54 protein-coding genes, 2 tRNA genes and 1 pseudogene (1 of these 57 only partly in view) are annotated in these 57,267 nt (G+C 55.8%); 32 read left to right on the top strand and 25 right to left on the bottom strand.

Translation table 11 applies throughout. The features are described from left to right. The 10 genes from tolQ to nadA form a co-directional block, all read left to right on the top strand. Positions 1-58 carry the 3' portion of a protein TolQ gene (gene tolQ, locus WG219_13360; protein WXL24315.1) on the top strand. It extends 638 nt beyond the left edge of the window, so 58 of the gene's 696 nt are visible here — the last part of the coding sequence; the start codon falls outside the window, past its left edge; the stop codon is at positions 56-58. 32 nt (positions 59-90) lie between these two features. Then, entirely contained in the window at positions 91-543 is a 453-nt protein-coding gene (gene tolR, locus WG219_13355) for a protein TolR (GenBank protein WXL24314.1), read from the top strand. After that, entirely contained in the window at positions 543-1,505 is a 963-nt protein-coding gene (gene tolA / locus WG219_13350; protein ID WXL24313.1) for a cell envelope integrity protein TolA, read from the top strand. Before tolR ends, tolA begins: the two co-directional genes overlap by 1 nt. Then, positions 1,502-2,800, top strand: coding sequence for a Tol-Pal system beta propeller repeat protein TolB (gene tolB, locus WG219_13345; GenBank protein WXL24312.1), 1,299 nt, complete (start codon positions 1,502-1,504; stop codon positions 2,798-2,800). The genes tolA and tolB overlap by 4 nt, the downstream gene beginning before the upstream one ends. Before the next feature lie 65 nt (positions 2,801-2,865). Then, complete coding sequence (gene pal / locus WG219_13340) at positions 2,866-3,363, top strand: peptidoglycan-associated lipoprotein Pal (protein ID WXL24311.1); 498 nt, start codon at positions 2,866-2,868, stop codon at positions 3,361-3,363. A 6-nt stretch (positions 3,364-3,369) separates the two neighbouring features. Next, positions 3,370-4,164: a tol-pal system protein YbgF gene (ybgF, locus tag WG219_13335; GenBank protein WXL24310.1), complete on the top strand. Its 795-nt coding sequence runs from the start codon at positions 3,370-3,372 to the stop codon at positions 4,162-4,164. Between the two features lie 116 nt (positions 4,165-4,280). Further along, positions 4,281-4,928 carry a 7-carboxy-7-deazaguanine synthase QueE gene (gene queE / locus WG219_13330; protein WXL24309.1) on the top strand — a complete coding sequence of 216 codons (648 nt, stop codon included), beginning with the start codon at positions 4,281-4,283 and terminating at the stop codon, positions 4,926-4,928. A 2-nt stretch (positions 4,929-4,930) separates the two neighbouring features. Continuing rightward, positions 4,931-5,605: a 7-cyano-7-deazaguanine synthase QueC gene (queC, locus tag WG219_13325; GenBank protein WXL24308.1), complete on the top strand. Its 675-nt coding sequence runs from the start codon at positions 4,931-4,933 to the stop codon at positions 5,603-5,605. A 60-nt stretch (positions 5,606-5,665) separates the two neighbouring features. Beyond that, positions 5,666-5,741, top strand: a tRNA-Lys gene (locus WG219_13320). A gap of 183 nt (positions 5,742-5,924) precedes the next feature. Further along, on the top strand, positions 5,925-6,983 hold the full coding sequence (nadA, locus tag WG219_13315) for a quinolinate synthase NadA (GenBank protein WXL24307.1): 1,059 nt from the start codon (positions 5,925-5,927) through the stop codon (positions 6,981-6,983). A 46-nt stretch (positions 6,984-7,029) separates the two neighbouring features. Here nadA and WG219_13310 read toward each other — a convergent pair whose 3' ends face one another. Next, a complete protein-coding gene (locus WG219_13310; GenBank protein ID WXL24306.1) occupies positions 7,030-8,463 on the bottom strand; it encodes a M48 family metalloprotease in 1,434 nt (477 codons plus the stop codon). A gap of 107 nt (positions 8,464-8,570) precedes the next feature. Here WG219_13310 and WG219_13305 point away from each other — a divergent pair, with 107 nt between their 5' ends. Further along, a complete protein-coding gene (locus tag WG219_13305) occupies positions 8,571-8,822 on the top strand; it encodes a sulfurtransferase TusA family protein (protein ID WXL24305.1) in 252 nt (83 codons plus the stop codon). A gap of 30 nt (positions 8,823-8,852) precedes the next feature. Here WG219_13305 and WG219_13300 read toward each other — a convergent pair whose 3' ends face one another. Both WG219_13300 and WG219_13295 read right to left on the bottom strand, forming a co-directional pair. After that, positions 8,853-9,326, bottom strand: coding sequence for a peroxiredoxin (locus tag WG219_13300; GenBank protein ID WXL24304.1), 474 nt, complete (start codon positions 9,324-9,326; stop codon positions 8,853-8,855). Positions 9,327-9,335: 9 nt separating this feature from the next. Beyond that, positions 9,336-9,893, bottom strand: a complete 558-nt coding sequence (locus WG219_13295; protein WXL24303.1) for a glycine cleavage system protein R — start codon at positions 9,891-9,893, stop codon at positions 9,336-9,338. A 217-nt stretch (positions 9,894-10,110) separates the two neighbouring features. Here WG219_13295 and dapA point away from each other — a divergent pair, with 217 nt between their 5' ends. From dapA to WG219_13275, 4 genes are all read left to right on the top strand, one after another. After that, on the top strand, positions 10,111-10,989 hold the full coding sequence (gene dapA, locus WG219_13290) for a 4-hydroxy-tetrahydrodipicolinate synthase (protein ID WXL24302.1): 879 nt from the start codon (positions 10,111-10,113) through the stop codon (positions 10,987-10,989). A 17-nt stretch (positions 10,990-11,006) separates the two neighbouring features. Next, positions 11,007-12,125 (top strand): outer membrane protein assembly factor BamC, encoded by a 1,119-nt coding sequence (bamC, locus tag WG219_13285; protein WXL24301.1) that lies wholly within the window; start codon positions 11,007-11,009, stop codon positions 12,123-12,125. An 86-nt stretch (positions 12,126-12,211) separates the two neighbouring features. Beyond that, the gene (locus WG219_13280) at positions 12,212-13,081 is read left to right on the top strand and encodes a phosphoribosylaminoimidazolesuccinocarboxamide synthase (protein ID WXL24300.1); all 870 of its coding nucleotides are present in this window, start codon (positions 12,212-12,214) and stop codon (positions 13,079-13,081) included. Between the two features lie 172 nt (positions 13,082-13,253). Then, positions 13,254-13,343 (top strand) — tRNA-Ser (locus WG219_13275). A gap of 207 nt (positions 13,344-13,550) precedes the next feature. On the opposite strand, the gene WG219_13270 is transcribed toward WG219_13275, so the two are convergent. Beyond that, a complete protein-coding gene (locus tag WG219_13270; GenBank protein WXL24299.1) occupies positions 13,551-14,219 on the bottom strand; it encodes a GntR family transcriptional regulator in 669 nt (222 codons plus the stop codon). 54 nt (positions 14,220-14,273) lie between these two features. Further along, the gene (locus WG219_13265) at positions 14,274-15,005 is read right to left on the bottom strand and encodes an SDR family oxidoreductase (GenBank protein WXL24298.1); all 732 of its coding nucleotides are present in this window, start codon (positions 15,003-15,005) and stop codon (positions 14,274-14,276) included. A gap of 183 nt (positions 15,006-15,188) precedes the next feature. On the opposite strand from WG219_13265, the gene WG219_13260 reads away from it, so the two are divergent. Genes WG219_13260 through WG219_13250 form a run of 3 tightly spaced genes read left to right on the top strand, consistent with a single transcriptional unit; the run spans position 15,189 to position 18,648 of the window. After that, positions 15,189-16,220, top strand: coding sequence for an ABC transporter substrate-binding protein (locus tag WG219_13260; protein ID WXL24297.1), 1,032 nt, complete (start codon positions 15,189-15,191; stop codon positions 16,218-16,220). A gap of 53 nt (positions 16,221-16,273) precedes the next feature. Next, entirely contained in the window at positions 16,274-17,329 is a 1,056-nt protein-coding gene (locus tag WG219_13255; GenBank protein ID WXL24296.1) for a phosphotransferase, read from the top strand. Continuing rightward, positions 17,326-18,648, top strand: coding sequence for an aminotransferase class III-fold pyridoxal phosphate-dependent enzyme (locus WG219_13250; protein ID WXL24295.1), 1,323 nt, complete (start codon positions 17,326-17,328; stop codon positions 18,646-18,648). Before WG219_13255 ends, WG219_13250 begins: the two co-directional genes overlap by 4 nt. 344 nt (positions 18,649-18,992) lie before the next feature. On the opposite strand, the gene WG219_13245 is transcribed toward WG219_13250, so the two are convergent. The 7 genes from WG219_13245 to WG219_13215 all read right to left on the bottom strand — a co-directional run bounded on the left by WG219_13245 (position 18,993) and on the right by WG219_13215 (position 26,926). After that, positions 18,993-20,240 carry an OprD family porin gene (locus tag WG219_13245; GenBank protein WXL24294.1) on the bottom strand — a complete coding sequence of 416 codons (1,248 nt, stop codon included), beginning with the start codon at positions 20,238-20,240 and terminating at the stop codon, positions 18,993-18,995. Positions 20,241-20,319: 79 nt separating this feature from the next. Beyond that, a complete protein-coding gene (locus WG219_13240; GenBank protein WXL24293.1) occupies positions 20,320-21,249 on the bottom strand; it encodes an FAD-binding protein in 930 nt (309 codons plus the stop codon). Continuing rightward, on the bottom strand, positions 21,250-21,999 hold the full coding sequence (locus WG219_13235; GenBank protein WXL24292.1) for an electron transfer flavoprotein subunit beta/FixA family protein: 750 nt from the start codon (positions 21,997-21,999) through the stop codon (positions 21,250-21,252). A gap of 75 nt (positions 22,000-22,074) precedes the next feature. After that, complete coding sequence (locus tag WG219_13230) at positions 22,075-23,310, bottom strand: CaiB/BaiF CoA-transferase family protein (GenBank protein WXL24291.1); 1,236 nt, start codon at positions 23,308-23,310, stop codon at positions 22,075-22,077. Positions 23,311-23,381: 71 nt separating this feature from the next. Next, a complete protein-coding gene (locus WG219_13225; protein WXL24290.1) occupies positions 23,382-24,584 on the bottom strand; it encodes a 3-oxoadipyl-CoA thiolase in 1,203 nt (400 codons plus the stop codon). Positions 24,585-24,608: 24 nt separating this feature from the next. Then, complete coding sequence (locus tag WG219_13220) at positions 24,609-26,138, bottom strand: 3-hydroxyacyl-CoA dehydrogenase (protein WXL24289.1); 1,530 nt, start codon at positions 26,136-26,138, stop codon at positions 24,609-24,611. Between the two features lie 2 nt (positions 26,139-26,140). Next, complete coding sequence (locus WG219_13215) at positions 26,141-26,926, bottom strand: enoyl-CoA hydratase (protein WXL24288.1); 786 nt, start codon at positions 26,924-26,926, stop codon at positions 26,141-26,143. Between the two features lie 252 nt (positions 26,927-27,178). On the opposite strand from WG219_13215, the gene WG219_13210 reads away from it, so the two are divergent. From WG219_13210 to WG219_13200, 3 genes are all read left to right on the top strand, one after another. Further along, complete coding sequence (locus WG219_13210; GenBank protein ID WXL24287.1) at positions 27,179-28,027, top strand: IclR family transcriptional regulator; 849 nt, start codon at positions 27,179-27,181, stop codon at positions 28,025-28,027. 61 nt (positions 28,028-28,088) lie between these two features. After that, positions 28,089-29,243 carry an acyl-CoA dehydrogenase family protein gene (locus tag WG219_13205; GenBank protein ID WXL24286.1) on the top strand — a complete coding sequence of 385 codons (1,155 nt, stop codon included), beginning with the start codon at positions 28,089-28,091 and terminating at the stop codon, positions 29,241-29,243. A 127-nt stretch (positions 29,244-29,370) separates the two neighbouring features. After that, positions 29,371-30,654: an MFS transporter gene (locus tag WG219_13200; GenBank protein ID WXL24285.1), complete on the top strand. Its 1,284-nt coding sequence runs from the start codon at positions 29,371-29,373 to the stop codon at positions 30,652-30,654. Positions 30,655-30,783: 129 nt separating this feature from the next. Here WG219_13200 and WG219_13195 read toward each other — a convergent pair whose 3' ends face one another. The 5 genes from WG219_13195 to WG219_13175 all read right to left on the bottom strand — a co-directional run bounded on the left by WG219_13195 (position 30,784) and on the right by WG219_13175 (position 34,673). Then, complete coding sequence (locus WG219_13195) at positions 30,784-31,455, bottom strand: hypothetical protein (protein WXL24284.1); 672 nt, start codon at positions 31,453-31,455, stop codon at positions 30,784-30,786. 111 nt (positions 31,456-31,566) lie between these two features. Then, positions 31,567-31,896: a YegP family protein gene (locus tag WG219_13190; protein ID WXL24283.1), complete on the bottom strand. Its 330-nt coding sequence runs from the start codon at positions 31,894-31,896 to the stop codon at positions 31,567-31,569. Between the two features lie 244 nt (positions 31,897-32,140). Further along, positions 32,141-32,665, bottom strand: a complete 525-nt coding sequence (locus WG219_13185; protein ID WXL24282.1) for a M23 family metallopeptidase — start codon at positions 32,663-32,665, stop codon at positions 32,141-32,143. 99 nt (positions 32,666-32,764) lie between these two features. Next, a complete protein-coding gene (gene aqpZ / locus WG219_13180; GenBank protein WXL24281.1) occupies positions 32,765-33,457 on the bottom strand; it encodes an aquaporin Z in 693 nt (230 codons plus the stop codon). Positions 33,458-33,995: 538 nt separating this feature from the next. After that, positions 33,996-34,673: a Crp/Fnr family transcriptional regulator gene (locus tag WG219_13175; GenBank protein ID WXL24280.1), complete on the bottom strand. Its 678-nt coding sequence runs from the start codon at positions 34,671-34,673 to the stop codon at positions 33,996-33,998. A 179-nt stretch (positions 34,674-34,852) separates the two neighbouring features. Here WG219_13175 and modA point away from each other — a divergent pair, with 179 nt between their 5' ends. Genes modA through WG219_13160 form a run of 3 tightly spaced genes read left to right on the top strand, consistent with a single transcriptional unit; the run spans position 34,853 to position 36,941 of the window. Beyond that, positions 34,853-35,605: a molybdate ABC transporter substrate-binding protein gene (gene modA / locus WG219_13170; protein WXL24279.1), complete on the top strand. Its 753-nt coding sequence runs from the start codon at positions 34,853-34,855 to the stop codon at positions 35,603-35,605. Continuing rightward, positions 35,605-36,279 (top strand): molybdate ABC transporter permease subunit, encoded by a 675-nt coding sequence (modB, locus tag WG219_13165; GenBank protein ID WXL24278.1) that lies wholly within the window; start codon positions 35,605-35,607, stop codon positions 36,277-36,279. Before modA ends, modB begins: the two co-directional genes overlap by 1 nt. Beyond that, complete coding sequence (locus WG219_13160) at positions 36,276-36,941, top strand: ATP-binding cassette domain-containing protein (protein ID WXL24277.1); 666 nt, start codon at positions 36,276-36,278, stop codon at positions 36,939-36,941. The genes modB and WG219_13160 overlap by 4 nt, the downstream gene beginning before the upstream one ends. 56 nt (positions 36,942-36,997) lie before the next feature. Here WG219_13160 and WG219_13155 read toward each other — a convergent pair whose 3' ends face one another. Together WG219_13155 and exaA are read right to left on the bottom strand one after the other, a co-directional pair. Next, the gene (locus WG219_13155) at positions 36,998-37,657 is read right to left on the bottom strand and encodes a pentapeptide repeat-containing protein (GenBank protein ID WXL24276.1); all 660 of its coding nucleotides are present in this window, start codon (positions 37,655-37,657) and stop codon (positions 36,998-37,000) included. 95 nt (positions 37,658-37,752) lie between these two features. Further along, on the bottom strand, positions 37,753-39,612 hold the full coding sequence (gene exaA, locus WG219_13150; GenBank protein ID WXL24275.1) for a quinoprotein ethanol dehydrogenase: 1,860 nt from the start codon (positions 39,610-39,612) through the stop codon (positions 37,753-37,755). Between the two features lie 314 nt (positions 39,613-39,926). On the opposite strand from exaA, the gene pedF reads away from it, so the two are divergent. The 5 genes from pedF to WG219_13125 all read left to right on the top strand — a co-directional run bounded on the left by pedF (position 39,927) and on the right by WG219_13125 (position 43,816). Further along, positions 39,927-40,346, top strand: a complete 420-nt coding sequence (pedF, locus tag WG219_13145) for a cytochrome c-550 PedF (protein WXL24274.1) — start codon at positions 39,927-39,929, stop codon at positions 40,344-40,346. A 5-nt stretch (positions 40,347-40,351) separates the two neighbouring features. Then, positions 40,352-41,248, top strand: a complete 897-nt coding sequence (locus WG219_13140; protein ID WXL24273.1) for a transporter substrate-binding domain-containing protein — start codon at positions 40,352-40,354, stop codon at positions 41,246-41,248. A gap of 523 nt (positions 41,249-41,771) precedes the next feature. Beyond that, positions 41,772-42,527: a quinoprotein dehydrogenase-associated SoxYZ-like carrier gene (locus tag WG219_13135; protein ID WXL24272.1), complete on the top strand. Its 756-nt coding sequence runs from the start codon at positions 41,772-41,774 to the stop codon at positions 42,525-42,527. 30 nt (positions 42,528-42,557) lie between these two features. Further along, positions 42,558-42,866 (top strand): EthD family reductase, encoded by a 309-nt coding sequence (locus WG219_13130; protein ID WXL24271.1) that lies wholly within the window; start codon positions 42,558-42,560, stop codon positions 42,864-42,866. 23 nt (positions 42,867-42,889) lie between these two features. Then, a complete protein-coding gene (locus WG219_13125; GenBank protein ID WXL24270.1) occupies positions 42,890-43,816 on the top strand; it encodes a quinoprotein relay system zinc metallohydrolase 1 in 927 nt (308 codons plus the stop codon). Positions 43,817-44,012: 196 nt separating this feature from the next. On the opposite strand, the gene WG219_13120 is transcribed toward WG219_13125, so the two are convergent. Continuing rightward, positions 44,013-44,888: a WYL domain-containing protein gene (locus WG219_13120; GenBank protein ID WXL24269.1), complete on the bottom strand. Its 876-nt coding sequence runs from the start codon at positions 44,886-44,888 to the stop codon at positions 44,013-44,015. Between the two features lie 112 nt (positions 44,889-45,000). Between WG219_13120 and WG219_13115 the strand changes: the two genes are divergently transcribed. Next, a complete protein-coding gene (locus WG219_13115; protein ID WXL24268.1) occupies positions 45,001-45,264 on the top strand; it encodes a hypothetical protein in 264 nt (87 codons plus the stop codon). A gap of 206 nt (positions 45,265-45,470) precedes the next feature. Here the strand turns inward: WG219_13115 and WG219_13110 are convergent, their stop codons facing one another. Further along, positions 45,471-46,709 carry an ABC transporter substrate-binding protein gene (locus tag WG219_13110; protein WXL24267.1) on the bottom strand — a complete coding sequence of 413 codons (1,239 nt, stop codon included), beginning with the start codon at positions 46,707-46,709 and terminating at the stop codon, positions 45,471-45,473. Positions 46,710-46,893: 184 nt separating this feature from the next. After that, a complete protein-coding gene (locus WG219_13105; protein ID WXL24266.1) occupies positions 46,894-49,041 on the bottom strand; it encodes a phospholipase C, phosphocholine-specific in 2,148 nt (715 codons plus the stop codon). Positions 49,042-49,321: 280 nt separating this feature from the next. Here WG219_13105 and WG219_13100 point away from each other — a divergent pair, with 280 nt between their 5' ends. Continuing rightward, a complete protein-coding gene (locus tag WG219_13100; GenBank protein ID WXL24265.1) occupies positions 49,322-51,097 on the top strand; it encodes a methanol/ethanol family PQQ-dependent dehydrogenase in 1,776 nt (591 codons plus the stop codon). Positions 51,098-51,168: 71 nt separating this feature from the next. On the opposite strand, the gene WG219_13095 is transcribed toward WG219_13100, so the two are convergent. Next, positions 51,169-51,762: an ATP-dependent Clp protease proteolytic subunit gene (locus WG219_13095; GenBank protein ID WXL24264.1), complete on the bottom strand. Its 594-nt coding sequence runs from the start codon at positions 51,760-51,762 to the stop codon at positions 51,169-51,171. Positions 51,763-52,268: 506 nt separating this feature from the next. Here WG219_13095 and WG219_13090 point away from each other — a divergent pair. Beyond that, positions 52,269-52,700, top strand: coding sequence for a hypothetical protein (locus WG219_13090; GenBank protein ID WXL24263.1), 432 nt, complete (start codon positions 52,269-52,271; stop codon positions 52,698-52,700). Between the two features lie 143 nt (positions 52,701-52,843). On the opposite strand, the pseudogene WG219_13085 reads toward WG219_13090, so the two are convergent. Beyond that, positions 52,844-53,877: pseudogene (locus WG219_13085) on the bottom strand (two-component system response regulator). Continuing rightward, a complete protein-coding gene (locus WG219_13080; GenBank protein ID WXL24262.1) occupies positions 53,861-56,824 on the bottom strand; it encodes an MHYT domain-containing protein in 2,964 nt (987 codons plus the stop codon). Before WG219_13080 ends, WG219_13085 begins: the two are co-directional and overlap by 17 nt. Between the last annotated feature and the right edge of the window lie 443 nt (positions 56,825-57,267).

The following is a 57,267-nucleotide window of genomic DNA, read 5'->3' as shown; positions in this document are numbered from 1 at the left end:
CTTCGCTGATGAGTTCCAGGCGATTCTGCACCGCAAAGTTCACACCAGTGATGAATAAGCCTTAGGCTCGTTAACGAAAGGTTTTAAGGCATGGCCAGAATTCGCAACAGACGCAAGCCGGTCGCTGAGATGAACGTGGTGCCCTACATCGACGTGATGTTGGTACTGCTGGTCATCTTCATGGTGACTGCGCCAATGCTTAATCAGGGCGTAAAGGTTGACCTGCCACAGGTCAGCAGTGAGGCTCTTCCTCAGGACAATAATGCTCAGGTTCTGACGATCTCGATCAAGGCTGACAAGACCTTCTATTGGAATATGGGCACTGAGGTCGATGTTGATACTGTTCAGGACAAAGCCCTGACCCTAGAAGAAATGACTCGCGCTGTGACAGCTATCGTTGCCCAGAGTCGTGCATCTGGTAAGCAGGTGCAGGTGTTTGTGCGTGGCGACAAAACCGTCGACTACGGCACCATCATGGCGGCCATGGGTGGCCTTCAACAGGCTGCGGTGGGTAACGTCGGGCTGATTACTGAGGCACCCTGATGCAAAATCAGCGCGAACAGTCGCCGTCGGAAAGTCTGTTTTGGCCTGTTGTCTGGGCAGTGGGGCTGCACGTCATCATCTTTGCGATGCTGTTCGTTAGCTTTGCATTTGCCCCTGAGCTTCCGCCTGCTAAACCAGTTGTGCAGGCTACCCTGTACAAATTGCAGTCTCAGAGCCAGGCAACTACTCAGACCAATCAGAAGATTGCCGGTGAGGCAAAGAAAACCAGTGCTCCTATCTATGAAACCGAGCAGTTGGAGCAAAAAAAAGCTGAAGAGTTGAAACAAGCTGTTAAGGCAGTGGAACAAAAGAAAGCTGCGGAGGCTCAGAAAGCAGCTGAAGCTAAGGCTGAAGCAGCTAAGGCTGAGGCAGCAAAAAAAGCCGCTGAGCAAAAAGCCGCTGAGCAGAAGAAGTTAGCTGAAGCTGCCATTGCAAAGAAAAAGGCAGAAGAAGAGGCCGCTAAGAAGAAAGCTGCAGAAGACGCCAAGAAAAAGGCTGCAGCTGAGGCTGCCAAGAAGAAGGCAGCAGAGGATGCGAAGAAAAAAGCAGCTGCAGAGGCTGCACAGCGTAAAGCCGCAGAAGATAAAAAAGCTGCCGCTTTGGCTGAGTTGCTTTCGGAAGATGTAGGGCGCCAACAGGCTTTGGCTGATACGGTTGGGGACCAAGTTGCGGGAAGCCTGGATGACCTGATTGTTATGTTGGTAAGTCAGCAGTGGCGCCGTCCGCCTTCTGCACGTAATGGAATGAGTGTAGAGGTGCTGATTGAGATGTTGCCTGACGGCACCATTACCAATGCCAGTGTCACGCGCTCCAGTGGTGATGGTCCCTTCGACAGCTCAGCAGTACAGGCTGTCCGCAACGTTGGACGCATTGCTGAAATGCAACAGTTGGATCGCGCCACATTTGATCGTCTTTATCGCAAGCGGCGCGCTGTCTTCAAACCGGAGGATTTAGGTCTGTGAATACACTGATGCGTATTGTTCTGTTGGGACTGGCCATGCTGGTCGGTACTGTACAGGCGGCTGATCCGTTGGTGATCAGCAGTGGTACTGACCGTGCCACTCCTATTGCCGTAGTACCATTCGGCTGGCAGGGCGGAAGTGTTCTGCCAGAGGACATGGCAACTATTATTGGCAACGATCTGCGTAACTCGGGCGTGTTTGAGCCGATTCCGCGTCAAAACATGATCAGTCTGCCAACTCAGGCCGCTGAGGTGATCTACCGTGACTGGCAGGCGCTTGGTGCCCAGTATGTGATGGTCGGCAGCATTGTTCCGAATGGCGGGCGCTTGCAGGTGCAGTACGCACTGTTCAACGTGACGACCCAGCAGCAGGTTATGACCGGCAGTGTGGCGGGGGGTGTTGATCAGCTGCGTGATATGGCTCACCACATTGCGGATCAGTCGTTCGAGAAGCTGACTGGCGTTAAAGGTGCCTTTTCCACCCGCATGCTGTATGTCACTGCTGAGCGTTTTGGCACCAATAACACGCGCTATACCCTGCAACGCTCCGATTATGACGGCGCACGTGCGGTGACTCTGTTGCAATCCCGTGAGCCGATTCTCTCGCCGTCTTTTGCTTCCGATGGCCGCCGCATTGCCTATGTGTCCTTCGAGCAGAAGCGCCCGCGCATCTTCGTTCAGCACATTGATACAGGGCGCCGTGAGCAGGTAACCAACTTTGAGGGGCTTAACGGTGCACCGGCCTGGTCACCCGATGGCACTCGCCTGGCATTTGTGTTGTCGCGCGACGGCAACCCTGAAATTTATGTAATGGATATGGCAACTCGGCAATTGCGTCGTGTGACCAATTCTCCATCCATTGATACAGAGCCATTCTGGGGTAAAGATGGGCAGACCATCTATTTCACTTCGGACCGCTCCGGCAAGCCGCAAATTTACAAAACCAATATCAATGGAGGCTCGGCTGAGCGCGTTACCTTTATTGGTAACTACAATGCCAACCCGAAACTTTCAGCTGATGAGAAAACCCTCGTGATGATCCATCGCCAAGAGGGTTACACCGTGTTCAAGGTGGCAGCGCAGGACCTGCAGCGCGGCAATTTGAAGATCCTTTCAGACACCAGTTTGGATGAGTCACCTACTGTTGCACCCAACGGCACCATGGTAATCTATGCCACCCGCCAGCAGGGACGGGGAGTCTTGGTATTGGCGTCCACAAATGGTCGCGTGAGGCTCCCTCTTCCTACCGCACAAGGCGAAGTTCGAGAGCCTTCTTGGTCCCCTTACCTGAACTGACGCGGCCGTTGTAGATTTAATGAAATAACTTAGCTTGACACACTGGGGTTCTCTAGGAGTTACACATGGAAATGCTGAAATTCGGTAAGTTTGCTGCACTGAGCCTGGCACTGGCTGTTGCTGTTGGTTGTTCTTCCAAGGGCGGTGACGCTGCGGGTGAAGGTGCTGTTGACCCGAACGCTGGTTACGGTGCCAACACTGGCGCTGTTGATGGCAGCCTGAGCGAAGAAGCTGCTCTGCGCGCTATCACTACTTTCTACTTCGAGTACGACAGCTCTGACCTGAAGCCAGAAGCTATGCGCGCTCTGGATGTACACGCTAAAGACCTGCAAGCCAACGGTTCTCGCGTAGTTCTGGAAGGCCACACTGACGAGCGCGGTACCCGTGAGTACAACATGGCTCTGGGTGAGCGTCGTGCTAAGGCTGTTCAGCGCTACCTCGTTCTGCAAGGCGTATCCCCGGCTCAACTGGAGCTGGTTTCCTACGGTGAAGAGCGTCCGGTTGCTACTGGCAACGGCGAAGCCTCCTGGGCTCAAAACCGTCGCGTCGAACTGCGTAAGTAATTCGATATGCGTACTTGCCGTCGTGCTTTGACCGTTTGGGCTCTCAGTCTGCCGCTTGTGGCAGTGTCTGGGGTTTCAGCAGCGGATACCAGCTATCCACCGTCAGGTTACGGCACGCCCGGCACCTACGCTGAAGCAGGGGCTTCGGCTCCTGTTTCAGCGCAGGGCATGCTGTTCACTCAGCTTGAACAAATGCAGTCTGAGATTGCTCAGTTGCGTGGCATGCTGGAAGAGCAGCAAAATGAAATTCAGCGTTTGAAACAGGAAGGTCTTGAGCGATATCAGGATCTTGATAAACGCTTGAGCAGTGGGGCAGCAGGTGCTGCAGCCACAACTACAGATTCTTCATCTGCTGGTGCGATTAACGCCAATGCTGCCCCCGTTGCGGGACAGGCTCAGGCTGCCAGCAGTGAGCCCGGTGATCCGGCTAAAGAAAAGCTTTTTTATGATGCCGCTTTTGATTTGATCAAGGCGAAGGATTTTGAAAAAGCCAGCCAGGCATTCACCGCATTTCTTCGTAAATTCCCAAATAGTCAATACGCAGGCAATGCACAGTATTGGCTGGGTGAGGTGACCCTAGCTAAAGGTGATCTGCAAGGTGCAGGTCAGGCATTTGCTCGTGTCAGCCAAGCTTACCCTAGTCATGGAAAGGTTCCTGACTCACTGTTCAAGCTGGCAGATGTTGAGCAGCGCTTGGGTAACACCGACAAGGCCAAAGGGATTCTGCAACAGGTTGTAGCGCAGTATCCGGGCAGCTCGGCTGCTCAGCTGGCTCAGCGCGACCTGCAGCGTTTGCAGTAATTTATGCCGTAAATCGAGAAACCCGCGCTTAGCGCGGGTTTTTTCGTTAAAATGGCAAGTTCCCTTTAACGCAACGGAGGCGGACAGCCTGTTTAGCTGTTACGCCCGTGGCTGATATGCAAGATACCCTGCGAATAACCGAGATTTTCTACTCGCTGCAGGGCGAAACGCGCACCGCTGGTTTGCCCACGGTATTCGTTCGCCTGACCGGCTGTCCCTTACGCTGCCAATACTGCGACACTGCGTACGCATTCAGTGGTGGTGAGATCATGGAGCTGGATGCAATCCTTGCTCAGGTTGCCCGTTACAATCCGCGGTACATCTGCGTGACGGGTGGTGAGCCATTGGCTCAGCCCAACTGTATTCCGCTGCTTAAGCGACTGTGTGATGCAGGATACGAAGTCTCGCTCGAAACCAGTGGCGCCATGGATGTATCGGCAGTTGATCCACGCGTCAGCAAGGTTATGGATCTGAAGACCCCGGGCTCTGCTGAGGTTGGGCGTAACCGCTACGAGAACATCCCGCTGCTGACGGCCAATGATCAGGTGAAATTTGTCATCTGCTCCCGTGAAGATTACGACTGGGCTGTCAGCAAGTTGATTCAGTATCAGTTGGCTGAGCGTGTTGATGAGGTGCTGATGTCGCCCAGTCATCATCAGGTCAATGCACGGGAATTGGCGGAGTGGATTATTGCCGACAACTTGCCAGTGCGCTTGCAACTGCAACTGCACAAGATCCTCTGGAACGACGAGCCGGGTCATTGATTATGAGTACTAGAAAAGCAGTCATTCTTCTCTCGGGTGGTCTGGATTCAGCCACTGTTGTTGCGCTGGCTAAAGCGGAGGGCTTTAGCTGCTACACCATGAGCTTCGACTATGGTCAGCGACACCGGTCAGAGCTGCTCGCTGCTGAGCGTGTAGCCCGGCAGATGGGCGTTGTTGAGCATAAGGTTATTGGTCTTAACCTGAATGGCATGGGCGGTTCGGCGCTGACTGACAGTTCCATTGACGTGCCTGAAAGCCCGACCGAAGGGATTCCGGTTACGTATGTACCGGCGCGCAATACCGTATTTTTGTCTTTGGCGCTGGGCTGGGCCGAAGTGCTTGAGGCACGAGATATCTTCATTGGTGTGAATGCCGTGGACTACTCCGGGTATCCGGATTGTCGCCCGGAGTTTGTAGAAGCATTCGAGCGTATGGCTAACCTTGCAACCAAGGCGGGTGTTGAGGGTAACGGCTTTAGAATTCAGGCACCGCTACAGAATATGAGCAAGGCTGAGATTGTGCAGGCTGGCATTAAGCATGGTGTCGATTACAGCCTAACTGTTTCCTGCTATCAAGCCGACGAAGAAGGGCGGGCTTGCGGTAAGTGTGACAGTTGTCGTCTGCGTGCGGCCGGTTTCGCCAATGCTGGTGTGAAAGATCCCACCCTTTATGCGTGAAAAAAAATTAATTAAGTGTTGAATTTACTAATTAAATCAGTATTATACGCGCCACGCCAAGGGTCGTTAGCTCAGTTGGTAGAGCAGTTGGCTTTTAACCAATTGGTCGTAGGTTCGAGTCCTACACGACCCACCATATTTTCCTTCTTATGAAGGTCAAGAAACCTGAAAGTTCTAATTACGGAATTTTCAGGTTTTTTTTTACCTGCTGTTTTTGCCCGATCATCGTGCAGGGCTTTCTGCTTGTCGGCCACTGCGCATAGCTGTTGACGGGTATACTGATGTTTCGCCTGATAAGACCTCTACAGGGCCTGATGAGATGACTCAGATTTCCGAACGCCTGCTGGTTCAAGCTCACCTTGACGCCAAGCAACCTAAGCCGCTGACTGCTGAAGAAGAGGCTTTTTATCGAGCCGAGATTGCCGCCGAGCTGAAGAAGCAGAACGCGGTACTTGTTGCCCACTATTACTGTGATCCTGTTTTGCAGGCATTGGCTGAAGAAACCGGTGGCTGTGTTGCGGACTCGCTGGAGATGGCTCGCTTTGGCACCACGCACCCGGCGCAAACGGTTGTGGTGGCTGGCGTTAAGTTTATGGGGGAGACGGCCAAGATCCTCAACCCTGAAAAGCGCGTGCTAATGCCAACCCTTGAGTCGACCTGCTCGCTGGATCTCGGTTGTCCGGTTGATGAATTCTCGGCTTTTTGTGATCAGCACCCAGAACGTACCGTGGTGGTGTATGCCAACACATCTGCGGCGGTGAAAGCTCGTGCGGATTGGGTCGTGACCTCCAGTTGTGCCGTTGAAATCGTTGAGCATCTGATCGACAACGGTGAAAGCATCATTTGGGCGCCGGATCAGCACTTAGGTCGATACATCAACAACAAAACAGGCGCAGACATGCTGCTTTGGGACGGTGCTTGCATCGTTCACGAAGAGTTCAAATCCAAGCAACTGGCCGATATGAAGGCCCTGTACCCTGACGCTGCGATTCTGGTGCATCCGGAGTCCCCGGAATCGGTTATCGAACTGGCTGATGCGGTTGGCTCTACCAGCCAGTTGATTGCTGCTGCTCAGCGTATGCCTAACAAAACCTTCATCGTGGCCACTGATCGCGGCATCTTCTACAAGATGCAGCAGTTGTGTCCGGATAAAACATTCGTTGAAGCACCGACTGCTGGTAATGGGGCGGCTTGCCGTAGCTGTGCCCACTGCCCGTGGATGGCCATGAACACGCTGGAGCGCACGCTCAGCAGTCTGCGTGAAGGTAGCAACGAAATTTTTGTTGATCCGGCGCTGATTCCTAAGGCGATCAAGCCGCTCAAACGCATGCTGGATTTCACCCAGGCTGCACGTATGAAGGTAACGGGCAACGCCTGATTGATATCGAAATTAAAATCCCCGCTCACAGGCGGGGATTTTTTTATCAGCGCATCATCTGCTCAATCATGCGCTTCTCTTCGATCAGCTCTCTTTCGCGTGCGTCTATGCGTGAGGCCTGCTGGAAGTTATTGCTGGCGCGCCGTTTGGCAAAGCCCAGCTGCTCAAGTGCTTGATCATAGTCACCGACTAATGCAAAGAACTCAGCGCGAGCTTGATGCAAGCCGATTGTGTCGCCTTTGAGGCCACGAACCTCAGCCATTTGGTACCAGATGTCTGGGTCTTTACTGCGACGTTTGAGCAATGCGTCAAGTTCACGCTCAGCGTCTTGAATGCGCCCTTGTTTGATCAGTAGGTTAATCTTGGCTTGGTTGAGAGGGTAGTTGCTGGGGAACAAAACAAGCAGGCGTTCCAGCCTTGAGCTGGCGGCCCCGAGGTTGTTACTGGCCATCTCGATATCAACCATAGCCAAGTTATAGCTGATGTCATTAGGGGCTTTCTTGAGCAGTGGCTGTAGGGTTTCTTGCGCCTGTCGATGTTGGCCACCTTTAATTTGAGCGATTGCCAGGCCGTAGCGTGCAGCATCAATACCTGGGTTTTCGTCAAGCATGCTGCGGAAACGCTTGATCGCTACGCCGGGGGTTTCTTCGTAGGTCAGTTGCACCCGGGCCCGCATCAGTTGGTAGCGCAGGCTGTCTGTGATGCCTTCACCTTTATATTGCTCTGCACGGTTGCGGGTGTCGGCAATCCGCGACTCGGAGACCGGGTGAGTCAGTAAGAACTCAGGTGGCATGCGGTCATAGCGATACTGACGCATCAGGCGTTCGAACATGCTGGGCATGGCTTTAGGGTCAAAGCCTGCTTTTTCCAGATTAACTAGGCCGATGCGGTCAGCTTCTTGCTCGTTCTGTCTTGAGAAACGGCGTTGTTCCTGTATGGCTGCGGCCTGGGTAGAAGCAATAGCCGCGATACCAGCATCGCCTGCGCCTGCTGCCGCAGCGATGATGCCCGCGAGCATGCCGGCCATGACTGGAATCTGCATGCGCTGCTGGGCTTCAAGGCCGCGGGCAAAGTGGCGTTGCGACAGGTGAGCCAGTTCGTGGGCCATTACCGAGGCGTATTCGGCTTCAGTTTGGGCGTAAAGAAAGAGGCCGCCGTTAACCCCGACAATCCCACCAGGTGCAGCAAAGGCGTTGATTTGCGGGCTATTCAGCAGGACAAACTCCAGGCGACGGTCCTGCAGCTGGCTGGTTTCGCTCAGGCGATAAACGCTGCTTTCCACAAAGTCCTTCAGTTGAGGATCGTCTAGCTGACTCACTTGTCCCCGTACCAAGCTCAACCAGGCTCTTCCCAGCTGGTATTCCTGCTGATGGGAAACAATGGCTGAACTAGCATCGCCAAGGGAGGGAAGATCATTGCCGATGGCGGGTAACGCAATCAGGCAACTCAGTGCGAGCAGGGTGGGGCGGAAAAAATTCATGCACGAAGCTCGTCGCAGAACAAAGGAACTAACTGTAGCCCTGTCAGGGCTCTGCTGGCCAGAGTTAGACAGGCTTAGGTATCCTAGCTGCATTCTGGAGATCTTCAATGACTGATAAAAAATGGGACGCTGATACGTACGATATTCATCTGGATACGTGCGGTTTGAGTTGTCCGTTACCGCTATTAAAAGCCAAGCTGGAGTTAAATCGTCTGGCTGGAGGCGCTGTGCTGCGTGTGTACGCTACGGATTCTGGGTCGCAGCGTGACTTTCGCGCTTTTGCCTCGATGGCGGGGCATCAGCTGCTGCGTGAAGAGGTTGAGGGGGAAATTTACAAATATTGGTTACGCAAGGGCTGAGGGCCGATCGACTGACCGGCCCACAAGCATTCAGGCGTTATGCAGCGCTTGTGCCGCGTTCAAAACAGCCTCAACGTGGCCTGCCACCCGCACATTGCGCCATTCCTGACGCAACACGCCCTCAGCGTCGATCAGGAAAGTACTACGGACGATGCCCATGTACTCTTTGCCGTAATTCTTCTTCAGCTGATACACGCCGAACTGATCGCACAGTGCATGCTCAGGGTCGCTGATCAGCTCGAACGGGAATTCTTGTTTGCACTTGAAGCTCTCGTGCTTTTTAAGGTCGTCCATTGAGACGCCGAAAATAACAGTGTTGGCAGCCTCGAAATCGCCATGTAGGTCACGGAAGCCTTGGCCTTCAGTGGTGCAACCGGGCGTGGCGTCCTTTGGGTAGAAATAAATCACTACCTGCTTGCCTTTCAGGGCCGACAGTTGGACCTGCTGGCCGCTGGTTGCTTGAGCGGTGAAATCGGCCACTGGGGCATTGAGTGCAACGGTCATAAGTCTTCCTTAAGGGGTTTGCGGGCGCCAAGGTTCGATCAGGGCATCCAGGTTCAGTGCATCAGCAAAGTCGAGGAACTGATCACGCAGCCAACTGATCTGTGTTCCCGCGGGCAGCGTCACAGTCAGCGTTGCATTAAGCATGGTGCCGCCTGTCTGGGGCGCGGTGTAGGTGTCACAGGTGAGGTTTTCCAGCTCAACGCGGTGGTCGAGGAAGAACTGGCAAAGCTCATTGAGAATGTCGGGGCGGTAGGCTGCGCTGACATAAGCCACGTATGGCAGTGCCTGCGGGCGGCTTTCTGACGCCGAGCTGCGTACCACGTTGATGGAAAACTCGTGCTTTTTCGCCAGCGCTGGCAAGCCCGACTCCAGCCTGGCCAAGGCGTCCCAGCTGCCAGAAATCTGCAGAACCAGCGCGCTGTATTCACCGTGGCGGCTCAGACGTGTGCTGATCACGGCGCAACGATTCTCATTGCTGGCCCGGCACAGCACGTTGGTCAGCTCCATGGCATTGGCGCCCATGGCACTAATAAGCAGAAATTGTTCGCGAACTTGAGGGGTGGACATTCAGCCTTCCTAAACCGATAAACAGCCGGCTTCTGTAAAAAGCAGCGGGCAAAGGCGAAAGGGTAGCGAAAACCTCTGCATAGGGGAATGCTCTGGAGACTGAACGGGTGATGTTCCCATAACATCAAAGATTACATACGCGCCACCCTAGTCTGCTTGTGCAAGGCACATGGCACCAGTACCATTACGGCTCTCTTTTTTCGGCAGGAGCGGTTGCATGATTGCGGGTAGTATGGTGGCGCTGGTTACACCCATGGATGCACAAGGGGAGCTCGACTGGGCTGCTCTGAGCAAACTGGTGGATTTCCATCTGCAAGAAGGCACCAATGCCATTGTCGCGGTCGGTACTACTGGTGAGTCCGCAACACTTGATGTTGCCGAGCACGTTGAAGTCATCCGTCGCGTTGTAGATCAAGTGGCCGGTCGCATTCCGGTTATTGCAGGTACGGGTGGTAACTCCACGCGTGAGTCAGTTGAACTGACTCGTGCAGCCAAAGAGGTAGGGGCCGATGCCTGCCTGCTGGTGACTCCGTATTACAACAAGCCGACTCAGGAAGGTCTTTATCTGCACTTCCGTCATATTGCCGAGTCGGTAGCCATTCCTCAGATTCTTTACAACGTACCGGGCCGTACGGTGTGCGACATGCTTCCTGAGACCGTTGAGCGTCTGTCGAAGATCGACAACATCATCGGCATTAAAGAAGCCACTGGCGACCTGCGGCGTGCTCAGGAAATCCTCGACCGCGTTAGCAGTGACTTCCTTTTGTACTCCGGTGATGACCCAACGGCTGTTGAGCTGATGCTGCTGGGCGGTAAAGGTAATATCTCCGTGACGGCCAACGTCGTTCCGCGTGCGATGGCTGATATGTGTGCTGCAGCCATGCGTGGCGAGGCTGCCATCGCCCGTGCCATGAATGATCGTCTGATGCCGCTGCACAAGGCGCTCTTCACTGAAGCCAACCCGATCCCGGTCAAGTGGGCCATGCACGAAATGGGCTTGATCTCCGACGGTATCCGTTTGCCGCTGACCTGGCTCAGCCCGCGTTGTCACGAACCGCTGCGGCAGGCTCTGCGCCAGTCCGGCGTATTGGCATAATTGAGGAACAACTACGCATGAAGCGACTCACCGGACTCTCAGCGCTTGCTTTGATCATTGCCAGCACCAGTGGCTGCGGTTGGATTTACGGCGAAAACGGCTACTTCCGCGATCGTGGCAGTGACTACCGCGAAGCCCGCCAGACTGCCCCCATGCAGCTTCCGGCAAACGTAGAGGCCAAGCGCCTTGACCCGCTGCTGCCTGTGCCTGAGCAGATTGCCACGGCAACTGAGACAGGTGAGTTTGATGTGCCTCGTCCTCAGCCGCTGTCCTCTACCGGACAAGCCAGCGAATTCAGTTTGCAGAAGAGTGGTGACTCGCGCTGGGTCGTGGCACAGCGCGTACCCGCCGAAGTCTGGCCGGTTGCTGTACAGTTTTTCACTGATAATGGCTTCCGTATCGCCGAAGAACGCCCGCAGACAGGTGAGTTTGTCACCACTTGGGAGCGTTTCGATGCCTTGTCAGGCTCAATGGCGCGTCGCCTGAGCAGCCGTGTTAGTGATGTTTCTCCAGATGCTGAAACCCGCGTTCGGGTGCGTATCGAGCCGGGCGTGCAACGCAATACGAGCGAGATTTTCGTCGTTAGCGCTGAGCGACCAGCTGGCAGCACTGCTGATGTAGCCTTCACCACCCGTAGCAGTAATCCAAGCCTGGATTCCGCTTTGCTGGACGAAATGCTGGTAAGCCTGGCCCGCAGTGCGGAGCAGGGCGGTTCTGTGTCCTTGTTGGCGGCTCGCGATTTTGACGCACCCAACCGAGTATCCCTGTCTGAGGATGGCAACGGTAACCCGGTTCTAAGCCTGAGCTCGGACTTTGACCGTGCATGGTCGGGTGTTGGTCGTTCGCTGGAAATGGCGGACGTTCGCATCGACGACATGAACCGTAGCCTGGGCGTTTACTACATCAACCTGGCAGAGTCCGCCAGTAAAGCTAAAGAGGAGCCGGGATTCTTCGGCAAACTGTTTGGCAGCGAACCGAGCAAGGAAGAACAGGAGGCACGTGCCGAACGCTTCCAAGTACGCTTGACGCCAGCTGGCGACAGCGTGCAGGTCTCGGTTGAAAAAGACATCAACACAGTCGCTCCGGCAGATGTTGCCCGCCGTGTTCTGGACCTTATCCAGAACAACCTTGGCTAACAGCAACTGCTGAGCTGAACGCAAGACCAATAGGCGAAACCCCGTGGGTTTCGCCTGTTTTGTTTACTAGAGACGGTAATTCCGACATGAGCACAGCCACCACCCTGAGCCTGAAGAAAATCTATTCGGGCAAAGTCCGCGACCTCTACGAGATCGACGACAAACGCATGTTGATGGTCGCAACCGATCGCCTGTCGGCATTCGACGTGATCCTCAACGAACCGATCCCGGAGAAGGGCAAGATCCTGACGGCCATTTCCAACTTCTGGTTCGACAAGCTTTCCCACATCGTGCCCAACCACTTCACTGGCGACAAAGTCGAAGACATCGTTCCGGCTGCTGAACTGCCGCTGGTTGAAGGGCGTTCTGTTGTCGCCAAACGCCTTAAGCCAGTCGCTGTAGAAGCCATTGTGCGTGGTTACATCGTTGGCTCCGGCTGGAAGGAATACCAAAAGAACGGCACCGTTTGCGGTATCCAACTTCCGGAAGGCCTCAAAGAAGCCTCCAAACTGCCACAGCCGATCTTTACGCCTTCCACCAAGGCGGCGGTGGGTGACCACGACGAGAACATCTCCTTCGAGCGCTGCGAAGCCATTATCGGTGCTGAGCTGGCTGCCAAGGTCCGCGACACCTCCATTGCGCTGTACACCGCAGCGGTCGAGTACGCAGCTACCCGTGGCATCATCATCGCCGACACCAAGTTCGAATTCGGTCTGGACGAAGACGGCACTCTGACCCTAATGGACGAAGTGCTGACCCCTGACTCCAGCCGTTTCTGGCCGGCAGACAGCTACGTCGAAGGCAAAAATCCACCGAGCTTCGACAAGCAGTTCGTGCGCGACTGGCTGGAATCTACTGGCTGGAACAAAGAGCCACCAGCTCCAGCTGTACCGGCTGACGTCGCCCAGAAGACTGCCGACAAATACCGCGAAGCACTGACTCGCCTGACCAGCTAAGTCGGGTAGCCGAAAGCAAGAGAGGGCCTTTTCAGGCCCTTTTTTGTGCTTAGGTGTCCGTTCATTAAAAGAACACTGCGTCTGCATAACCCTGCAAGCATCTGAATGTACGCAAATTTTTTGCATTCAGGCTTCGACAAAACCGCCTAAGCTGGTATGATGCGCGCCGTTCGGGAAGATGCCGGAGTGGTCGAACGGGACGGATTCGAAATCCGTTGTATTGGCAACAGTACCTAGGGTTCAAATCCCTATCTTCCCGCCATATTGAAAGGCTCCAGAGGTTAACGCTTCTGGAGCCTTTTTCATTTGTGGGAATGAAATTGATCGCATTCCCTTGGGTAAACACTATCAGTGCTCATTCGTAGGATAGGCAGGTCGCTCAGCCGCCGTTAGTCCACCGATTCCTCTCAGCATGAGTTGCTTGATGGCCAAAGTGTATGGGAGAGGAATAGCCATCCATTGCTTCGCCTCAATCATGCTCCTGCTGCACGTATTCCAGCATTTCCTGGCTGCCGTCGAGGATGTCGGCGCAGATGGCTTCGCGGGCGGCGGGGCCGTCTTTTTTCTTCATTGCGGCGAGTACATCCCAGTGGTGGTCGATGGCCATGCGTTCGTTGAAGCTGGCGTAGGCGCGGGCGATCAGCGGGCCGGTGCGCATCCACAGGCCATCGAGCAGACCGGTGAGTACCGGCATGTCGGCGATCTCGGCCAGGGCGTAGTGGAACTGGTGATTGCAGGCCAGCGCCGCTGCCAGGTCATTGTTTTGAATCGCTGCCAGATTGTCGCGGATGCAGCGCTCCAGCTGCTCCAACTGCTGCGGCGTGGCGAGTGAGGCGGCAGTCTCGGCGGCCAATCCTTCCAAGGCAAGGCGGATGCTACGGATCTCCAGGTACTGCTTGGAGGTGAGCATGGGCACGCGGATGTCCCGCGGGGTTTTGAGAACCAGCGCCTGTTCCTTTGCCAGCTGCAATATGGCGTCGCGCACCGGGGTGACGCTGGTGCCCAGCTGTTCGGCCAGATCGCGAATGCGCAAGCGGTCGTCAGGCTTGAGCCGGCCGGTGATCAGTGCCTCGCGCAGCAGGCCGTAGATGCCGCTGCCCAGGTAGGAGTGGTTCAGGTTCTCAATGGGATAACTCATTGCTTGCTCGTGTGCGGCGCGGGGACGTCCCGCCGGGCGAGATTATCGGACAACTCAGACATGTTGCCCACCGTTGACGTGGATTTCCGCGCCGTTTACGTACGAGGCCCCCTGGGTGCAGAGGAAGTGGATCAGGGTGGCGACTTCCTCCGGCGAGCCCATACGCTTCATTGGAATTGAGCGCTCAACGATCAGCTCGGTGCCGGCCGACAGGATTGAGGTGTCGATTTCCCCAGGTGCGATGGCATTCACCCGTACGCCATGGGCACCGAAGTCGTGGGCCATCTCCCGGGTCAGGGCGGCGAGCGCGGCCTTGGAGCACGCGTAGGCAACGCCGGCAAAAGGGTGCACGCGGGAGCCGGCAATGGAGGTGACGTTGATCACTGAACCTTTCGCCGCTTTGAGTTCATCGAACAGGCCCTGGGCCAGCAGGGCAGTGGAGAACAGGTTGACGTTGAACACGTTGAGCCAGGTGGCGTAATCGCTTTCCAGCACGCCAAGGCGCTCACCGTTAGGGCCTTTGGGGGAGACGCCTGCGTTGTTGACCAGGGCGTCCAGGCGGCCACCGAGCTTCTCGCGAATCTCCGGTAGGCGTTTCTGCACGTCCTCAATGTTACTGAGGTCGAGGTGGATGTGGTTGGCCAGTCCTTCGGACCAGGGGCAACCTTTGAGGTCCTGTCTGGACGCGGTGAATACCCGCCATCCCGCCGCATTGAACTGTTTAACAGTGGCGTGACCAATGCCGCGACTGGCGCCGGTGAGGAGTAGGGTCGGTTGATCGCTCATGGTGTGATCCCTTTAGTTTGGCTGGAGCGAGCATAGCCTAAAAAAATATGATGCATCATATCTTGAGTGTGATTTAATGCGCTCGCCCCCTCAGGGGCGGACGCCCTCGGCGTCACGCTGCCAAAACAGCAACACTGCCATCCCTTGAAGCTGCCACAACCATTAGCTCACCTGGAGAGATGCATGAACAATAAAATCGCAGCTGCACTCATATTTGGAGCATTCGCAGGACCGCTTTGCGCGGCGGATGCGCTCACCATTGTTTCATTCGGTGGGAACAATCGCGTGGTCCAAGAAAAAGCCTTCTACCAGCCCTTCAGCGCCAAACACGGCGTGCAGATCACCGCTGATGACTACAACGGTGAAATGGCCAAGATCAAAGTCATGGCCGACACCGGTAAGACCAGTTGGGACGTGGTTGAAGTTGAATCGCCGGAGCTGATCCGTGGTTGCAGCGAGGGGCTGTTCGAGCCGCTGAACTGGGACAGTATCGGCAACAAGGCAGACTTCATCCCTGCTGCCGTCACCGACTGTGGCGTGGGTATTTTCATCTGGTCGACCTTGATCACCTATGACCCAAACAAGCTGGCTTCGGCACCGCAGGGCTGGACCGACTTTTGGGATATGGAGAAATTCCCAGGTAAGCGCGGCCTGCGTCGTGGTGCCAAGTTCACCCTTGAGTTCGCTCTGCTTGCTGACGGCGTGCCAGCCGACAAGCTCTACGAAGTGCTGGCCACTGAAGAAGGGGTGAAGCGTGCCTTCGCCAAGCTGGACCAGATCAAACCAAACATTCAGTGGTGGAGTTCAGGCGCGCAGCCGCTGCAGTGGCTGGCGGCCGGCGACGTGATCATGACGACGGCCTACAACGGCCGAGTGACGACCGCTCAGGAAGAAGGCATGCCTTTCGCCATGCAGTGGAATGGCAGCATCTACGACCTTGACCACTGGGCCATCGTGAAGGGCAGTAAGAACAAAGAGCTCGCCGAGCGCTTTATCGCCTTCGCCAGCGAGCCCGAACAGCAGAAGAACTTCATCGAAGGCATCCCTTACGGGGCCGCTAACGAGAAAGCAATGGACCTGGTAAACCCGAGCGTTGGCGCGAAACTGCCGACTGCACCGGAGAACCTGAAAAACGCCAGTGCCAGCAATGCCGAGTTCTGGATCGATCACGGCGAAGACTTGGAAGAGCGCTTCAACGCTTGGATCAACCAGTAATCCGCTGCGCCCCGGGTGACCGGGGCGTCAGTTGCAAGACGAGGACATACATCATGCTACTTGAGCGTTTCAGCTTGCTGGAAGTCGCGCCCGCCCGCGTCAGCGAGGACCAGGTATTGGCCCTGCTGCAGCAGCATTTTGGCTTGAGCGGCAGGCTCGAAAAATTGGGCGGCGAGCGTGACCTGAACTTCCGCGTGGTGCTGGCTGATGGGGCGTCGAAGCTGCTCAAACTGTCGCATCCGCTGGAAGACCCTCAGGTAGTGGACTTCCATAACCAGGCGATGCTCAGAATCGAGCAACAGGACCCAAGCCTGCCGGTGCAGCGTGTGCATCGTTCACTCGCCGGTGACTACGCCACCTGGGTTGAGGTCGATGAACAACGCATGCTGGTGCGGCTGCTGTCGTTTGTCGACGGTGTACCGCTTTATCGCGTGGAGCAACCCAGCCAAGCGTTCCGTCGCACCCTGGGCCAGTCCCTGGCCCGATTCGACAGGGCGCTGGAGGGCTTTGAGCATCCTGCCGCTGGCCATACGCTGCTGTGGGACATGCAGCATGCGGAACACTTGCGGCCGATGCTGGCCTACGTTGAGGCAGGCGAGGGCCGCCGGTTGGTTGAGCAGGGCCTCGACCAGTTTGCCGCGCGGGTACTGCCGCTGATGCCGCAACTGCGCAAGCAGGTCATCCACAACGACATGAATCCGCACAACATCATCGTCGATGCCGAGTCCCCGGATGTGCTGCGCAACATCCTCGACTTTGGCGACATGGTGCAGGCTCCGCTGGTCAACGATCTGGCGGTGGCCGCTTCCTATTATCTGGATCGCAGCGGCGATGTGCTGCAGCCGGCGCTGGACATGATCGCGGCGTATCACCACGAATACCCGCTGACCGACGAAGAGTTGGCGCTACTCCCTGAGTTGCTGGCCACACGCCTGTCGCTGTCACTGTGCATCAACTCGTGGCGCGCTGAACTGCACCCGGAAAACCGCCAGTACATTCACCGCAACTCCGTGCGGGCCTGGGCCAACCTACGGGCGTTGGCTGCGCTGTCGCGCGCGGAGATCGAAGACCGCATCTTTACCAGCTGCCGGCAGGAGACAACCGCATGAGCATGATCAACGGCTTCACCTCTGACGATGCTGCGCGGTTATCAGAAACCGAGCGGCGTTTGATTGAGCGCCGCGAGCGTCTGTTAGGCCCAGCCTACCGCCTGTTCTACGAGCGCCCGCTGCACACGGTGCGCGGTGAAGGCGTCTGGCTGTACGACTCTCAAGGGCGACGCTACCTGGATGCCTACAACAACGTGGTCTCGGTCGGCCATTGCCACCCTCGCGTGGTGGAGGCTATGCACCGTCAGGCGTGCCAGCTCAACACACATACACGCTACCTGCAAGAAGGCATTCTCGATTATGCCGAGCAGCTGCTGGGCACCTTCTCGGCTGATCTGGATCGGGTGATGTTCACCTGCACCGGCAGCGAGGCCAACGACTTGGCCCTGCGCATTGCTCGCCACTACACCGGTGGCACCGGCGTGATCATTACGCAGTTCGCTTACCACGGCGTGACCGGTGATATCGCCGAGTTATCGCCTTCGCTTGGCCCGGCCATGGTGCTGCCGAGCCATGTGCGCACCGTGCGCGCGCCGGACGCTTACCGTCTGGGTGCGGAAAACGTAGCGGCGACTTTTGCGGCTGACGTGCGCGCTGCGATTGAGGACATGCGCGCCCATGGCATACGCCCTGCGGCGATATTGCTCGACGGAATTTTTTCCAGCGACGGCGTACTGCCGGGGCCGCAAGGCTTTATCGCCGAGGGCATCGCGTTGGCTCAGGCAGAGGGGCTGATCTATATCGCTGACGAGGTGCAACCGGGCTTTGCTCGCACTGGTGAGGCGATGTGGGGTTATGTTCGCCACGGTCTGCGGCCGGACATCGTCACCCTTGGAAAGCCCATGGGCAACGGTCAGCCCATTGCGGGTATCGTCGGGCGCTCCGAAGTGGTTGATCATTTCGGCCGCAACATGCGCTACTTCAATACTTTTGGCGGCAACCCGGTTTCCTGTGCAGCTGGCCAGGCCGTGCTGGACGTCATTCGTGACGAGCAACTGCAGCAGCGTGCTAAGGAGATCGGTAGCTATCTGCTGAAAGGGCTTGGCCAGCTGGCCGAGCGTCATGAGCTGATTGGTGATGTACGCGGTGCCGGGTTGTTTCTCGGTGTGGAGTTAGTCAGCGACCGGGTCAGCAAACAGCCTGCCGCAGCCCAAGCGCGCCAAGTAGTCAACGCAATGCGTGAGAACGGGGTGCTGATCAGCGCAGCTGGGCCTCTAGAGAATGTGCTGAAGATCCGCCCGTTGTTGGCCTTCACCCAAGAGCATGCGGACGTGCTGATCAACGCTGTCGATACTGCTTTGAGTGACGTGCAGCGCTAAACCCTTTTCAGACAGTTGGCTGAAACAGGCTGGCCGCGCTCGGCTGATCAGTAAGCCACGCAGATTAGGAATGGGAGGTGCTTGGAATTGGGCGGTCGGCAGCGGTGCTGAGCTTTAAGGCCCTGCCTCAACGACCTTGCGTAACCAGTAACTCACGTGCAGGCGCACAGTGATGGCTGAGGGGGGGAGCTGTGCCTAGGCAACAGAGCGGCATCGAGTGAATTGAAGCTGCTGGATGTATAGGGTGTTCAAGCTAAAAACACAAAACGCCCGATGTCGTGGGTCGGGCGTTTTGTGTACCGCAGGCCTGGCCTTGTGGGCGCAGGCTGAGTTCTAGCTAGCTATCACCACAGGGACAGGGTGTAGCTGACAATTACGCGGGTTTCGTCGATGTCGTTACCGAAGTTGCTGCGGAAAGTGCTGTTACGCACTTTGAAACCGACATTCTTCAGCAGGCCGCTCTGCACGACATAGGTAATGTCGGTGTCGCGTTCCCATTCTTCGCCTTCGCCTTGCTGGGTAAGCAGGTCGATGTTGTCGCCGCGCAGGTAGCGGGTCATCAAGCTCAGGCCTGGCAGGCCGAAGCTAGCGAAGTTGTAGTCATAGCGTAGTTGCCAGGACTGTTCGTCTTTGTTGGCGAAGTCGCCAATCTGTACGTAGTTGACCAGGTATGGGTCGGTGCCATTGATGTAAGCGAAGCCGGTTTCACCGTACATGCGCTGGAAACCCAGGCCGAAGGAGTGAGCGTCCAGCTTGTAGGTGAACATGGCGTTGAAGGCACTGTTGTCGACATTGCTGTCGCCATCGTTGAGCGAGCGAGCCCAGCGGATGTCGGATTTCAGCGAGTGACCGTCAGCAATCGGCAGCAGGTGAACTGCGCTCAGGTAGTGCTGGTGGTACAGGTTTTCCAGGTTGGCGTAGTGGTAGTTGGTGGTCAGTTGGTTGTTCCAAGCATAGCTTGCGCCCGCAAGGTTGAAACGGTCGCTGGCCAGATGGCTGCCCACTTGGATGTTGCGCTTGTTGCCACGGGTCATGGCGATGTCTTCGGCATTGGAAGAGTTACGCATTTTGACCTGTTGCAGCTGACCGGCTTGCAGGGTCAGGTTGCTGATCTCTTTGGACTCAACCAGCGCGCCCTCGAAGGTTTGCGGCAGGATGCGCGAGTCGTTGTACTGAACCACCGGCAGCTTAGGCAGCAGGGTGCCCACTTTCAGCGTGCTGTTGGAAACGCGCACTTTGGCAGTCAGGCCCAGGCTGCTGTAGTCGTCTTCGGCACGACCCGAGCCATTGTTTGGCAGCATGCCGCTGCCAGTACGGTCTGGGCTGGAATCGAGTTTCAGACCCAACAGGCCCAGTGCGTCGACACCCACGCCGACGGTGCCGTCGGTGTAGCCGGACTCATAGCGCAGCAGGAAGCTCTGGGCCCACTCTTCGGAGTAAGACTGGCTCGCTTCGTCTTGGCGGTAGTCACGGTTGAAGTAGAAGTTACGGGTTTCGATGCTGGCTTTGCTGTCAGCGATGAAATCCGCATGGGCGAACGAGGGCAGCAGCGCTAGTCCGGAGACCAGCACAGGAGTGCTAATTTTTTTCATGCTCTGTTTCTTCTTCTCGGGTGTTGGCAACACACCTGACAGGCTCAGAGCCTGCCAGGTAAGGGGACTGAACTGGGGGTCAGATGGCCTTTTCCAGTTCTGGCACTGCTTCGAACAGATCGGCAACCAGACCGTAATCAGCCACTTGGAAAATCGGGGCTTCTTCGTCTTTGTTGATTGCAACGATCACTTTCGAATCTTTCATACCGGCCAGGTGCTGGATGGCACCGGAGATGCCCACCGCGATGTACAGCTGCGGGGCAACGATTTTACCGGTCTGACCGACCTGCATATCGTTCGGTACGAAGCCTGCGTCAACTGCAGCGCGGGATGCGCCCACAGCTGCACCCAGCTTGTCAGCCAGGGAATACAGGTGCTTGAAGTTGTCGCCGTTCTGCATGCCGCGGCCGCCGGAAACGACGATCTTGGCAGCGGTCAGCTCAGGGCGGTCGGACTTAGCCAGCTCTTCGCCAACGAAAGCCGATTTGCCAGCGTCGCCACCCGCAGAAACGGCTTCAATCGCAGCGTTACCGCCTTCAGCAGCAACAGCATCAAAGCCAGTACCACGAACGGTGATGACTTTGATTGCAGCGGAAGATTGCACGGTGGCAATGGCGTTACCGGCGTAGATCGGACGCTTGAAGGTGTCAGCGCTTTCAACAGCGATGATTTCAGAGATCTGATCAACGTCCAGCTGCGCAGCAACGCGTGGCAGGATGTTCTTACCGTTGCTGGTAGCAGAAGCCAGGATGTGGCTATAGCCAGCGCCCAGCTCAGCAACCAGCGGCGCTACGTTTTCCGGCAGCTGATTGGCGAAAGCAGCGTTATCAGCAACCAGGACCTTGGAAACGCCCGCGATTTTCGCAGCCGCTTCAGCAGCAGCGCCGCAACCAGCGCCCGCTACCAGTACGTGTACGTCACCGCCGATCTTCTGAGCAGCTGCCACAGTGTTCAGAGTGACAGGGGCCAGCGTAGCGTTAGTGTGTTCTGCAACAACCAAGATAGCCATTTAGATTACCTTCGCTTCGTTCTTCAGTTTCTCGACCAGTTCAGCTACAGACTTGACCTTGATGCCAGCGCTGCGAGCAGCCGGGGCTTCAACTTTCAGGGTCTTGACGGTAGAGGCGGTGGAAACACCCAGATCAGCTGGAGTAACGGTTTCCAGCGGCTTCTTCTTGGCCTTCATGATGTTTGGCAGGGACGCATAACGCGGCTCGTTCAAACGTAGGTCAGTGGTGACGATCGCAGGCAGGTTCAGTGCAACAGTTTGCAGACCACCGTCGATTTCACGGGTGACGTTGACCTTGTCGCCAGCCACTTCAACTTTGGAAGCAAAAGTGCCTTGGGCGAAACCAGTCAGAGCGCCTAGCATCTGGCCAGTCTGGTTGTTATCACTGTCGATCGCTTGCTTGCCGAGGATGACCAGCTGAGGCTGCTCTTTATCGACAACGGCTTTCAGCAGTTTGGCAACAGCCAGGGAGTTCAGCTCATCAGCCGACTCAACCAGAACAGCGCGATCAGCACCCAGAGCCAGCGCGGTACGCAGTTGCTCTTGAGCGGCGGACGGGCCGATGGTGACGACAACGATTTCGCTCGCCACGCCTTTTTCTTTCAGGCGTACCGCTTCTTCAACAGCGATTTCGCAGAACGGGTTCATCGACATCTTGACGTTAGCGAGATCGACACCGCTGTTGTCCGCTTTAACGCGAACTTTAACGTTGTAGTCGATCACTCGTTTTACAGAAACGAGAATTTTCATGGTCTATTTACCTATCCAATGCAGCGGCACACGCCCCATCTTCCTGGGGCGTGTGTTTGGAGATGCGGGGTTAAATCAATCCGCCTTCAGTTGCTCGATGATGCCTTTGTCCTTCAGCTCGGCGAGCTTGTCGGCATCGAGGCCCAGCGTGCTGAGTACTTGCTCGGTGTGCTCGCCCAAACGAGGAGCGGCGTGCTTGTACTCAACCGGTGTGTCGGAGAGCTTGACCGGGCTGCCCACCATCTTGAAATCGGGATTCAGCGGGTGAGGCAGGTTGACCAGCATGTTGCGCGCCAGCACTTGTGGCTCATCCAGTGCACGGCCGATGTCGTTGATCACGCCCACAGGCACTTTGACGGCGTGGATTTTCGAAACCCAGTTGTCGGCTGTGTCTTTGAGGAAGTGTTCGGACAGTATGCCGACGATGATTTCACGGTTGCGCACACGGTCAGCGTTCTTGCTGAAGCGTGGGTCCAGCGGCAGTTCTGGCAAGCCAATAGCGTCACACAGCGAGACGAACTGGGTGTCGTTGCCGCAGGCAATGATGAAATCCATGTCCCGTGCAGTGAACACTTGGTACGGCACGATGTTGACGTGGGCATTGCCTTGACGACCCGGTGAACGACCTGTGCTCAGGTAGTTCTGGCTCTGGTTGCCGAGGGTGGCGACTTGAACGTCCAGCAGAGCCATGTCGCAGTGCTGACCACGGCCAGTCTTTTCACGGGCCAACAGCGCTGCTTGAATGGCGATTGTGGAGTACAGGCCCGTCATCACGTCGGCTACGGCTACACCCACTTTTTGTGGGCCAGCACCAGGCACGCCGTCTTTTTCACCGGTGATGCTCATCAGGCCGCCCATGCCCTGGATGATGAAGTCATAACCCGGCTCTTCGGCACGCGGGCCGGTTTGGCCAAAGCCTGTGATGGAGCAATAGACCAGGCGTGGGTTGAGCTTGGACAGTGTCTCGTAGTCCAGACCGTACTTGGCCAGCGAGCCGGCTTTGTAGTTCTCGATCAACACGTCGGAGGTGGCGGCGAGGGCGCGCACCAACTCCTGGCCTTCCGGCGTGGAGATGTTGATGGACACGGACAACTTGTTACGGTTGGCCGACTGGTAATAGGACGCCTCGGCGCTGTTCTCACCGTCCGGCATTTTCATGTAGGGCGGGCCCCAGCCGCGGGTGTCATCACCGACGCGGGGACGCTCGATTTTGATCACCTCAGCGCCAAGGTCAGCCAGAATCTGACCGCACCAAGGGCCTGCCAATACACGACTCAGGTCCAGTACCCGAATCCCACTCAATGCACCCATGTTTCTTACCTTTATAACGCGGCCGACGCTCAACGCCGCCGGCCTGGTTTAATGGCTTAAGAGCCAGGTTCTCAGACGCGCTCGATGACCATGGCTAAGCCTTGGCCAACACCGATGCACAGGCTGATAACAGCGTAGCGCTTACCGCTGCGCTGCAATTCACGAGCAGTGGACAGTGCCAGACGTGCACCCGAGGCACCCAGTGGGTGGCCTACAGCGATTGCGCCACCGTTGGGGTTAACCCGAGGATCGTCGAACGCAATGTTCAGGCCTTTCAGGCAGCCCAGTACTTGGGAGGCGAAGGCTTCGTTGATTTCGATGATGTCCATGTCGGACAGGGTCAAACCGGCGCGTGCCACCGCTTTGTTGATCGCTTCGACCGGGCCAACGCCCATGATGCGTGGTTCAACACCCGCCGCAGCAGCAGACAAGATGCGCGCCATTGGCTTCAGGCCATGCTTTTCACCGGCCGCTTGGCTACCGATCAGCAGGGCGGCTGCACCGTCGTTAACGCCGGATGCGTTACCAGCAGTGACCACGCCGTTTTCGAACAGAGGACGCAGTTTGGTCAGGGCGGCCATGTCAGATTGCGGACGTGGATGTTCGTCTTCAGCAATAACAGCAGGTGGGGTCTTGCGGCCGGTTGGTACGCTGACCGGAACGATTTCCTCAGCGAAGAAGCCCGACTGGCGAGCTGCCTCGAACTTGGCCTGAGAAGCGGCGGCGAAGATGTCGGCCTCTTCACGGCTGATGCCGAAGGCGTGGGCTACGTTGTCGCCTGTTTCCGGCATGGTGTCGTTGCCGAACTGGGCAATGATCTTCGGATTAGGGAAGCGTGCGCCAATGGTGCTGTCGTAAACAGTGAAGTCGCGGCTGTAGGCTTTCTCTGCCTTGGCCATAACGAACGGGGCACGGGACATGCTTTCAGTGCCACCGGCTACAAACAGGTCGCCTTCATCGCACGTCACGGCACGAGCGGCGTCAATCACAGCGGCCAGGCCGCTGGCGCACAGACGGTTAACGGTCTGGCCCGGTACGGTGACTGGCAAGCCAGAGAGCAGCACGGCGTGGCGGGCGATGTTGCGGCTGTCTTCACCGGCCTGGTTGGTGTTACCCAGGATCACGTCGTCAATGGCAGCACCGTCAACACCGGTACGTGCAATCAGTTCGCGGATGACGTCGGCAATCAGATCATCCGGGCGTACTGGAGCCAGAGCGCCGCCGTGACGACCGAAGGGGGTACGCAGACCTGCGTAGATATAGGCGTTAAGCATGATGAAACCTATCTGAAAAAAGAGTTAAACGGCGCTTGGCTCGGTTTGACGCAGTGACAGCCCCAAATGGGCGCGGCGGCGCAGCCAAGGGCTTGGGCGGTAACGTGGGTCGCCGGTGACTTCGAGCATGCGCTCAAGAATAGTCAGCAGGCGTACCGGTCCCAGGTTGTCACCCCAGGCCAGTGGGCCTTGCGGGTAGCCCAGGCCGAGGCGCACGGCGTTGTCGATGTCTTCGGCGCTGGCAATTTGCTGTTGAGCAATGTCGCAGGCGAGGTTGACCACCATGGCCAGTACACGCTGGCAAACGAAACCTACGCTGTCGCGGATAACGGTCACGCCGACGCCGTCACGGGCGAACAGGGCGTGTGCGGCATCGCGCATGTCGGCGCGGGTCGCTGGGGTCATCATCAGGGTGCGATGGCGGGACAAATCGGTCAGCACATCAATGCACAGGGTGCGCGAAGCATCCACATCGAAGCTGATGGCCGCGGTGGTTGCATCGTCACCATAAGGAGCGAGCAGGCACAGGGCTTGGTCCGATGGGTACTCGGTTTCTTCAACTTGAGCGCCAAGTGCTTTGACCAACTCAACCAGCATCAGCTGATCTTCATCGTTCTCGGCCTTGACCCAAACCGGCGGCAACTGTTCAACAGTTGGCACAGCCTGAGGTTGCGGGGCATCAACCATCTGACCGTTTTCATAACGGTAGAAGCCTTGGCCAACCTTGCGGCCCACACGGCCTGCCACCAGCATTTGGCGGGTCAGTGGGGAAGGGCGATAGCGCGGGTCATGGTAGTACTGGGTGTAGATGGACTCCATCACCGGGTGGGATACATCCAGCGCCGTCAGGTCGAACAGCTCCAGCGGACCCATACGGAAGCCAGCGGCTTCACGCAGGATGCGGTCCACATCACCTTGCGGCGCAACACCTTCGCCTAGGATTTTCAGGGCTTCAGTGCCGTAAGCGCGGCCAGCGTGGTTGACGATGAAGCCCGGTGTGTCCTGAGCACGTACACCGGTGTGGCCCATGCGCTTGGCCAGGTCCAGCAGTGCTTCACTGACGGAAGGCTCGGTGGCGATACCGTCGATGACTTCTACAACCTTCATCAGCGGAACTGGGTTGAAGAAGTGGAAACCGGCTACGCGCTCAGGGTGTTTGCATGCGGTAGCAATGGCGCTAACCGACAGCGACGAGGTGTTGGTGGCCAGGATGCAGGCGTCATCGACGATGCCTTCCAGCTGAGTCAGCAGGCCGCGTTTGACGTCCAGGTTTTCGATGATGGCTTCAACCACCATGTCGCAACCGGCCAGTTCTTCGATGGTGGCAACAGGCTTGAGCAGCGCCAGAGCAGCGTCAGCCGCCTCCTGGCTGATCTTGCCTTTGGCAACGAGTTTGGAGAGGGTGCTGTTGAGGTTGTCACGGGCCGCTTGTGCTGCGCCTTCACGGGCGTCAAACAGACGAACTTCAACACCGGCCTGTGCTGCGATTTGGGCAATACCCGCGCCCATTACGCCAGTACCGACCAAACCCATGATATTGATTGAACGGGCCATGCTTACTCCCCGCGATAAGTAGGTTTGCGCTTTTCGAAGAAAGCGGCAGCGCCTTCTTTCTGATCAGCAGAGTCAAACAGCAGCTGGAAGGCTTTACGCTCCAGTGTCAGGGCGCTGTCCAGCGGCAGGTCGGCGCCAGCCAGCATCACTTCTTTGATCTGTTGCACGGCCAGTGGCGGCAGGGCAGCGATTTCGCTAGCCAGTTCCAGGGCGCGGTTGAGCGTTTGATCGTCCGCAACCACTTCACTGACCATGCCAATGGCCAGGGCTTCAGGGGCTTTAACCATGCAGCCAGTCAAAGCAATGCGCATGGCCTGGAATTTACCTACAGCGCGGATCAGGCGTTGAGTGCCGCCAGCTCCAGGCATCAAACCGAGTTTGACTTCAGGTTGGGCAAAGCGGGCGGATTCACCGGCCACGATGATGTCGCAGTGCATTGCCAGCTCACAGCCGCCGCCCAGGGCAAAGCCGTTTACGGCAGCAATAACGGGTTTCGGGCACTGTGCGATAGGCGCCCACAGCAATTCTGTGTGGCGACCATACATCTCGATCGGCGATGCGCTGGCAAACTCTTTAATATCAGCACCTGCAACGAAGAACTGCTCGCCGCCGGTCAGGACGATGGCGCGGATATCGTTGCGTTGAGCGAGCGCACGGAAATGTTCAGCCAGTTGATGGCGGACGGCCGAGTTCAGTGCGTTTTTTGCTTCGGGGCGGCTGATGCGCACGACGGCGACACCGTCGTGAGGGTATTCCAGCAGCACGACTGGGTCGATGGATTGGCTCATCGTCTCTGCTCCAGTTGGTCATGCAGAAAATGTCTGCTATGCGAAATTAGGTTCCGCATTTCGCACAAATGATAGGTTAGAAGTTCGTTTTCTGTAAATGTTAGTCACTTGGCGTACGACTTTTGTCTAATGAATGACCTGCTATTACAAGGGTTATTAGGCTTTAAGCCTGTAAATACGCGGCTCTTGCTAAATGTCCGCTATGCGGAATATGATTTCGAAAAATTGATTTTGGGAAAGTGAGGTTCTACCATGCAGCGCAAGATCAGGGATCGCTCCCTTGGACAGGAGCCAGGTTCAGACGTCGAACGGGTGCTGCTCGACCCGATGTCCGCTTTTGAGGAAGAAGAGAAAGATCGCCAGTTTGTGACCGCACTGGCCCGTGGATTGGAGCTGCTGCGTTGCTTCAGCCCCCGGGAAAATGTGCTGAGCAACCAGGACTTGGCCCGCAAGGCCAACCTGCCGCGACCGACTGTGAGTCGTTTGACGTACACCCTGACTCGTCTGGGCTACCTCAAGCAACTACCGGCGGGGAAGTACCAGTTGGACGTAGGTGTTATGTCCTTCGGTTACGCGATGCTCTCCAACCTGTCGATTCGGGCGGCGGCGCATCCTTTGATGGAACAGTTGGCGAATTACGCCAATGCCGCAGTTGCCATGGCGGCCAGAGACCGGATGCAAATGGTTTATCTGGATGTGGTGCATGGCAATGGCAACCTCACGATGCGCCGCCAAGTGGGTACCCACTTGCCTTTGCATCTGAGTGCAGTAGGCCGGGCGTGTCTGGCGGGGCTGCCGGAAAGTGAGTGCGACTTTTTGTTGGACCACATCCGCGCTCGTCATGGCGAAGAGTGGCCAAAGATTCGTAAGGGACTGGAGAAGGCTTTCCGGGACTACGCCGATTACGGCTATTGCCTGTCGATTGGCGAATGGCACCGGGATGTGAATGCAGTTGCTGTGCCGATGACACATGCGCAGCACGGGTTGCTGGTTTTCAACTGCGGCGGCCCGAGTTTCCAGCTCTCACGTGAAAAGCTGGAAGAGGATATCGGACCACGATTGGTCCACATGGTGAGCAACATCGAGGCAAGTACCCGTTGAGTTCATAGCGGGTCATGCCTCGGCGAAATGAAAGGCCCTGCGGGGCCACCGAGGAGTAAACATGATCCGCGATCCAGAAACCCTGCAAATTCTGCTGGATACCATCCACCAGTTCGTCAACGAAACCCTCATTCCGCGTGAGAATGAAGTGGCTGAAACCGACGAGATGCCGGTCGATATCGTCGAGCAGATGAAGGAACTGGGCTTGTTCGGCCTGACCATTCCTGAGGAATACGGTGGATTGGCCGTGACCATGGAAGAGGAGGTGAATATTGCCTTCGAACTGGGTCGTACTTCCCCGGCGTTCCGTTCCTACATCGGCACTAACAACGGCATTGGCTCTATCGGCATCCTGCTGGACGGCACTGAAGAGCAGAAAGCCAAATACCTGCCGAAACTGGCTGCTGGCGAGTTCCTGAGCTCGTTCTGCCTGACTGAGCCGGACTCTGGTTCCGACGCTGCCTCGCTCAAAACCACCGCTGTGCGTGATGGTGACTTCTATGTCATCAACGGCACCAAGCGCTTCATCACCAACGCTCCGCATGCGGGCATCTTCACCGTGATGGCGCGTACCAATCCTGAGATCAAAGGCGCGGGCGGCATCAGCTCCTTCATCGTAGAAGCCGGTACCCCGGGCGTTACTGTTGGCAAGCGCGACCACAAAATGGGTCAAAAAGGCGCTCACACTGCAGACGTTATCTTCGAAAACGTTCGTGTGCCTGCTGAAAACCTCATCGGCGGTAAAGAAGGCGTTGGCTTCAAAACCGCGATGAAAGTGCTGGACAAAGGCCGCCTGCACATCGCCGCCCTGTCTGTTGGTGCCGCTGAGCGCATGCTTGCTGACTCGCTGCAGTACGCCATTGAGCGTAAGCAGTTCGGCCAGCCAATCGCCGAGTTCCAACTGATTCAAGGCATGCTGGCTGACAGCAAAGCTGAGCTGTATGCCGCCCGCTGCATGGTGCTGGACGCTGCTCGCAAACGTGATGCTGGCCATAACGTTAGCACTGAAGCCTCCTGCGCGAAGATGTTCGCAACCGAAATGTGTGGCCGTGTGGCCGACCGTGGCGTGCAGATCCACGGTGGCGCGGGCTACATCAGCGAATACGCCATTGAGCGCTTCTACCGTGATGTGCGTTTGTTCCGCCTGTATGAGGGTACTACCCAGATTCAGCAGGTGATCATTGCGCGCAACATGATCCGCGAAGCTCAACGCTAACGACTGCCCTCGTTTATGCACGGGCTGCCTGGTCCGTTGCATAAGCGTGTCGGATGGCGCGCATGGAAGCTGACACCTGTAGGGATGCTTAACCCACTTGTAATAATGACAAAAGGTTTCGTTCGTAATGAGTAACACGACGAGCACACTCCCGGGCGCGGCAGCCCCGCAGAGCAAAATCTGGATCCTGGTATTTACCTTCTGCTTCCTCGGTCTGCTGATCGACGGTGCGGACCTGATGCTGCTTTCCTACAGCCTTACCAGCCTTAAAGAAGAGTTCGGCCTGACCAACTTCGAAGCAGGCAGCCTCGGTAGCTTTACCCTGGCGGGTATGGCCATCGGTGGTATCTATGGCGGCTGGGCATGCGACCGTTTCGGTCGTGTAAAAACTGTGGTCTGGACCATTGTTCTGTTCTCTGTGGGTACAGCTGCTCTGGGTCTGACCCAGAACTACTGGCAGTTCGCGTTCTTCCGTTTCGTATCCTCCTTGGGTCTGGGCGCACTGTATGTGGCCTGTAACACCCTGATGGCGGAATACGTGCCGACCAAGTACCGCACCACTGTGCTGGGTACGCTGCAGGCCGGCTGGTCCGTGGGCTACATCGTGGCTACCTTGCTGGCAGGCTGGCTGCTGCCGACCTACGGCTGGCGCTACCTGTTCTACGTCGCCATCATCCCAGTTGTACTGGCTATTCTGATGCAGCGTTTTGTTCCAGAGCCGCAAGCATGGGTTAAAGCCAAGGCTGAGCAAGCCAAGAAACTGGCTGAAGGCGTTAAGGACTCTGTTGCTGTTCCAGAAAAACGCGAAAGCGCTTACAAGATGATTTTCGGCGACCCGCAGGCTCGCAGCATGTTCATCTTCTGGTGCTTGACCGCAGGCTTCCTGCAGTTCGGCTACTACGGCGTGAACAACTGGATGCCGGCTTACCTGCAAACTGAAATGGGCATGAACTTCAAGTCCATGACGGCTTACCTGGTGGGTACGTACACCGCAATGATCCTCGGTAAGATCCTGGCGGGTATGGCTGCAGACAAGTTTGGTCGTCGTGCTGTGTATGCCTTCGGTGCTATCGGTACTGCGGTATTCCTGCCGATCATCGTGCTGTACCACAGCCCTGAAAACATCCTGTGGCTGCTGGTTGCGTTCGGCTTCCTGTACGGCATCCCGTATGGTGTGAACGCTACTTACATGACTGAGTCCTTCCAGGCGAAGTACCGTGGTACTGCTGTAGGTGGTGCGTACAACATCGGTCGTATCGGTGCTGCAATCGCCCCGGCTGCGATTGGCTTCTTGGCTACTCAGTACTCCATCGGTCTGGGCTTCCTGATCATGGGTGTGGCGTACTTCATCTGTGGTGTGATTCCTGCTCTGTTCATCAAGGACAAGCAGTTCGACCCGCAGAAGCAGTAACAGCAAATCCTTTTAGATCGGGCACGCTAGTCAGCCCGATCATAGGAGCTTAAAAAAGCCCCGGACTCTGCAAAGAGCCGGGGCTTTTCTGTTTGGGTGTGGATGGTGAACGGGCGGGTTCGGCTGCAGTTACTCGTCCCGTGCACCACCCAAATAAGCACACCCACGCAATACTTCGCCATTAACACGCAGCTCAGCTGTCATGTTGGTGATAGCGCCGCTCATGCTGTCGACACAGCGTTGCTTGGCCACCCACAGATCAAGGCGTTCACCGTTGGCTTCAGTGCTGAGGTTGAGGCGGCCTTCTGGCAGCTGTTCTTCCAGATAGGGCAGGGCCTGCGGCTCTTGGCCTGGGCGATTGAGGACCAAGCCCTGGCTGCTGACACCTAAGGCCCAGCTGGGCTCATTACCGCTGGCGTGCAGGATGGTACGTTTGAAGTTGATGTCTTTGCAGCCCTGGCCTTCACCTTGGAGCCGGTAGGTTTGGCTGGGCACTAGAACGCCGTCTGTACCCGCTTTGCTCGCACTGTGCAACTGAGCACTCAGGTCGGCGAACAAGACGCTGTGGCCATCATTTAACAGGCTGTCGATGTCCGCGCGCAGGTCGCTTTCAGCTGCTGCTTCGATCAGGAATTTGCGCTGTTCTTCGCAGGGGCGAAATAGCAACTCATCTGCATTCTGAGAAATTTCGCCCTGCATGCGGGAGGTCTTTAGCTCCGGGGACTCGGGCTTGCCGGTATACACCTGACAGCTGGCCAGTAAAGGGAGCAGGGCATAGCAAAGGGGGCGGCTGAATCGCATCGTGTCACTCCTGTGTAGAAGGTGTGCACGTTACCTAGGCTGGGTATTGATCACAAGGCTGATCCGGCGGGAGAGGTGTGCGCCAATCTTGAGATCGGCGCAGCGCCGGGTTTACTCTTCTTTGATGGTTTCGGATGGGCCGTTGGTCTTTACGGACTCAATCCCTTTGTCACGGCTGGCTGCGGTTTTATACATTTCGCTGGTGCCGATGATCTGGTGATTGCCGGCTTTGAGGTTGAAGTAGAAGCTGCCGTCTTTGGCGTCTTTACGGTCGTAACGCTCTTCGAGGGGCGCGTTTTTCTGGACGGAGGCAATACCGTTTTCGGCTGCTGTGCGGCTTTCATATTGCTCACTTTGCAGGATAGGTTCGCCGTTGCCTGCTTTCAAAACGAAGCGATACTGACCTTTTGCATTTTTTGACAGTACATACCAACCAGCCATGGTGGTCTCCTTCAGGTTCGAAATTGGACGCGCTCGTGTCATGTGTTATTCCGAGACGCGAGTTCAGCATAGCAAGTTCGGATGACACAAAAAGGGCTTTCGGGGTTTATTTCTCAAGCGGCTGGATTTCATCAAGTTGCAGTGCTGCCTCGACGCGTATGTGTTCAGTTTCAGTGAACTGCACTGCAGAGGAGGGAGGACAGCGCTTCAGTATTCGACCGACGCAGGCCGTTATAAGGCGTTGTCAGCGAGCGTTGGCGTTAATCAGGTAGGCGCTGGGATCAAGGTAAAAGGCTTTTTTATAGCCCTGAGTCGAGCCATCCGCGGAAAGCGGGGCAGGTATTAGCCTGACAATGGAGTAGTGCAGGTGGGGGGCTTTGCCTTTGGCATTGCCACTGTCCCCCAACGTGGCGATTTGCTCACCAGAACTGACAAGGCTGAACGCAGATGTGCTGATGCTGTTCAGGTGGGCGTAGTAGTGCAGGCGCCATTTTGGCCCGAGGACAAGTACGACCTTACCGCCCATGGACAACTCGCCGCTATAGAGCACCAGACCGTCAGTTGTACTCAGTACTGGTGTATCGAGCTTGCCGAAGATGTCGATGCCCTTGTGCACACCTGATGCACCCCAAGGCTCAAACCAAAAGGATTTGAGATTCCAGTCCGCCTGGGTGGCGCCCTGAACAGGAATCTTCACCCGCTCCGGGATCAGATAACCGATGCAGAACACGGCAAGGAGGGCGAGTAAACAGTGGCGGGTTTTAGGCATGGCTTTGATTCAGATGACCAACAAGAAAAGTGCTGCAAGGGGATCACAGCGTATTGGCCAACCTAACACCCTGCCTAAGCAGGGTGTTAGGAACGTGCGTTAAGCGTTTTCGGACTTGCCAATTACACGATAAATAACCGCACCGATGATGCCGCCGACAATCGGGGCAATCCAGAACAGCCACAGTTGTGCAGTTGCCCACCCGCCTACGAACACCGCTACACCAGTACTGCGCGCCGGGTTAACCGAGGTGTTGGTAACCGGGATGCTGATCAAGTGGATCAGGGTCAACGCCAGGCCGATAGCGATTGGCGCGAAACCTGCCGGGGCGCGCTTATCGGTAGCACCCAGGATGATGATCAGGAACGCAGCGGTCATCACCACTTCGGTGATCAGGGCTGATTGCAGCGAGTAGCCGCCTGGGGAGTGTTCGCCATAACCGTTAGAGGCAAAGCCTGCGGAAACGTCGAAACCCGCCTTACCGGTGGCAATCAGGTACAGAACGCCACCAGCAGCAATACCGCCGAGTACTTGTGAAATGATGTAAGGCACCAAATCTTTGGCAGGGAAGCGACCACCCGCCCATAGGCCGATGGAAACTGCCGGGTTCAGGTGGCAACCGGAGATATGACCAATGGCGAAGGCCATTGTCAGTACCGTGAGGCCAAACGCCAGGGAAACACCCAGCAAGCCGATGCCCAACTCCGGAAATGCAGCTGCCAGAACGGCACTGCCACAGCCGCCCAGAACCAGCCAAAACGTTCCCACAAACTCTGCTGCATACCTGTTCATATTTATATCCTTATACCGGTTGGTATTTTCAGAACAACTCGCTTTTTGGAGAAACCATAAGAGGTGTCTCTAATTGATCCACGGGCTGTTCTATACCCATTTATAGACGTCTTTATTAATTGCTGAAAAAAACGACCTCAGAATCCATTCTGTTGCATACAGAGGTGTGAATATTCCGTTTGGATAACGGCAGTTGCTATTCACTTCTCTGCACGTCAGACCAGGTTGCGGCAGCAAACCCACGCTTCTGGGTATGGTCTCAGTGGGGCGTATGTCCCAGTGAGATCACTGACGCTTTGAATGATTACGCATGTGAAAGTTCATCAGTCTCAGGAATTCAACGAGATAATTCCTAAAATTTTGTCTTTTAAGAATTTATAGTCGGGTACTGTCTCGTCGTGGTTGGGCTGTACATGAGAGATTGTTTCCGACCTCTTACGCCCGGTATGGCTAACTAACTATTTTAAGGTACTGATCGACGCCGCCGTAGTGTGTAAACAATACGGTTAGGGATGCCGGGTTATTAAGTTCGTGCAGGTTAATCCTGAAAATTGGCCAAGGCAGTCCGATCCGGCACACGGATTAGCCTGCGCTCCATCTGAATCAGCCCGGCTTCGACTAATCGGTGAAGTATCCGTGAGAACGTCTCGGGCTGAATCCCCAGCTGAGAGGCAATCAGCCGTTTCGATACCTTGAGCTGGATGTGATCGTTGTGTGCTTGTGCCTCCTGACACAAAAACCTCACCACACGGCGACTCGCGCTGGCCTGGGTGAGGGTGTCGATCTCATTCAGGCGTTGGTGCAGTCGAATGCTCAGACTGCCGAGTAGCGCCAGGCAGACATTGGGCTGCCCCTCCAGCAGGGAGCGGAAGTGCTGCGCGTCGATACTGATCAATTCACTGCTCTTGTAGGCAGTAGCTGTCACCGGGTAGTTGGGGCTGCCGTTAAACATCAGGGCTTCGGCAAAACATTCACCGGGCGTGATTACTTCCACCAGTTTTTCCTGACCTTCCTGCAACACACGGGTGAGGGCGATTTGGCCGCTTAAAAGCAGGTAAAAACGCTCTGCTGCAGCCGCTTGGTGGAACAGCACAGCGGCTGTTTCAATGTGCCGGTACAAGGCCCGTTGGCATACGTGCTGAAACAAAGCTTCCGGCAGGTGTTCAAACAAGTGGTGCTGGCGCAGGCGCTGCTGGAGAGCGGCATCGGTCAGCATGGTTTCTCCTTTAATACATACAGCGTTACGGGCGGGTTGGGATGGCAGATCCAGTCAGGCAAACGTGCCTGCAGGACGGTACAGCGTTGGCTGGCCCCAGGCTTTGATTGCAATCAGGCTGTTTAATTTCACTGGCAGATAGCGTCTTATACGCTCTGCAATTTACCGGGAGTATAGGCGTGCTTCTGTTTCGATCATTGCTGCTGATGCTGCTCTGCTCATCTGCCCAGGCCGGGGAGTTGATGGTGTCGGCAGCGGCCAGCCTGAATCAGGCCTTTAGTGAAATCGCCAGCGCGTATCAGCAAACCCATCCGCACACACAGGTTCTGCTCAACTTCGCGGCATCCGGTGTGTTGTTACAGCAGGTCGCCAAAGGGGCGCCGGTGGATGTGCTGGCCGTAGCTGATCAGCAGACTATGGACAGTGCCGAGCAGCAGGGGCTGATAAGTCCCGGTTCCAGGGTCGACTTTGCAGGCAATGCCTTGGTTCTGATCGTGCCTCAAGGCGTTACAGATAATCCCTCGACCCTTAAGGACTTACTGGCCGGTGGTGTTAAGCGCATTGCCATCGGCAATCCGGATGCCGTACCGGCTGGTCGCTATGCTCAGACGGCGCTGGAGTCGGCGGGGTTGTGGCAGGGTATTCAGCCCTTGCTGATTAATACGCAGAATGTACGTCAGGCCCTGGCTTATGCCGCACAGGGGGAAGTGGATGCCGCCTTTGTGTACAGCAGTGATGTGAAGGAGGCCGCCGGTAAGGTCAGCGTCGCCTTTGCGGTCCCCCTAGCAGCGCCACCACTTTACCCGATGGCCACCGTGCGCAGCAGTCAGCAGCAAGACGAAGCCGCGCGCTTTCAGGCATTTGTGGGATCGGAACAAGGCCAAGCCATTCTGCAAAAGCACGGCTTTATTCGTATGGCTGAGGTACGTTGATGAGTGTGGTGTGGAGCCCGTTTCTCCTGTCGCTGCAAGTGGCGGGCTGCGCCACCTTGCTGGCCACTCTTGTTGGCGTCGCGGTGGGCTATCTGTTGGCGCGGGGGCGTTTCCCCGGTCGAGACCTGCTGGATACGTTGCTGACCTTGCCGATGGTGTTGCCGCCAACTGTTCTGGGCTACTACCTGCTGGTGCTGTTAGGGCAGCAGGGCTGGTTGGGCAGTTGGCTGAATGAGGTGTTTGGCATTCGCCTGATTTTCTCATGGCAGGGAGCGGTGATCGCGGCTTCCATTGTGGCGTTCCCGCTGGTGTTCAAACCGGCACGGACAGCGTTTGAGGGCGTTGACCGGCAACTGGAGCAGGCTGGTCGCGTACTGGGTGTCAGTGAGCTGGGCATCTTTTTTCGTATCACCTTGCCCTTGGCCTGGCGCGGCATTCTGGCGGGCATTCTGCTAGCCTTTGCACGGGCGTTGGGGGAGTTCGGGGCCACGCTGATGGTTGCCGGTAGCATTCCCGGCAAGACCCAGACGCTGTCACTGGCCATCTATGAGGCCGTGCAGGCCGGGCAGGATGATCTGGCCAATACCCTGGTGCTGTTTACATCACTGATCTGTGTGGTGGCGTTGCTGCTCGCCAGTCGATTGTCGCGAAAGCCGCTGGAGTTGCCGCGATGATCTTTGAGGTGGCACTACGCAAAACCCTGATCAGCCCCGAGCGTTGTTTTGACTTGCAGGTGGAGTTCGCGACTGCGGCAGCCCGCGTGGTGATATTTGGCCCCTCAGGCGCAGGTAAAAGCCTGCTGCTGAAGACCATTGCCGGTCTTATGCAGGCAGACGAAGGGCACATTCGAGTGGCCGGTGAAACCGTGTTCGATCGTGTGGGAGGCGTCAACCTTGCACCGCAGAGCCGCCACATGGGCTACGTATTTCAAGATTACGCGCTGTTTCCGCATCTTAATGTCAGGCAGAACATTGCCTTTGGCTTGGCCCGGGGGTGGTTTAACCCAGCGGCTCGGGGCGCGCATGTGCAGGTTGATCACTGGCTGGAGCGCATGCAGTTAACGGGCTTAGCCCACGAGCTTCCGGCGCGGTTATCTGGTGGGCAGAGACAGCGCGTGGCATTAGCCCGTGCGTTGGTATCCATGCCCCGCGTATTACTGCTGGACGAACCCTTTGCCGCGTTGGACGTGGGCTTGCGTGAGCATTTGCGTAATGAGTTGGATCAGCTGCAGCGTAGCCTGCGGATACCGTTATTGTTGATTAGCCATGACGACCGTGACGCGGAGGTATTCGGTGATGAGGTGCTGCACATGCGCGAGGGTGTGTTGCGTTCGTAGTCATTGCATCCGCAGCGCCTTACCACCGGTAGTAGGGCGCTGCGCTGACAACCGTGTCAGTCCCACCCCGTCGGGCAGGCGGTGCATCCGTCCATATTGGCACCCTGGAAGTTGCTGAAGCGCAGCAGGCTCCCGGTCAAGTCAGCCCCAGCCAGATTGGCTCCGGCGAGCTTAACTTCTTGCATGTTGGCGTTTTTGAGGTTGGCGTCTTTGAGGTCAACCTTGTTCATGAAGGTCATTTCCAGACTGGCAGCTTCAAGGTTGGCATTTTGCAGCTTTGAGGCGGATATACGCGCAAAGTCCAAAGACGCGCCGCGCAGATCAGCATTGTTGAATTTTGCCGCCTGGGCATACATGGCCCAGCCGTTGATGGCTTGCATATTGGCGTCAGTGAAATCAGCCTGGCGCAATAGAGTTTGTTGCAGTGTTGCCCGTGTCAGGTTTGCGCCGTTCAGCTTTGCTGTTTCCAGGTTGGCCAGATCCAGCTTGCTATGGCTCAGGTTGGCTCCCCTGAGATCAGCACCTTCCAGATTCATGCGGCGCATGTCCAGATTGCTCAGGTCCTGATTACGCAGATCGGCTTTTGGGCATTGGCTGGCGACTTCAATACGGCAGCCGTTGATGACTTTCACGTCATCCTCAGCAGTGTCAGAAGCGAAGGCTTCGCTACCACTCATCATCACGGCAAGGGAAAGAAACAGAGCGTTGTATTTCATGACAGTGGCCTCAGACAAAAAGCGCCAACTTCAGTCGGCGCCGGGTAGGGCAGGAGCCCTGGCACATGGCCAGGGCTCGGGTTCAGCAGGACGTATTACTTCTTGTCCCAGCTTGGCAGCTTGAACACCCAGAACGAGCCGCCTTGAGCGACAGGCTTGGTCAGGTCAGCCATATCGCCACCCCACAGTGGAACAGCGCCGCCGTAACCGGCAGTTACGCCGATGTACTGCTCGCCGTCTTGTTCCCAAGTGACGGGTGGGGAGATGATCCCGGTGCCGACTTGGAACTTCCACAGCTCCTTACCGTTTTTAGCGTCGAAGGCTTTGAAGTAGCCATCGCCTGTACCGGTGAACACCAGATTACCCTTGGTGGCCAGTACACCTGCCCACAGAGGCAGACGCTCTTTATGTTCCCAAACGACCTTACCGGTAGTTGGGTTCATGGCGCGCAGGATACCGACGTGGTCGTCATACAGGCGCTTGATGCGGAAGCCCATGCCCAGGTAAGCGGAGCCCGCTTTATAGACAGCTTCTTCAGCCCAGTAGTCTTCTTTCCAGTGGTTAGCTGGGACGTAGAACAGACCGGTGTCTTGGCTGTAGGCCATCGGGTTCCAGTTTTTGCCGCCCAGGAAGGGTGGCGAAACTTCTACAGTCTTACCGCGGGATTCACCCGGCTCTGGTTTCGGAGGGCGTTGGCCTTCGACTTCAACCGGACGGCCGGTTTTCAGGTCGATGTGGGTAGCCCAAGTGATTTTGTCCACGAACGGGAAGGCGTTTTGCAGTTTGCCGTTGTTACGGTCAACTACATAGAAGAAGCCGTTACGGTCAGCGTGAGCAGTGGCCTTAACGGTTTTGCCGTCCTTGTCTTTGTAGTCAAACAGCACCAGTTCGTTGTTGCCAGAGAAGTCCCAAGCATCGTTCGGGGTGTGCTGGTAGAACCACTTCACTTCACCAGTGGTGGCATCTACGCCGACTTGGCCAGAGGTGTACAGGCTGTCGTAATCCTTCGGATCACCACCGTCTGCGGTACGTGCCCAGCCATTCCACGGAGCAGGGTTACCGGCACCGATGATGATGGTGTTGGTTTCAGCATCAAAGCTGGCGCTCTGCCATGGTGCACCACCGCCTTGGCTCCAAGCTTCTTTTTTGCCCGTTGGGCTGTTTGGATCATCCGGCCAGCTTGGCGCTTTGATATCGCCAGTTGGGGTGCTGTCCTTGCCGTTCAGGCGGCCCATATGGCCTTCTACGAACGGACGCATCCAAATCTCTTCGCCGGTTTCAGTGTCGCGGGCAAACAGGCGGCCAACTACACCGAACTCGTCACCCGAGCTGCCGTGTACCAGCATGATTTTGCCGGACTTCTGATCTTTAACGATGGTCGGAGCACCCGTCATGGTGTAACCCACGGCGTGGTCAGCGAACTTCTTGTTCCAGACGACTTTACCGGTGTCCTTGTTCAGCGCTACGACACGAGCGTCGAGGGTGCCGAAGTAGATCTTGTCGCCGTAAATGGCAACACCACGGTTGACCACGTCACAGCATGGACGAATGTTGTCCGGCAGACGGTGGCTGTAGGTCCACAGGCGTTTACCTGTTTTCGCATCAATGGCGAATACGCGGGAGTAGGAGCCAGTCACGTAAACCACACCATCGTGGATTACCGCTTGGGATTCCTGGCCACGCTGTTTTTCGTCACCGAAGGAGTAGGACCAGGCAGGGGTCAGTTTGAATACGTTATCGGCGTTGACCTGAGTCAGCGGGCTCCAGCGTTGAGCATTAGTGCCCATGCCGTATTGCAGCACGTTGTGGGTGGTCAGGTGGTCATTGGCAATGTCTTCCCAGGTGACATTTTTAGCCAATACGCTGCCACTCAAGCTCAGGCTGCCGATCAGCAGCAGGCTTTGAACGGCACGCGCCACAGGATGTGGTGTGCTGGGTAACTGTTTTGTTGTCATGGTTGTGGTTTCCCATCGTGGTGAGGAATTTACCGGTCCGGCCTGGGTGGCGACCTGGCCAGTTGATAGTGAAACCAGGCGCTTTAAGTCGATACGGAAAAACTCCCGCCCTTGTCGGGAAGACTTCCCAAGTCGGTCATGAATTAGCCTTGCTGCTAAAGCGCGTCTATTGATGGTCGTAAGCCCTACTACCAAGGGAGTAGAAACGGACGACCAAAGCAGAATTCGATGGGGGCTGGCCTCTTCCTAAGATGCTCGCAGTCAAGCTCTGCGTGAGCTGAATTTGCGTGCACTACTGTTATGAGGCTCCGAACATGAAGGTTAACAAGAAGAATGTTTTCGCCCTGCTTGCACTGGCCTTCTCGGCCAATATTTGGGCTCACGGTGACGTAGTTCCGCAGGCGGTTAAAACGGATGGTCTGGAGCCGTTGGGTGAAGAGTGGCGCGATGAGAACCCGTACCGCGACAACCCACGCGCCATCGAAATTGGTGCCTCTGCCTACAACCAGAACTGTGCAGCGTGCCACGGTCTGGAGGCTAAGTCCGGTGGCATCGCGCCTGACCTGCGTTTGCTGGAAAAAGGCGCAATGGGAGATGAGTGGTTCAAAGAGCGCGTGATCAACGGTGCTGTCCGTGATGGCCGCGTTTACATGCCGAAAATGGCTGACTACCTGAGCCAAGAAGCCCTCTGGGCTGTGCGTTCTTACCTTGAGAGCGTGGCTATCGAGGAGTAACAGTCATGCGCCGTCACCTTTGGGTGTTGGGTGTACTGTTTAGCGTACTGAGCCTGCTGTGCTTGCCACTGCAGGCTCAAGTGCGTGATTACGACACCATCATTGAGTCGGGCTACATCAAGGTTGCTCTCTACAAAGATTTCCCTCCTTACAGCTTCCAGCAAGACGGCAAACCACGGGGAACCGATTACGAAATCGCCAAGGCCCTGGCTAAAGGCCTTGGTGTGCGTCTGGAAGTGATCTGGGCGCCGCCGGGCGAGAAGCTCGACGATGACCTGCGCGATTACATCTGGAAAGGCCATTACCTGCGCCCTCAAGAGCTGGCCGATGTGATGCTGCGGGTGCCGTACGACCGTGAGTTCTCCTACAAACGCAACGAGCTGGGCGAGCTGGTTAATGAACTGGTCGTGATGTTTGGCCCCTATCAGCGTGAGCGCTGGCAGGTGGCGTTTGATACTCGCCGCCTTGAGTCTGTACCGAGTGTGGCGGTGTTCCGCACCCACCCCATTGGGGTAGAGGTTGAGAGCGTGCCCTCGTTCTACCTGTCATCTGTATTTGAAGGTTCGCTGAGCAAGCAGACCCACCATTACACCAACCCAGAGCAAGCGTTTGCCGGCATGAAGGCAGGCGAGGTGGATGCCGTAATGGCAATGCGTGGTGAAGTGCAGTGGCTGTATGGCCAGGCTAAGGATAAGAAGCTGGCACTGGCTGAAAATGCCTACCCGAACATGGGGCGTCAGGTCTGGGATATCGGCATGGCTGTTCATGAGACAAACCGACAGTTGGCCTATGCCTTGGAAGGGCAATTGGAAGAGTTGATCCTGAGTGGCGCGGTGAAAAAGATCTACGCCAGCTACGGCCTGAGTTATGAACTACCCGAGCTGTATCAGGAGACCGAATAACAAGATGCACCTGTAGGGGCAGCTTAGCCGCGACCCAAAATAGCAAAGCCTTCACGGCTAAAGCCGTTCCCACAGGGTGTTGGGCGAGAGTAAGAATGGCAGGCCGTTAGCTCCCTTGTAGGAGCGGCTTCAGCCGCGAATAAAAACGGCAAAGGCTTCACGGCTAAAGCCATTCCCACAGGGTGTTGGGCGAGAGTAAGAATGGCAGGCCGTTAGCTCCTTGTAGGAGCGGCTTCAGCCGCGAACCAAAACGACAAAGGCTTCACGGCTAAAGCCGTTCCCACAGGGGGTGGGCGAGAGTAAGAATGGCAGGCCGTTAGCTCCCTTGTAGGAGCAGCTTCAGCCGCGAATAAAAACGGCAAAGGCTTCACGGCTAAAGCCATTCCCACAGGGTGTTGGGCGAGAGTAAGAATGGCAGGCCGTTAGCTCCCTTGTAGGAGCGGCTTCAGCCGCGAATAAAAATGGTAAGGGGCTAGCCCCAAAGCCATTCCACACAATGAGGTAAGCAGTAACGGAGGGTGTTATGGAGCTTGATTGGCGTTCATTTCTACTACTGGCGTTGTTTACCTTCGCCTGTGACAGCCGGGCTGCGCAGAACGACCCGGTCACCTCGGTGATGTGGGACTACTACCACGAGCGACTGCTCGGCGGTGAGCCATTCGTGTTTGATGAGAAGGTCACCCTCAGCGCGCCTCCGTTCGCTGAAGACGCCCGCCAGGTACCGATCCAAATAGATGCCACAGCGCTTAAGCAAGACGTGGTGCGGATTTTGGCTTGGGCCGAACTCAACCCCATTCCACAGATCGTCGACTTCCAGCCGGGTGAGCAGGTGTTGCCGCGTTTGGCCATCCGCATCCGCATTGAGCAGGCCACACCCATCCGCGCAGCGGTGCAGACCCGCGATGGCATGTGGCATATCGGCTCAACCCAAATTGATGCAGCGGGTGGTGGTTGTACCGCTCCTAGTGTGGTGCGTGCCCAGCCAGGCTGGGAAGACCGCTTAGGTGAAGTCCTCGGTAAACGCTTTGAACTGGAAGACTCAAGCCGTCTGCGCCTGCAAGTCTCCCACCCGATGGACAATGGCCTGATTAGCGGCATCCCTGAGTTCTTCCTCAACCAGGCTCAGCTGCGTGACGCGAACGGCAATACATTGGCGACCCTGGAGCTGTTCCCGGCAGTCAGTGAAAACCCCACCATCAGCCTCGACCTCAAAGACAAAGGCAGCGCCGAGCTGTGGCTGCGCGACAACAACGGCAACGAATTCAAGGCAGCGCTCTGAGCGCCAGCCGTTATCCGCTAAGGAGTTCACATGATCAAAGTCAGTGTGCTGTATCCCAATAAGGCTGGTGTGCGTTTCGATCTCGACTATTACTGCAACGAGCACATGGCCATTGTTCGCGAGTGCCTCGGCACCGCATGCAAAGGGATTGCGGTGGATGCCGCCATCAAAAGCGATCCGCTACAGCCGTTTTGTGCCATCGGTCACCTGTACTTTGATAGTGCAGAAGTGTTCCAGCTGGCCTTCGCGCCCCACGCAGACCGCATCATGGGCGATCTGCCTAACTTCACTGACAGCCAGCCTCTGGTACAGATCAGTGATGTGGTGATGAGACCCTAAGACAGTAAGCGGGAGTGCTGACGATGCGCTGGTTATTGGTGATGGCGTGGCTGGTCTGCTCATTGGCACACGCACAGCTGGACTACAAACTCGAACCCCGACGCATTGCTGATGGCGTGTGGCTGGTGGAAGGCAGCACCGACAACTTTTCGACCGATAACGGTGGGGCGGTCGTCAACGTTGGGTTTATCGAGACGCAGCAGGGCGTCGTGGTGATTGATACCGGCATCTCCAAGCGCTATGGCGAAGCCCTGCGCGCTGCCATTGGTAAAGTCACCGATAAACCCATCCTTAAGGTCATCCTGACTCACCACCACCCGGATCATGCCTTTGGCAATCAGGCCTTTCGTGATGTCCCGATTGCCGCGCTGAAGGAAACCACACGCCTGCTGGCTGAGCAGGGCGACGGCATGGCGGAAAACATGTACCGCATCGTCGGTGACTGGATGCGCGGCACCGAAGTGGTGTTGCCTACTGAGACCGTCGAAACCGGCACTGTCCAGATCGGAGGGCGCAGCCTGCAACTGCTGGCGCTGCGTGGCCACACCGGCGCGGACCTGGCAATTCTGGACGAACAAACGGGCGTGCTGTTTGCCGGAGACATTCTCTTTTACCAGCGTGCGTTGACCACGCCCAACACGCCGGGGCTGGACGTCTGGCTGGCGGATGTTGATCAGTTGCAGGCATTGCCGTGGAAGCAGATCGTCCCCGGCCACGGCCCGCTGACCACCGACGATGCGCCGTTCGTGCAAATGCGCGATTACCTCGGCTGGCTCGATGGCCTGTTGCGCACGGGGGCTGAGCAGGGCGCTGAGATGAATGAGCTGATTCGCGCACCGATTCCTGAACGCTTTGCGGCGGTGACGCTGACCCGCTTTGAACTCATCCGCAGCGTTAGCCATTTGTATCCGCGTTATGAGTCGACACGTATGGAGCGGGTGGATCAGTAAACAGCGAACCTGCACGAAATGTTTACATGCGAAAAGTAGACATATCGTGCAGCGCCCTGAGGCTGGTTAAGGTGGCGCCATCAACCACGGGAGGCACCACCATGAATATGCTGCTGTTATCCAACCACCTCGTTCTGCTTGTCACCTTGCTGCCGGTTTTTCTCTTGCTGGCGCGTCTGGCTTACGGCGGCAGGTGCTACTGATACAACCAGCGCTGGATCTCATCCAGATTGGCCACCACAATCTGCTGCGCGGTGGCCTTGGCGTGAATCTTGGTCGGGTCCAGCTGGTAGCGCTGCAATACGTATTGCACCAGCGCACCCCGGCTTTCGATGCGCAACTGGCCGTCCGCCATGCCGTAATCCGCCTCAATAATCTGTCGTTGCTCAGGCTTGAGCCGTGAGTCCGGCTCGATGATCACCGTAGCTTGGGTGTTCCAGTCATCATCCAGCTCGCGGGTATGCTCGCTGCTGCCTTCCATCAAATCAGGCACGCCCCGGAAGCGGCTCAGGACAAAGTCGCGGTAGTCCCGATTCTTCTCGCAATACGCCCGCACATGCCAGCGCATGCCTGAATAGATCAGGGTGTGCGGCACAATCAGGCGGGTTTCCCCATCCGGTGTGTTAAACGACACGTACTCACACTCCAGCCGTAACCCCTCCCGGCAGGCCTTAAGCAGCGGGCGCAGTACTTCAGGCTTGATGGTGCGGTCGGGCACGCGCAGCACCTCAGTGTGCGCGTAGGCCAGCGCCAAGCCCTCAATATGCGGCGCGCGTTCCTGATTCTGGTTGAGCAGGTGCAGATACGCGCTGGCACTGTCGTCGATAAACAGCGGGGTGAAGTGCTTGCTGGGGACGTAACCCTTGAGGAACTTGTCGTATTCCAGGTTCTTCGGCGCGTGTTCGTTGATGTAGGTATTGATGTCTTTGGATGCCTGCTGACGGCTGATACCAAAGCTCTGCATCAGGTGTGTTGTGGTCAGGCGGCCCTCCCACCAGGCCACGGTTTCGATCAGGCGATAACGCAGCGCCAGATCCCAGCGCACGGATTCGATAGTCTGTTGACGCTTCATCATCCCTCCATCTGTTCGAAAACTTTACCTGTACACGTAAACACTCTGGATGTGTCGCGTAACGCTACATATCTTGCGGCCATCATTCAAGGCTGTGCGGGGTGGCATCAAGGTGAACGCAATCTGGCTGATCTGGTGTGTGGTGGGCGGCAGTGCGCTGGTGGCTTTCGCGGCAGCACTGGGAGCCTTATGGCAGCTGTATTTGCGCCGTGATCTGCAAAGCACCTGCGCGGATTGCCTGGCGAGACTGCTACACCTGCGTGAGCAACGTGACCAGTTGGAAATACAGGTGCAAGAACTCAGTGCCGGGCTGCGCGCAGAAAAGGCTCATGTGGCGCAGCTAGAGCGGCAGTTGGAGTTATTGCGTGAGCTGTAAAAGGGTTATTCGCGGCTGAAGCAACTCCTAGAGGGGATTTGTGGTGGTGAGCATTCGCGGCTAAAGCTGCTCCTACAGTTGCCGCCCCTGTGGGAACGGCTTTAGCCGTGAATGATTTTGGAGGCTACTGCTTATACCCGCGGCGGTGACGGTGCCAGCGAAACCCGGATTACGCCTGCGGCTAATCCAGGCTACGGCCGAGGTGTTTATTCCAGCTGCAACGCCTCACCTCGCTCTTGCTGCCAGTCATCTTCAGTAGGGGCGGCTTGTTCACCGTCCATGCGGTGGATGATGTCGAAGTAGTGCTGTTTGTACGGGTCTTTCATGATTTCGTCCCGTTTGCGCACGCGCACGGCGTAGATGCTTTGCACGTTTTGGTGGTCGAAGGCGCGCCAGGTTTGGGTGTCTTTGAGCAGGCTGTAGCTGTGGTCTTCCAGGGCTTTGATCACCTGCTCGCTGTCCAGGCTGTTTGTTCGCTGCACGGCATCGGCCCACTGTTTGACGATGGAGTAGGCGGAGGCGCTGGTGCTGCCGGGGTATTCCTTGTGTTCTTTGATAAAGCGGGCAACGAACTGTTTGCCGGTTTCGATGTTGTCTTGTTCGGGCAGGTTCCAGGTCCAAGCTTCGGTGCCGATTACGTCCTCCATCACCAAGGGCCCGGCTTTTTGCACCACGCTTTTAGTGAGGTTGGGCACGATGATCTGCATGCGCTTCTTCAGGCCCATGCTGTGCACCAAGCTCATGCTGCGTTGCAGGTTGTCACCTAGCAGGACGAGCACGAGGATATCGGCGTTGCTGTTGGCGGCTTTATCCAGCGCGGCTTGGTATTGGTTGTGTTTGACTACGCCAGTGGGCAGGGCGCTGCGGCCATGGCGGGCGCGGTCGGTGGAGCCTGTGGTCAGGCGCAGGGTGTTTTCCATGCTGCGGCCCCAGGCATCGTCGACGATGATGTAGTGGTAGCGCATGCGTGGCATGTGCCAAGACAGGTATTCGCTGAGCACTTTGGCGCTCATCCAGGCACTGTTGGATTCGCGGAACAGGTAGCGGTGGCCGTGCTGGCCGGTTACATCATTGGCGTAACTGAGGGTGGCGAAGTAGAGCAGGCCTTTTTCCCGGGCCTTTTGCCCGGCGGCGATGGCTTCTTCACTGGTCGCACCGCCAAAGACCATGTGCGCGCCTTGTTGCGCAAAGTAATCAACGTTAATGGCGGCTTTTCTGGCTTGTGAGCTGGTGTTGCGGCTGAGCAGTTCCAGCGGCTTACCGAGTACACCGCCGGTTTTGTTGATTTCATCCACGGCGAGTAGAGCACCGCGTCGCAGTTCTAACCCTTCGTCTTTGTAATTGCCTGTGCGGGGATAGTTAAGGCCGATCTTGATGTTTTCGGCGTAGCTATTGCCAATCAGGCAGGACAGTAAAAGATAGCCGATCAGTGTGGCTCGACCCATGTTTGGACTCCTTGTTGTGGAGTCTGGGTTGTAAACCTGAGGCTTTGGCTTGCGAATGCTCTTTTAAGGGCACCGGGTTAGGACTTAAGTCGCTGCACTGGAGTGTTTGGCTAGGATGATGGCTATGTGAAATCTAGGTGGTGTGGTGTGCATGGCATAGTCACCATGCACACCGTTTGCAGCCTTAATCTTTACCCATCAATGGGTCGCTGATGCTGTGTTCGCCGCTCTCAAGGCGCCCGGCAAAGCGGCGTAGCCACTGCTCGGGGCCTTGCACGGTGAGGTCGTACCAGCCGCCACTGGCCTGCACATTAAAGGTCTGCTCATGCAGGCTTTTAGCGGCCAGTTTGATTTTCCAAGGGCCTTCTCCGCTGTAAGGGCATCGCTCGATGGTGAGTTCCAAAGGCGATTGGGTGGGGTTGCTGAGCAGCAGGTGCAGTCGGCCGGGGCCTGAGATCATCTCAACTTCAGGCTGTTGCTTTTTAACGGTGCCACGCAGCTCGCGGTGAAAGCCGTTAGGGCCGAGTAACCACAGGTGGTAGTCGCTTGTGGTTGCCCAGCTGTCTTGCAGTGATAAGCCCGCTTCGACGGTGTAGCGCTGCGGTATCTCTTTCAGGTTGAGCTTGTTGTAAAGGTGGAACACCACGCCTTGCGTGCCTGCGTTTATCAGGCTCAGGGTCAGCCGTTGCTGTTGCGGACTGGCGTCGCTGCGCACATTCAGGCGGTAGGGTAAGGCGCGAGAGGGCCGCGCGACTTTCTTTTGTGATGGAACCTGCTGCGAATTGGCTGGCGGCACGGGCACTTGTGGCAGTGCCTGCTGCTGTTTGCGCAGGTTGTCTGCTGCGCTGCGAGTGGTGGTTTGCAGGTGAGGCAGCGGCTCATTGTTGGGGTCGACAAAATTGAAGGCGCTGGTCAAATCGCCACTGACTGCACGCCGCCAGGCGCTGATGTTGGGCTCTTGCACGCCAAAGCGTCGCTCCAGAAATTGCAGCACAGAGGTGTGATCGAATACCTGTGAGTTGACCCAGCCACCCCGGCTCCAAGGCGACAGAATCAACATGGGTACCCGTGGCCCGAGGCCGTAGGGGCGACCGTCCGGTTTGGGTTGGTTGCGGGTGCCCGGTGGTGCCGGGTGGTTAAACAGCTCGTCCTCAAACGGTACGGTTGACTGGCCTGCCAGTGTTCCATCGGGATTGACCGAGGGTGGCGAGGGCGTGGGAATGTGATCGAAGAATCCGTCGTTCTCATCGTAATTGACGATAAAGACCGTTTTGCTCCAGACCTCTGGGTTTTCTGTCAGGGCGTTGAGCACTTCTTGGGTGAACCAGCCGCCTTGTACTGGGCTGGATGGGCCAGGATGCTCGGAGTAGGCCGCTGGCGCCACCAGCCAGCTGACTTGTGGCAGCTTGCCGTTACGAATGTCGTTACGAAAACCTGCGAGCATGCCTTCCAGGTCATTGTTGTTGGCCGCTGGCAGGGTGTTGCCGTTGCCTTTATAAAGCGGAGCGATCTGTTCGTGCTCTTCGCGGTAGGGCACGTAATCGGTAAAGCTGGAGCCCGGTTGCGCTGGGTTGCCGACCTTGATGCTGGCTGCACGGTAGGTGCGGAAGCCCGCCAACGGGTTGTCGGTGAAGTTATCTGGCAGGTACTGGTACACCTTCCAACTCACGCCGTTTTCTTGCAGGCGTTCTGGGTAGGTCTTCCATTGGTAACCGATAGTGGCCGGGCCGGTGCTGTCCCATTCATTGATGACTACGCCGACGCCCGCAGCTGAAGCACCGTTAGATCCCGTCCAGTGGAATAAACGGTTGGGCAGGGTGCCTGCATGAATGGAGCAGTGGTAGGCGTCGCACACAGTAAAGGCATTAGCCAGCGCAAACTGGAAGGGCAGTTCTTGCTCCCGGTAGTAGCCCATCGAGGTCGATGTCTTGTACGTCGGCCACTTGTCCATGTGGCCGTTGTCCCAAGCTTGTTGTTCATCCCTCCAGGTGCGCGGTGTGCCGTTAACCCGCTGCGCATTGCCCTGTTGGCTGTTGAGGTGGTACGGCATGACGATGCGGTTGCTGCCTTGCTGCTCCCAGACCTGGCGGCCATTGGGAAGCGGAATGGTGAATCGATCACTGAAGCCACGTACACCCGGCAGGGTGCCGAAGTAGTGATCAAACGCGCGGTTATCCTGCATAAGGATCACCACATGGTGTACGTCGTTGATGGTACCGGTCTGGTTATAGGCGGGGATGGCGAGGGCTTTGCGGATGGAGGCGGGCAATAGGGTGATAGCCGATCCGATGGCCGCAGCGCGGAGAACGTCCCTACGGGAATAATCAGGCATGCGTTGAATTCCTGTTGTGTCCAAAAGAGTGCATCCAGTTCACTCTAATCAGGCAACGTAACAGGGCTGTGACGGTTGCGATGAATGCTGACAGCGCATTGAGGCTTCGATGGGGTTGAGCAAAGGTGCGCCAATCGTGGCTTGCGGCCAGGTATTGCTACCAAGGGAGTAGTTAAATCGACACTGCGTCCAATTGTTGCGTGCGCGCAGTAACACAAGAATCTGCGGCAGATCGGGAAAAATTCCCGGTGATAACAATGAACCCGCAGAGGTAGCCGCAATGAAACACACCGGTCTTCGCAAACCCTTCCTTCTCAGTGCCTTATGTGCTGCCATGCTTGCCGGTGCTGCCCCAAGCTGGGCGGTCACTGACAAGGAAATTCTTGAAGATGGCAAAACCACTCACCAGATCGTCACCAACGGCCTGGGTCTCGAAGGGCAGCGCTACAGCCCATTGGCAACCCTGAACACTGATAACGTCAAAGAGCTGCGTCCGGTGTGGGCTTTGTCGTTCGGTGGTGAAAAACAACGTGGTCAGCAAGCTCAGCCGCTGATCAAAGACGGCGTGATGTACGTGACCGCGTCTTACTCCCGCGTATTTGCTGTTGATGCACGCACTGGCCGTGAACTGTGGCAATACGATGCACGTCTGCCGGACGATATCCGCCCTTGCTGCGACGTGATCAACCGTGGTGTCGCGCTGTACGGTGATCTGGTGATCTTCGGTACCCTGGACGCCAAATTGGTCGCCCTGAATAAAGACACCGGTAAGGTGGTATGGCGTAAAAACGTAGCCGACCATAAAGCCGGTTATTCCATCACTGCCGCTCCGCTGGTGGTGAATGGCCGTCTGATCACTGGCGTTTCCGGTGGTGAGTTTGGTGTGGTCGGTAAGATCGAAGCTTATGACCCTAAAAACGGCGAGCTGCTGTGGAGCCGTCCGACCGTTGAAGGCCACATGGGCTATGTCTACAAAGACGGTAAAGCTGTAGAAAACGGCATCAGCGGTGGTGAAGCCGGTAAAACCTGGCCAGGTGATTTGTGGAAGACCGGCGGTGCCGCTCCATGGCTCGGGGGTTATTACGACGCAGAAACCAATCTGCTGTTCTTCGGTACGGGTAACCCGGCTCCGTGGAACTCCCACCTGCGCCCTGGTGACAACCTCTACTCCTCATCACGTCTGGCGTTGAACCCTGAAGATGGCACCATCAAGTGGCACTTCCAGACCACCCCGCATGATGGCTGGGACTTCGACGGCGTAAACGAACTGGTTTCCTTCAACTATCAGGAAGGTGGCAAAACCATCAAGGCAGCAGCTACTGCTGACCGTAACGGTTTCTTCTACGTGCTGGACCGCACCAACGGTAAGTTCATCCGTGGCTTCCCGTTCGTAGACAAGATCACTTGGGCCAAAGGCCTGGATAAGAACGGTCGCCCGATCTACGTTGACGAGAACCGTCCAGGCTCACCGAGCGCCGCCGAAAAAGGTACCAGCGTATTCGCGGCTCCAGCATTCCTGGGCGCGAAAAACTGGATGCCAATGGCATATAGCCAAGACACCGGTCTGTTCTATGTACCGTCCAACGAATGGGGCATGGACATCTGGAACGAAGACATCGCCTATAAAAAAGGTGCTGCCTACCTGGGTGCTGGCTTCACCATCAAGCCGCTTAACGAGGAATACATCGGCGTACTGCGCGCGATCGACCCGAAAACCGGTAAAGAAGCCTGGCGCGTGAAAAACAACGCGCCGCTGTGGGGCGGTGTGCTGACCACTAAAGGTAACCTGGTCTTCACCGGTAACCCGGAAGGCTACCTGATGGCTTTCAACGCCAAAACGGGTGAGAAAGTGTGGGAGTTCCAGACTGGCTCCGGCGTACTGGGTTCGCCTGTGACCTGGGAAATGGACGGCGAGCAATATGTCTCCGTTCTTTCCGGTTGGGGTGGTGCGGTACCGCTGTGGGGCGGCGAAGTGGCCAAGCGTGTGAAGAACTTCAACCAGGGCGGCATGCTCTGGACCTTCAAGCTGCCGAAAGACCTCGTAGCCAAGAAGTAATAAGCTGAGGTTTAAGCGCTAAGACAATGGCCGGCATTTGCCGGCCATTGTTGTTTTAGAGCCTGTACGCGCTATTTGATGATCTCGGATTCGCGGGTGATGACCTGATGTACCAAACCGTATGTGGCAGCTTCTTCAGCACTGAGCCAGAAGTCCGTTTCGGTATCGGCGGCAATCTTTTCAACGGGCTGGCCGGTGGCGTCAGCAAAAATGCGATTGAGCCGGTCTCGCATCCAGATGATTTCTCTCGCATAGATTTCCGCCTCCATGGCCCGGCCCTGAAACCCACCTGAAGGCTGATGCAACAGGAAGCGCGTATTGGGCAGTGAGTAGCGGTTCTCTTTTTCTGCAGCCACATAAATGAGCGATCCAGCGCTGGCTACCCAGCCAGAACCGATGGTGATGACTTTAGGGCTTATGAATCGGATGGCGTCGTAAATCATGTCGCCGGATTCAACTTGGCCTCCAGGTGAACTGATAAACACCATGATTGGCTCATCGCTGAGGTGGGCGAGGGCGTGTAATTGCTGAACGGCTGTTGTAGCCATTTTGTGGTTGATTTCGCCGGTGATGAAAATCTTCCGTGCAGCGATCGCACTGTCTAGCAATGTTCGGCTAAGCGAGGTGTTATCGGGGGTGTACCCGTTGTCTTCGGATAAGCGCATACGTGGTCCCTCTAATAAATTGCAGCTGCCATGTGTGCGGTGTAGTACAGCACGGTTGTGCCGCGATTCTTGCTCCGATAGTCAGGTGGGACGATTGATTCAGTCGATTAATGCAGAGCGTGAAATAGCTGGTCGAGCAATTGTTTGACGCAAGTGGTAACCCTGGGCTGGCACTTTAAGCTCAGACTTAGGGGAATTCTTACGCCCCTACCAGAAGTGGCTGACTCATTTTTTTAGTTTTGTGGGGAAAAATAAAAGAGAGTTGGGCTGATGTTCATTTTCCTGATATGTCTGCCTTGGCGACGTATGTAGATGTTCACTAAGTTTGTGCGTTTTAGCTGTCTTGTTAATCCTGATTTACTACGGATGGGCGAACGAGATGCCACTCAGGTTTTTTTGATGAAAACGCTTGTGGTGTGGTTAATGTATTAACTGCCTTTTCTATTGTATAGATCTAACTGCTATGTGACTGTGAATTAGCAATTAAGCTATAAGAGGTAAGTGTCATGAAAAAGATGGGATTACTCATTGGTGCGATTTTACTGAGCACTCAGCTTCATGCTGAGCTTGTCGAGAGAACCGAGACGGTTAAAGGAAGAAAACCTGAGATAACAAACAGCCTTGGTGTGTTTAATTATACTGAGAAGGGTAGGGTTCCAAAGGTCGGTGATAAGATCAGACATTATTCAATTACTGCCAGGGATCTGGATGGTGATGCCTATACCATGCATCTTCAATGGTTGCGTGATGGTGAGCCGATTCCTGGGGCCACAGGAAACGGCATAGATATAATTGCTGCGGAATACAGGCCTACGGCAGAGGATATAGGTAAGATGCTATCAGTTCGGGTGTCAATATCTACTTCTCCAGATATTACAGATCCATTTCAAGGAGATACTAAATACTCTAATGAAATTGGGCCGGTTACCGAAAACTAATTGTTTTTCAAACTATTTTGATAGTGACGTGTCTAAAATTATTGCGTGAATTAGGTTTTCGCTTGCTCAAGGCTGGATAAGAAGCTTTGGCTGGTTTTATTTAGTTGGCTCTGTGTGTGAAGTATAATGTTAGTAGTTAACCCTCAAGCAAAACTTTGAGGATGTTTCGTTGCTGAATTTTCAACATAATCTGCCCAGCGGCTTTGTATGCTGAGTATTTCAGGTAGGCACTGAATAAATACTCTGACTAGGTCAGGGTCAAAGTGTACACCGCTTTGTTTTTTTATGAATTCAATAGCGTCCTCAATTGACCAAGCTCGCTTGTAGGGGCGAACACTGGTCAGAGCGTCGAACACATCAGCCAGAGCAACGATACGCGCCACGTGAGGAATTTTCTCGCCTTTCAAGCGATTGGGGTAACCCTGCCGTCCCACTTTTCGTGATGGTGCTGGGCAATACTGGCGGCTGTGTGTAGAAGCCCGTGGTCATGATGACCAATGATCTTTGCGCCTATGGTTGGATGTTGGCTCATGATTGCCCATTCATCAGGGTTAAGCCGGCCAGGTTTCTGCAAAATTGCATCGGGAATGCCGATTTTTCCCACGTCGTGCATCGGTGCTGCGTGCAGTAGCTCTTCTGCGGCATGCTCACTGTATCCGCAGGCTAAAGCAATGATCTGGCTGTAGTGGCTCATACGAATAACGTGCAAGCCGGTTTCGTTGTCCTTGTACTCTGCAGCGGCGCCGAGGCATTGAACGACCTGCAGGCGGGTATTAAGAAGTTCTTGGGTGCTCACCAATGACAGATGGGTACTCACCCGCGCCCGCACAATGGAGGGGTTAAAGGGTTTTCCAATGTAGTCGACCGCTCCTATAGACAGCCCCATTTCCTCATTACTGGATTCCGACAGCGCAGTGACGAATATTACTGGAATATTAGCTGTTGCCGGGTTTGCTTTAAGTTTTTGGCAAACCTCATAACCAGACATTCCCGGCATCATAATGTCGAGAAGGATCAGGTCCGGCCGGTCTTTATTAATAACTTCCAGTGCTGTAGGTCCATCTTTAGCGAACAGCAGGCGGTAGTCCTTTTGCAAGGTATGCCGCAAGACTTGCAAATTGGCTGTTTCATCATCAACTAATAGCAGTGTTTGCAAGGCTTCATCGGGGTTGTTCATTGGCAGAGTTGACTTGTTGGTTAAGTAATTTTTCTAGTAGTTGGTGTGCTTGATTAAACTCAAAGGCATCAATAGCCTGGCGCAATGCATTAGCCTGCTTGTGCTGATGTTGTTGCTCCAGTTGGTCGCATATTTGTTCTAATAATTCATCGTGTAACTCGTTATGGGCTAAATAGCTCATAAGCTTTTGGATGCATTCACTGAGAGAGTGATCGCATCTGAATTCCTCAGTACTATCGCTGTCTGCGTCTTTACCAGCATTCTGAAGATTGGATACTTCTTTTTTTACTTGACTAATATTCTCGATCAGCTCAGGTAAAAGTTGATGCGCTTGTGCGTAGCGCTCTTGGTAAATCAGGCTTTCCATTCGGTTGGCCAAGCTTGCTATGAGTGGCATTGAAAGTGTGCCAGCTGCTCCACGGATACCGTGCAAGCTAAATTGTAACTCTTTCCAATAGCAATCCCCGTCACCATCGATATTTAGCGGGTATTTGACATCCACGCTCTGCAGGAACTGGCAGATAGCTGACTCAAGTCGGCTACGGCTGCCCCAGCGTGAGACGCCCATTTCCCAGTCAATTAAATGTGGTGATACGTCTGGGCTTGTCGGCGCGGTGATTTCCGCAGACTCGCCTTGAATGTTCAGTACCCTGGCAATCTCGCGATACAGCTGTGGTACATCCAGCGGTTTTACAGCAAAACCATCCATACCCGCTCGTTTTGCGGCGCGTTGGTCCTCTTCCATCACACTGGCTGTCAGCGCAACAACAGGGGTGGGGGAGAGCTGTTGATTGCGTTCGTGGTTGCGGATCATGCGGGTAGCCTGTAGTCCGTCTATACCAGGCATGTGCATGTCCATCAGAACAACGTCAAATTTACCGTGGCAGAAAAGCTTGAAAGCCTCCTCACCATCGTGCGCCATCGTCACATGGTGATTGTTTCCTTCAAGTGTCAGGGCAAGGAGTTCCAGGTTCTGGGGTACGTCGTCTGCAATCAGTATGCGCAATGGAGGTAGTGAAATCTTTTCACTGTTTTGTGCCTTAGCGGGGGCCTCGCCGACAGGCAGTGGCAACCAGACGTGGAAGGTGCTGCCTTGGCCCAATTGGCTTTCAACCTCAATTCGGCCATTCATTAAGTCCACTAACTGGCGAGCAATAGTTGTTCCTAGGCCAGTGCCGCCAAAGCGCCTGCTGATTGAGGCATCTGCTTGAGTGAAGGGCGCAAAAATTGATTCAATCTGAGGTGCGCTCATGCCGATACCGCTGTCACGAACCTGAATGTGTACAGTTTCATCCTCGTAGCGATAAATCACTTGAACACCTCCTTGTTCAGTGAACTTGATGGCATTTCCTACCAGATTAGTTAGCACTTGTAGGACGCGTAGCGGGTCACCTTTGAAGTATTCCGGCATGTCAGCCTGGAAATCGGAGTTAAGACTCAGGTTTCGTGGTTGGGCACTTGGCCACAGAGACGATTCAATCTGCTGCGCTAAGCCTTTAAGTGAAAAGTCCGTGTGTTCAAGTTCAAGACGCCCTTTCTCCATTTTGGTGGTGTCGAGGATGTCGTTAATTAACCCTAGCAACGTACGTGAAGATTGGCGAATATTGGTCAAGTGTTTTCGCTGCTCAGGGCTTGGCGCGTTCTGTAGCAGCAGTTCTGTAAAGCCAATAATTGAGTTCATCGGTGTGCGAATTTCATGGCTCATGTTTGCCAAGAAGGTGCTTTTGGCCGCAGCAGCTTGCTCCGCACGTTCAGCTGTCTCGCGTAACGATGCTTCTAGAGCATGGCGTTCGCTGATGTCAGATACGAACCCGACAAATAACAGTTCGCCTGGTAAGTCCATTCGGCCCACTGCCAAGCGCATTGGCATTAGGCTGCCATCCTTGCGCAGGCCCATAACTTCACGACCTATGCCGATGATTTTGGGATTCCCCGAACTGTGATAATTCTGAAGATAGCCGTCATGTTTCGACTGATCAGGTTCAGGCATCAGCATCTTGATATTGCGGCCTAATACTTCACTAGCTGTCCAACCGAATAGCCTTTCGGCCGATTTGTTGAATCCTTGAATCAGGCCCTTACTGTCGATCGTAATGATCCCGTCCACGGCTGTATCCAGGGTCGCGCGCAGGCGTGATTTACTGCCCTCAATCTTTTCGCGTAATTCACGTGAGTGAATCAGGCTGTTAAGTGCTGCCACCATCAAGGTAATGGTTACGGCGAATGATGACAGCGCCAAGGCCGCAAACGTGTTATTGAGGACCAGTAGGCTGCCTTCACTGTTGGTTGGTGTACCACTAAAGCGAACCGCAGCCATCCCTAAGTAATGCATGCACGCGATCGCCAGCCCCATCACGATTCCGCTTACGAGAAATCGAATGGTCGGATTTGTAAGGCTGCTGCGCAGGCGATAACGAATCCAAAGGGAGAGAATTGCGAGGGCAATCGCCACGAAAATCGACAGGGTGAATACTGTCGGTTCGTACTGCATTAGTAACTCTGTTTTGAGTGCTGCCATGCCTGTGTAGTGCATCAGGCCGATACCCAGTCCGAGCAGTGTTCCACTCGAAATAATGTGCCAGGTAGTTGGCTTCGCTTGACTCAGCAAGCGAAGGGCAAAAAACGAAGTAATGAATGCAGGCAGGATGGATATCAGCGTAAGCGCCGTTGAGTAGTGAACATGACTGGGGATGCGATACGCCAGCATGCCAATGAAGTGCATGCTCCAAACGCCACCGCCCAAGGCCAGTGCGCCTGCGAGTAAGCAAGCGTTTCTAAAAGCTGTGCTTTCAGTACGACGGGCAATTTGGGCTGAAAGTAAAGCCATCGTGGTGGAAAAGGTCGACACGAGCAGCGACAGCAACACCAAAGGCAGTTTGAACTCGCCCTGGAAGTAGTTGCTTGACTGGGTGGTGTCGATGAAGAACCCGCCGAATATCTCCATCATGAACAACCTTATTATGTGTGATATCTATGCATGAGTCAGGCATCCAGCCAACTGATGCTTCTATTACTCTTTCTGGATGCGAGGCAGCAAGTCACTTCAGGCGTTCCTCTTCCTTTGTGTACACAACCTCGGTGCTTTCGGTATGAGGGTAGACCGCGCATTTTTATAAGTGCATTGGATGATAAACCAACCCAAGCCCTATGCCACATCTACAGCAGCGGTAAAGCACGAGAGTGTGCTGGTGAAGTTACAGTGAGAGAAAGTGGTTGGCAATTAATATGAGGCATCTGCACAAAATTGAGCGATTTCAGTGGTCTATAGGATATGCGGTCTGGCGAAAATATAATTGATTAAAAGTTTGTGGCCGGGCTGGTGTTGTGTGTGATTTTTAGCAACGTAAATTGGCCGAATAGACAGGTATTCATAAAGCAACTTGATGTGAA

The sequence above is a fragment of the Pseudomonas mendocina genome (genome assembly GCA_037482215.1).
Lineage (GTDB): Bacteria > Pseudomonadota > Gammaproteobacteria > Pseudomonadales > Pseudomonadaceae > Aquipseudomonas > Aquipseudomonas mendocina_E.
Note: the sequence above shows the minus strand (reverse complement) of the source record. Positions and strands in the feature narration are given on the sequence as shown.

Coding starts and splice junctions, on each gene's coding strand:
- dapA (WXL24302.1), top strand. CDS start 10,111: ATGATTGCGGGTAGTATGGTGGCGCTGGTTACACCCATGGATGCACAA.
- queE (WXL24309.1), top strand. CDS start 4,281: ATGCAAGATACCCTGCGAATAACCGAGATTTTCTACTCGCTGCAGGGC.
- WG219_13200 (WXL24285.1), top strand. CDS start 29,371: ATGAGTAACACGACGAGCACACTCCCGGGCGCGGCAGCCCCGCAGAGC.
- aqpZ (WXL24281.1), bottom strand. CDS start 33,457: ATGAACAGGTATGCAGCAGAGTTTGTGGGAACGTTTTGGCTGGTTCTG.
- WG219_13195 (WXL24284.1), bottom strand. CDS start 31,455: ATGCGATTCAGCCGCCCCCTTTGCTATGCCCTGCTCCCTTTACTGGCC.
- WG219_13140 (WXL24273.1), top strand. CDS start 40,352: ATGCGCCGTCACCTTTGGGTGTTGGGTGTACTGTTTAGCGTACTGAGC.
- WG219_13265 (WXL24298.1), bottom strand. CDS start 15,005: ATGAGCGATCAACCGACCCTACTCCTCACCGGCGCCAGTCGCGGCATT.
- WG219_13260 (WXL24297.1), top strand. CDS start 15,189: ATGAACAATAAAATCGCAGCTGCACTCATATTTGGAGCATTCGCAGGA.
- WG219_13280 (WXL24300.1), top strand. CDS start 12,212: ATGAGCACAGCCACCACCCTGAGCCTGAAGAAAATCTATTCGGGCAAA.
- queC (WXL24308.1), top strand. CDS start 4,931: ATGAGTACTAGAAAAGCAGTCATTCTTCTCTCGGGTGGTCTGGATTCA.
- WG219_13305 (WXL24305.1), top strand. CDS start 8,571: ATGACTGATAAAAAATGGGACGCTGATACGTACGATATTCATCTGGAT.
- WG219_13250 (WXL24295.1), top strand. CDS start 17,326: ATGAGCATGATCAACGGCTTCACCTCTGACGATGCTGCGCGGTTATCA.
- WG219_13190 (WXL24283.1), bottom strand. CDS start 31,896: ATGGCTGGTTGGTATGTACTGTCAAAAAATGCAAAAGGTCAGTATCGC.
- WG219_13135 (WXL24272.1), top strand. CDS start 41,772: ATGGAGCTTGATTGGCGTTCATTTCTACTACTGGCGTTGTTTACCTTC.
- pal (WXL24311.1), top strand. CDS start 2,866: ATGGAAATGCTGAAATTCGGTAAGTTTGCTGCACTGAGCCTGGCACTG.
- WG219_13205 (WXL24286.1), top strand. CDS start 28,089: ATGATCCGCGATCCAGAAACCCTGCAAATTCTGCTGGATACCATCCAC.
- WG219_13225 (WXL24290.1), bottom strand. CDS start 24,584: ATGCTTAACGCCTATATCTACGCAGGTCTGCGTACCCCCTTCGGTCGT.
- WG219_13175 (WXL24280.1), bottom strand. CDS start 34,673: ATGCTGACCGATGCCGCTCTCCAGCAGCGCCTGCGCCAGCACCACTTG.
- WG219_13300 (WXL24304.1), bottom strand. CDS start 9,326: ATGACCGTTGCACTCAATGCCCCAGTGGCCGATTTCACCGCTCAAGCA.
- WG219_13095 (WXL24264.1), bottom strand. CDS start 51,762: ATGCGCTTATCCGAAGACAACGGGTACACCCCCGATAACACCTCGCTT.
- WG219_13105 (WXL24266.1), bottom strand. CDS start 49,041: ATGCCTGATTATTCCCGTAGGGACGTTCTCCGCGCTGCGGCCATCGGA.
- nadA (WXL24307.1), top strand. CDS start 5,925: ATGACTCAGATTTCCGAACGCCTGCTGGTTCAAGCTCACCTTGACGCC.
- WG219_13215 (WXL24288.1), bottom strand. CDS start 26,926: ATGAGCCAATCCATCGACCCAGTCGTGCTGCTGGAATACCCTCACGAC.
- bamC (WXL24301.1), top strand. CDS start 11,007: ATGAAGCGACTCACCGGACTCTCAGCGCTTGCTTTGATCATTGCCAGC.
- WG219_13130 (WXL24271.1), top strand. CDS start 42,558: ATGATCAAAGTCAGTGTGCTGTATCCCAATAAGGCTGGTGTGCGTTTC.
- WG219_13230 (WXL24291.1), bottom strand. CDS start 23,310: ATGGGTGCATTGAGTGGGATTCGGGTACTGGACCTGAGTCGTGTATTG.
- WG219_13295 (WXL24303.1), bottom strand. CDS start 9,893: ATGTCCACCCCTCAAGTTCGCGAACAATTTCTGCTTATTAGTGCCATG.
- WG219_13125 (WXL24270.1), top strand. CDS start 42,890: ATGCGCTGGTTATTGGTGATGGCGTGGCTGGTCTGCTCATTGGCACAC.
- pedF (WXL24274.1), top strand. CDS start 39,927: ATGAAGGTTAACAAGAAGAATGTTTTCGCCCTGCTTGCACTGGCCTTC.
- exaA (WXL24275.1), bottom strand. CDS start 39,612: ATGACAACAAAACAGTTACCCAGCACACCACATCCTGTGGCGCGTGCC.
- WG219_13160 (WXL24277.1), top strand. CDS start 36,276: ATGATCTTTGAGGTGGCACTACGCAAAACCCTGATCAGCCCCGAGCGT.
- WG219_13210 (WXL24287.1), top strand. CDS start 27,179: ATGCAGCGCAAGATCAGGGATCGCTCCCTTGGACAGGAGCCAGGTTCA.
- WG219_13220 (WXL24289.1), bottom strand. CDS start 26,138: ATGGCCCGTTCAATCAATATCATGGGTTTGGTCGGTACTGGCGTAATG.
- ybgF (WXL24310.1), top strand. CDS start 3,370: ATGCGTACTTGCCGTCGTGCTTTGACCGTTTGGGCTCTCAGTCTGCCG.
- WG219_13120 (WXL24269.1), bottom strand. CDS start 44,888: ATGAAGCGTCAACAGACTATCGAATCCGTGCGCTGGGATCTGGCGCTG.
- WG219_13310 (WXL24306.1), bottom strand. CDS start 8,463: ATGAATTTTTTCCGCCCCACCCTGCTCGCACTGAGTTGCCTGATTGCG.
- WG219_13110 (WXL24267.1), bottom strand. CDS start 46,709: ATGGGTCGAGCCACACTGATCGGCTATCTTTTACTGTCCTGCCTGATT.
- WG219_13155 (WXL24276.1), bottom strand. CDS start 37,657: ATGAAATACAACGCTCTGTTTCTTTCCCTTGCCGTGATGATGAGTGGT.
- WG219_13185 (WXL24282.1), bottom strand. CDS start 32,665: ATGCCTAAAACCCGCCACTGTTTACTCGCCCTCCTTGCCGTGTTCTGC.
- tolR (WXL24314.1), top strand. CDS start 91: ATGGCCAGAATTCGCAACAGACGCAAGCCGGTCGCTGAGATGAACGTG.
- WG219_13090 (WXL24263.1), top strand. CDS start 52,269: ATGAAAAAGATGGGATTACTCATTGGTGCGATTTTACTGAGCACTCAG.
- WG219_13245 (WXL24294.1), bottom strand. CDS start 20,240: ATGAAAAAAATTAGCACTCCTGTGCTGGTCTCCGGACTAGCGCTGCTG.
- WG219_13100 (WXL24265.1), top strand. CDS start 49,322: ATGAAACACACCGGTCTTCGCAAACCCTTCCTTCTCAGTGCCTTATGT.
- WG219_13270 (WXL24299.1), bottom strand. CDS start 14,219: ATGAGTTATCCCATTGAGAACCTGAACCACTCCTACCTGGGCAGCGGC.
- WG219_13255 (WXL24296.1), top strand. CDS start 16,274: ATGCTACTTGAGCGTTTCAGCTTGCTGGAAGTCGCGCCCGCCCGCGTC.
- WG219_13080 (WXL24262.1), bottom strand. CDS start 56,824: ATGATGGAGATATTCGGCGGGTTCTTCATCGACACCACCCAGTCAAGC.
- modB (WXL24278.1), top strand. CDS start 35,605: ATGAGTGTGGTGTGGAGCCCGTTTCTCCTGTCGCTGCAAGTGGCGGGC.
- WG219_13240 (WXL24293.1), bottom strand. CDS start 21,249: ATGGCTATCTTGGTTGTTGCAGAACACACTAACGCTACGCTGGCCCCT.
- WG219_13235 (WXL24292.1), bottom strand. CDS start 21,999: ATGAAAATTCTCGTTTCTGTAAAACGAGTGATCGACTACAACGTTAAA.
- tolA (WXL24313.1), top strand. CDS start 543: ATGCAAAATCAGCGCGAACAGTCGCCGTCGGAAAGTCTGTTTTGGCCT.